Annotated in this window: 50 protein-coding genes, 2 tRNA genes, 1 rRNA gene and 1 other RNA gene (1 of these 54 running past the window's edge); 49 read left to right on the top strand and 5 right to left on the bottom strand. The window is 27.7% G+C overall.

Annotation, left to right across the window (positions count from 1 at the left end; translation table 11 throughout):
- The 11 genes from BM027_RS12055 to ffs form a co-directional block, all read left to right on the top strand.
- Positions 1–909, top strand: the 3' portion of a protein-coding gene (locus BM027_RS12055; protein ID WP_090092080.1) for an alpha-glucoside-specific PTS transporter subunit IIBC. Its footprint begins 663 nt before the window's first position; only the last 909 of its 1,572 coding nucleotides appear in the window; its start codon lies beyond the left edge, outside the window; the stop codon is at positions 907–909.
- Between the two features lie 117 nt (positions 910–1,026).
- Entirely contained in the window at positions 1,027–2,352 is a 1,326-nt protein-coding gene (locus BM027_RS12050) for a 6-phospho-alpha-glucosidase (protein ID WP_090092077.1), read from the top strand.
- Between the two features lie 162 nt (positions 2,353–2,514).
- A complete protein-coding gene (locus tag BM027_RS12045; RefSeq protein ID WP_090092074.1) occupies positions 2,515–3,318 on the top strand; it encodes a MurR/RpiR family transcriptional regulator in 804 nt (267 codons plus the stop codon).
- Complete coding sequence (locus tag BM027_RS12040; protein ID WP_090092071.1) at positions 3,290–3,802, top strand: hypothetical protein; 513 nt, start codon at positions 3,290–3,292, stop codon at positions 3,800–3,802. The genes BM027_RS12045 and BM027_RS12040 overlap by 29 nt, the downstream gene beginning before the upstream one ends.
- 273 nt (positions 3,803–4,075) lie before the next feature.
- Positions 4,076–4,546 (top strand): hypothetical protein, encoded by a 471-nt coding sequence (locus BM027_RS12035; protein ID WP_090092068.1) that lies wholly within the window; start codon positions 4,076–4,078, stop codon positions 4,544–4,546.
- Positions 4,547–5,052: 506 nt separating this feature from the next.
- Positions 5,053–6,297 (top strand): HlyC/CorC family transporter, encoded by a 1,245-nt coding sequence (locus tag BM027_RS12030; RefSeq protein ID WP_090092065.1) that lies wholly within the window; start codon positions 5,053–5,055, stop codon positions 6,295–6,297.
- A gap of 326 nt (positions 6,298–6,623) precedes the next feature.
- Positions 6,624–7,070, top strand: a complete 447-nt coding sequence (locus BM027_RS12025; protein ID WP_090092063.1) for a nucleoside deaminase — start codon at positions 6,624–6,626, stop codon at positions 7,068–7,070.
- Positions 7,071–7,178: 108 nt separating this feature from the next.
- Positions 7,179–7,270, top strand: a tRNA-Ser gene (locus BM027_RS12020).
- Between the two features lie 455 nt (positions 7,271–7,725).
- Positions 7,726–8,277 carry a phosphatase PAP2 family protein gene (locus tag BM027_RS12015; protein ID WP_090092061.1) on the top strand — a complete coding sequence of 184 codons (552 nt, stop codon included), beginning with the start codon at positions 7,726–7,728 and terminating at the stop codon, positions 8,275–8,277.
- A 320-nt stretch (positions 8,278–8,597) separates the two neighbouring features.
- A tRNA-Ser gene (locus tag BM027_RS12010) sits at positions 8,598–8,687 on the top strand.
- Positions 8,688–8,690: 3 nt separating this feature from the next.
- An RNA gene (gene ffs / locus BM027_RS12005) (signal recognition particle sRNA large type) lies at positions 8,691–8,957 on the top strand.
- A gap of 541 nt (positions 8,958–9,498) precedes the next feature.
- On the opposite strand, the gene BM027_RS12000 is transcribed toward ffs, so the two are convergent.
- Together BM027_RS12000 and BM027_RS11995 are read right to left on the bottom strand one after the other, a co-directional pair.
- Positions 9,499–9,990: a dihydrofolate reductase gene (locus BM027_RS12000; protein ID WP_090092059.1), complete on the bottom strand. Its 492-nt coding sequence runs from the start codon at positions 9,988–9,990 to the stop codon at positions 9,499–9,501.
- Complete coding sequence (locus BM027_RS11995; protein WP_090092057.1) at positions 9,990–10,781, bottom strand: thymidylate synthase; 792 nt, start codon at positions 10,779–10,781, stop codon at positions 9,990–9,992. Before BM027_RS11995 ends, BM027_RS12000 begins: the two co-directional genes overlap by 1 nt.
- A 434-nt stretch (positions 10,782–11,215) precedes the next feature.
- Here BM027_RS11995 and dnaX point away from each other — a divergent pair, with 434 nt between their 5' ends.
- From dnaX to BM027_RS11845, 30 genes are all read left to right on the top strand, one after another.
- Positions 11,216–12,847: a DNA polymerase III subunit gamma/tau gene (dnaX, locus tag BM027_RS11990; RefSeq protein WP_090092056.1), complete on the top strand. Its 1,632-nt coding sequence runs from the start codon at positions 11,216–11,218 to the stop codon at positions 12,845–12,847.
- A gap of 103 nt (positions 12,848–12,950) precedes the next feature.
- Complete coding sequence (locus BM027_RS11985; RefSeq protein WP_090092053.1) at positions 12,951–13,292, top strand: YbaB/EbfC family nucleoid-associated protein; 342 nt, start codon at positions 12,951–12,953, stop codon at positions 13,290–13,292.
- A 169-nt stretch (positions 13,293–13,461) separates the two neighbouring features.
- Positions 13,462–14,058, top strand: a complete 597-nt coding sequence (gene recR, locus BM027_RS11980; protein WP_090092051.1) for a recombination mediator RecR — start codon at positions 13,462–13,464, stop codon at positions 14,056–14,058.
- A gap of 375 nt (positions 14,059–14,433) precedes the next feature.
- Positions 14,434–14,709: a YaaL family protein gene (locus tag BM027_RS11975; protein ID WP_090092049.1), complete on the top strand. Its 276-nt coding sequence runs from the start codon at positions 14,434–14,436 to the stop codon at positions 14,707–14,709.
- 20 nt (positions 14,710–14,729) lie between these two features.
- Complete coding sequence (locus tag BM027_RS11970) at positions 14,730–14,978, top strand: pro-sigmaK processing inhibitor BofA family protein (RefSeq protein ID WP_090092045.1); 249 nt, start codon at positions 14,730–14,732, stop codon at positions 14,976–14,978.
- Positions 14,979–15,437: 459 nt separating this feature from the next.
- Positions 15,438–16,352: an ABC transporter ATP-binding protein gene (locus tag BM027_RS11965; RefSeq protein WP_090092043.1), complete on the top strand. Its 915-nt coding sequence runs from the start codon at positions 15,438–15,440 to the stop codon at positions 16,350–16,352.
- Positions 16,352–17,584, top strand: coding sequence for an ABC transporter permease subunit (locus BM027_RS11960; protein WP_090092040.1), 1,233 nt, complete (start codon positions 16,352–16,354; stop codon positions 17,582–17,584). The genes BM027_RS11965 and BM027_RS11960 overlap by 1 nt, the downstream gene beginning before the upstream one ends.
- Positions 17,585–17,921: 337 nt before the next feature.
- On the top strand, positions 17,922–19,178 hold the full coding sequence (locus BM027_RS11955; protein ID WP_090092037.1) for a CHAP domain-containing protein: 1,257 nt from the start codon (positions 17,922–17,924) through the stop codon (positions 19,176–19,178).
- Positions 19,179–19,229: 51 nt separating this feature from the next.
- Entirely contained in the window at positions 19,230–19,415 is a 186-nt protein-coding gene (locus BM027_RS11950) for a hypothetical protein (RefSeq protein WP_090092034.1), read from the top strand.
- A gap of 58 nt (positions 19,416–19,473) precedes the next feature.
- The gene (locus BM027_RS11945) at positions 19,474–20,976 is read left to right on the top strand and encodes a carboxypeptidase M32 (protein WP_090092032.1); all 1,503 of its coding nucleotides are present in this window, start codon (positions 19,474–19,476) and stop codon (positions 20,974–20,976) included.
- A 220-nt stretch (positions 20,977–21,196) separates the two neighbouring features.
- Entirely contained in the window at positions 21,197–22,270 is a 1,074-nt protein-coding gene (locus BM027_RS11940; protein WP_090092029.1) for a pyridoxal-phosphate-dependent aminotransferase family protein, read from the top strand.
- Between the two features lie 86 nt (positions 22,271–22,356).
- Positions 22,357–23,265, top strand: a complete 909-nt coding sequence (locus BM027_RS11935; protein WP_090092027.1) for a D-2-hydroxyacid dehydrogenase — start codon at positions 22,357–22,359, stop codon at positions 23,263–23,265.
- A gap of 322 nt (positions 23,266–23,587) precedes the next feature.
- Positions 23,588–24,844: a DUF1015 domain-containing protein gene (locus BM027_RS11930; RefSeq protein WP_090092024.1), complete on the top strand. Its 1,257-nt coding sequence runs from the start codon at positions 23,588–23,590 to the stop codon at positions 24,842–24,844.
- A gap of 585 nt (positions 24,845–25,429) precedes the next feature.
- The gene (locus BM027_RS11925; protein ID WP_090092022.1) at positions 25,430–25,642 is read left to right on the top strand and encodes a hypothetical protein; all 213 of its coding nucleotides are present in this window, start codon (positions 25,430–25,432) and stop codon (positions 25,640–25,642) included.
- Positions 25,593–26,720, top strand: a complete 1,128-nt coding sequence (locus BM027_RS11920; RefSeq protein WP_090092019.1) for an AAA family ATPase — start codon at positions 25,593–25,595, stop codon at positions 26,718–26,720. Before BM027_RS11925 ends, BM027_RS11920 begins: the two co-directional genes overlap by 50 nt.
- On the top strand, positions 26,717–27,982 hold the full coding sequence (locus tag BM027_RS11915) for a TnsD family Tn7-like transposition protein (protein ID WP_090092016.1): 1,266 nt from the start codon (positions 26,717–26,719) through the stop codon (positions 27,980–27,982). The genes BM027_RS11920 and BM027_RS11915 overlap by 4 nt, the downstream gene beginning before the upstream one ends.
- Before the next feature lie 236 nt (positions 27,983–28,218).
- The gene (locus tag BM027_RS11910) at positions 28,219–29,646 is read left to right on the top strand and encodes a hypothetical protein (protein WP_090092013.1); all 1,428 of its coding nucleotides are present in this window, start codon (positions 28,219–28,221) and stop codon (positions 29,644–29,646) included.
- A gap of 271 nt (positions 29,647–29,917) precedes the next feature.
- Positions 29,918–31,810, top strand: coding sequence for an ATP-dependent nuclease (locus BM027_RS11905; RefSeq protein WP_090092010.1), 1,893 nt, complete (start codon positions 29,918–29,920; stop codon positions 31,808–31,810).
- A complete protein-coding gene (locus BM027_RS11900; RefSeq protein WP_090092008.1) occupies positions 31,810–33,573 on the top strand; it encodes an ATP-dependent helicase in 1,764 nt (587 codons plus the stop codon). The genes BM027_RS11905 and BM027_RS11900 overlap by 1 nt, the downstream gene beginning before the upstream one ends.
- A gap of 56 nt (positions 33,574–33,629) precedes the next feature.
- A complete protein-coding gene (locus BM027_RS11895) occupies positions 33,630–33,875 on the top strand; it encodes a hypothetical protein (protein WP_175559982.1) in 246 nt (81 codons plus the stop codon).
- Between the two features lie 89 nt (positions 33,876–33,964).
- Complete coding sequence (locus tag BM027_RS11890) at positions 33,965–34,456, top strand: hypothetical protein (RefSeq protein WP_090092005.1); 492 nt, start codon at positions 33,965–33,967, stop codon at positions 34,454–34,456.
- A gap of 201 nt (positions 34,457–34,657) precedes the next feature.
- Positions 34,658–35,080, top strand: a complete 423-nt coding sequence (locus BM027_RS11885) for a hypothetical protein (RefSeq protein ID WP_090092003.1) — start codon at positions 34,658–34,660, stop codon at positions 35,078–35,080.
- A 57-nt stretch (positions 35,081–35,137) separates the two neighbouring features.
- Positions 35,138–35,464 carry a hypothetical protein gene (locus BM027_RS11880; protein WP_090092000.1) on the top strand — a complete coding sequence of 109 codons (327 nt, stop codon included), beginning with the start codon at positions 35,138–35,140 and terminating at the stop codon, positions 35,462–35,464.
- A 40-nt stretch (positions 35,465–35,504) separates the two neighbouring features.
- Positions 35,505–36,122, top strand: a complete 618-nt coding sequence (locus BM027_RS11875; RefSeq protein WP_090091997.1) for a hypothetical protein — start codon at positions 35,505–35,507, stop codon at positions 36,120–36,122.
- Between the two features lie 19 nt (positions 36,123–36,141).
- A complete protein-coding gene (locus BM027_RS18575; protein WP_242943326.1) occupies positions 36,142–36,330 on the top strand; it encodes a hypothetical protein in 189 nt (62 codons plus the stop codon).
- Between the two features lie 209 nt (positions 36,331–36,539).
- Positions 36,540–36,809 carry an NHL repeat-containing protein gene (locus BM027_RS11865; protein ID WP_139209549.1) on the top strand — a complete coding sequence of 90 codons (270 nt, stop codon included), beginning with the start codon at positions 36,540–36,542 and terminating at the stop codon, positions 36,807–36,809.
- Positions 36,810–37,289: 480 nt separating this feature from the next.
- Positions 37,290–38,114, top strand: a complete 825-nt coding sequence (locus tag BM027_RS11860) for a hypothetical protein (protein WP_090091991.1) — start codon at positions 37,290–37,292, stop codon at positions 38,112–38,114.
- 202 nt (positions 38,115–38,316) lie between these two features.
- The gene (locus BM027_RS11855) at positions 38,317–42,744 is read left to right on the top strand and encodes a CehA/McbA family metallohydrolase (protein WP_090091989.1); all 4,428 of its coding nucleotides are present in this window, start codon (positions 38,317–38,319) and stop codon (positions 42,742–42,744) included.
- 182 nt (positions 42,745–42,926) lie between these two features.
- Positions 42,927–44,084, top strand: a complete 1,158-nt coding sequence (locus BM027_RS11850; protein WP_090091986.1) for a YibE/F family protein — start codon at positions 42,927–42,929, stop codon at positions 44,082–44,084.
- Positions 44,085–44,194: 110 nt separating this feature from the next.
- On the top strand, positions 44,195–45,538 hold the full coding sequence (locus BM027_RS11845) for a PspC-like choline-binding domain-containing protein (protein WP_090091983.1): 1,344 nt from the start codon (positions 44,195–44,197) through the stop codon (positions 45,536–45,538).
- 326 nt (positions 45,539–45,864) lie between these two features.
- On the opposite strand, the gene BM027_RS18920 is transcribed toward BM027_RS11845, so the two are convergent.
- Positions 45,865–45,948 (bottom strand): SHOCT domain-containing protein, encoded by an 84-nt coding sequence (locus BM027_RS18920; protein ID WP_423230332.1) that lies wholly within the window; start codon positions 45,946–45,948, stop codon positions 45,865–45,867.
- A gap of 265 nt (positions 45,949–46,213) precedes the next feature.
- Here BM027_RS18920 and BM027_RS11840 point away from each other — a divergent pair, with 265 nt between their 5' ends.
- Together BM027_RS11840 and BM027_RS11835 are read left to right on the top strand one after the other, a co-directional pair.
- Positions 46,214–47,551, top strand: a complete 1,338-nt coding sequence (locus BM027_RS11840; protein WP_090091980.1) for a potassium channel family protein — start codon at positions 46,214–46,216, stop codon at positions 47,549–47,551.
- Positions 47,552–47,691: 140 nt separating this feature from the next.
- Positions 47,692–48,864 carry an iron-containing alcohol dehydrogenase gene (locus tag BM027_RS11835; protein WP_090091978.1) on the top strand — a complete coding sequence of 391 codons (1,173 nt, stop codon included), beginning with the start codon at positions 47,692–47,694 and terminating at the stop codon, positions 48,862–48,864.
- Between the two features lie 528 nt (positions 48,865–49,392).
- Here BM027_RS11835 and BM027_RS11830 read toward each other — a convergent pair.
- Positions 49,393–50,085, bottom strand: a complete 693-nt coding sequence (locus tag BM027_RS11830) for a 5'-methylthioadenosine/adenosylhomocysteine nucleosidase (RefSeq protein WP_090091977.1) — start codon at positions 50,083–50,085, stop codon at positions 49,393–49,395.
- Between the two features lie 507 nt (positions 50,086–50,592).
- On the opposite strand from BM027_RS11830, the gene BM027_RS11825 reads away from it, so the two are divergent.
- From BM027_RS11825 to BM027_RS11805, 5 genes are all read left to right on the top strand, one after another.
- Positions 50,593–51,351 (top strand): tRNA threonylcarbamoyladenosine dehydratase, encoded by a 759-nt coding sequence (locus BM027_RS11825; RefSeq protein ID WP_090091975.1) that lies wholly within the window; start codon positions 50,593–50,595, stop codon positions 51,349–51,351.
- 283 nt (positions 51,352–51,634) lie between these two features.
- On the top strand, positions 51,635–52,039 hold the full coding sequence (locus BM027_RS11820) for a universal stress protein (RefSeq protein ID WP_090091973.1): 405 nt from the start codon (positions 51,635–51,637) through the stop codon (positions 52,037–52,039).
- Between the two features lie 181 nt (positions 52,040–52,220).
- Positions 52,221–53,168, top strand: a complete 948-nt coding sequence (locus tag BM027_RS11815; protein WP_090091970.1) for a GNAT family N-acetyltransferase — start codon at positions 52,221–52,223, stop codon at positions 53,166–53,168.
- A 206-nt stretch (positions 53,169–53,374) separates the two neighbouring features.
- On the top strand, positions 53,375–54,223 hold the full coding sequence (locus BM027_RS11810; RefSeq protein ID WP_090091968.1) for a PRD domain-containing protein: 849 nt from the start codon (positions 53,375–53,377) through the stop codon (positions 54,221–54,223).
- Positions 54,224–54,456: 233 nt separating this feature from the next.
- Positions 54,457–56,115: a PTS transporter subunit EIIC gene (locus BM027_RS11805; RefSeq protein WP_090091966.1), complete on the top strand. Its 1,659-nt coding sequence runs from the start codon at positions 54,457–54,459 to the stop codon at positions 56,113–56,115.
- Between the two features lie 290 nt (positions 56,116–56,405).
- On the opposite strand, the gene BM027_RS11800 is transcribed toward BM027_RS11805, so the two are convergent.
- Entirely contained in the window at positions 56,406–56,894 is a 489-nt protein-coding gene (locus BM027_RS11800; protein ID WP_090091963.1) for a PTS sugar transporter subunit IIA, read from the bottom strand.
- 703 nt (positions 56,895–57,597) lie between these two features.
- On the opposite strand from BM027_RS11800, the gene BM027_RS11795 reads away from it, so the two are divergent.
- Positions 57,598–57,671, top strand: a 16S ribosomal RNA gene (locus BM027_RS11795); the annotation flags it as partial.

Raw genomic sequence — 57,671 nt, 5'->3', positions numbered from 1 at the left:
GAACGTATTTTAATACCAACAGGATTACATCACTTCATTTACACACCATTTATTTTTGGACCAGCGGTTGTTGATAATGGTATAACAGCTTACTTTGCACAACATTTAAAAGAATTTTCAACTTCAGCGCATACATTAAAAGAGATGTTCCCAGAAGGTGGATTTGCCTTACATGGTTCATCAAAAATGTTTGGATCAATTGGTATAGCATTAGCTATATATGCAACAGCAAAACCACAAAAGAAAAAAATTGTAGCAGGTTTATTAATACCAGCAACATTAACAGCGGTGGTAGCAGGTATTACAGAACCTCTTGAATTTACATTTTTATTTGTAGCACCAGTATTATTTTTAGTACATTCAATACTTGCAGCAACATTAGCAGCAACATCTTATGCATTTGGAGTAGTAGGAGATTTTGGTGGTGGTTTAATAGAAAATGCAGCTAAGAACTGGTTGCCGTTATTTAAGTATCATCCACAAACATATATAACTCAATTTATAATAGGATTTATATTTATTGGAATTTACTTCTTTGTATTTAAATTTTTAATAGAGAAGTTTGATTTTAAGACTCCAGGACGTACAGATGACGATGGAGGAGAGGAAAAGTTATATACAAAAGCTGACTATAAAGCTAAAAAGGCAGAAGAAGCTAAGGGAGAAGATGTTAGGGATGTTAAAGCAAGATTATTTTTAGCCGCTTTAGGTGGAAAAGAGAATATAGAAGATGTAACTAATTGTGCTACTAGACTTAGAATTACAGTAAAAGATCCAGCATTAGTTCAAGATAACAAGGTATTTATAGATGCAGGAGCCCATGGCCTTGTTAATAAGGGAAAAGCGGTGCAAGTTATAGTAGGGTTATCAGTTCCACAAGTAAGGGAAAGATTTGAAGCACTTTTATAAAATCAACAGTTATGTTAATAGAAATAGTTAGTAATAATAGTTATTAAATTTAAGATAACTATATTAAATATAAAAAATAGATTAAATAATAAATTTTAAATTTTAGGAGGAATAACAATGAAAAAATTCTCAGTAGTAATAGCAGGCGGTGGAAGCACATTTACACCAGGAATAGTATTAATGTTACTTGCAAATTTAGAAAAATTTCCTATTAGAAAGATAAAATTTTATGATAATGATGCAGAAAGACAAGAGACAGTAGCGAAAGCTTGTGAAATAATTTTAAAAGAAAAGGCACCAGAAATAGAATTTGAAGCAACAATAGATCCAGAAGAAGCATTTACAGATATAGACTTTGTAATGGCTCATATTAGAGTTGGTAAATATGCAATGAGAGAATTGGATGAAAAAATTCCGCTAAGATATGGTGTTCTTGGACAAGAAACTTGTGGACCAGGAGGAATTTCATATGGAATGCGTTCAATTGGTGGAATAATCGAAATTATAGATTATATGGAGAAATATTCACCAAATGCCTGGATGTTAAATTATTCAAATCCAGCAGCTATAGTCGCAGAAGCCACTAGAAAATTAAGACCAAATTCAAGGATATTAAATATTTGTGATATGCCAGTTGGAATAGAAGAGCATATGGCTAAAATAGTCGGATTAAACTCAAGAAAAGAAATGGAAGTAAAATATTATGGATTAAATCATTTTGGATGGTGGACAAGTGTTAAAGATAAAGAAGGAAATGATTTAATGCCAAAGATAAAAGAACATGTTGCAAAACATGGATATAATATTAATGTTGAAGAATATCAACATACTGATGCTAGTTGGAATGATACATTTGGAAAGGCAAAGGATGTATTTGCAGTAGATCCAAGTACTTTACCAAACACATATTTAAAGTATTATCTATTCCCAGATTATGTTGTAGAACATTCTAATAAAGAATACACTAGAGCAAATGAAGTTATGGATGGAAGAGAAAAATTTGTATTTGGAGAATGTAGAAAAGTAATTGCACAAGGATCTACAGAAGGATGTGAACTTCATATTGATGAACATGCTTCATATATAGTTGATTTAGCTAGAGCTATTGCATATAACACTAAGGAAAGAATGTTATTAATAGTAGAAAATAATGGAGCTATTGAAAACTTTGATAAAACTGGAATGGTTGAAATTCCATGTATAGTAGGAAATAATGGACCAGAACCATTAGTTATTGGAACTATTCCTCAATTCCAAAAAGGATTAATGGAACAACAAGTTTCAGTAGAAAAGTTAACAGTTGAGGCATGGGCAGAAGGTTCATATCAAAAATTATGGCAAGCAATTACATTATCAAAGACAGTACCAAGTGCAAAAGTTGCAAAACAAATTCTTGATGATTTAATTGAAGTTAATAAAGAATATTGGCCAATATTGAAATAGTAATATATTAAAAAAATAAACTATTAAAGGTTGCTTCAATAGAATTAAACGATTAGTTCTGTGAAAAGCAACCTTTAATTATATATTAGTACTTACCATTTATTTCATACCTTAATTATATAAAACTTTGTTATAATTTAAGATAATTAGGGGGCGATATTAATGAGATTTGAGGAAGTAATAAACAATAATTATTCTAAGTTAAATGAAAATGACTTATATATTTTAAAATTTATATGCAATAATAAAAAAGAATGTAGCAACTTATCAATTAATGATCTTGGTGATAAATGTAATGTTTCAAGAACAACAATTTTAAGATTTACACAAAAATTAGGATTTAAAGGATATAGTGAATTTAAAGTTTTTTTAAGGTGGCAGGAAGAGAAAAATAATAAAATAGAAGATGATTATGTTAATAAATTTTACTTAGACTTAGAAGAAACAAAAAAGAATTTAAAACAAAAAAACCTTTGGAAAATATGTAAATTAATATATGAGGCTGATAGAGTGTTTGTGTATGGAACTGGAATGACTCAAAAAGCTATAGCGAAAGAAATGCAAAGAACATTTTTATCATCACGTAAGTATCTTTATGTGATAGAAGGAGAGACAGAACTACAGACAGTACTTTCAGATATAACACAAAAAGATGTAATAATTATAATAACCTTATTTGGTCATAGAGAATTTTTAAGAGAAATAATAAATAATTTAAACTTAAATGGAATTAAGTATGTATCAATGACAAAATTTAGTGATAATATAGTAGCAAGAAATACTAATTATAACTTATATATTTCTACTACATCTATTAATGTTTCAAAGGATACAACTCATGAATCAACAGCACTATTTTTTCTTTTAGTAGATATATTATTTAGGGAATATATAAACTATGTTAAAAATCAAGCTGTAATTATGGAGGATAATATTGATGAAGGAGAAACTACAAAAAAAGAATAATAAAAAAAAGAAAAAAGTAGTTAAAAGAGAACTTTCTATATTAAAAATAGTTACGATATTTTTAAAAGTAACTCCAATTTTCTTCTTAATATATTTATATATAACTTCATTAACAAGTGGAGAGAAAATACTTACTCCAATTATTAATAATCCAAGTATTACTATAGCCTTTATTGCCGCAATGTTAGGTCCGTTTTGTGGGATTTGCTGTGAAATTGCAGGTAATAATATAAAAGAAAAGAATAATATAATATTTTCAGAGATATTATTAGGTACAATTGCCTTATCGCAATTAATAGTATTAAATATAATTTTGGCTGGTGTTATAGTATATATAATGTATAAATCATATGATGGAAGTAAAATAAATTTTAATAATTTTAAAGATGGATTAAAAGAAAAGAAAAATTTAAGAGGATTAATAATAAGCATATTTATAGTATCTATTTCAATAATATGTACATATTTAATGATAAAAATTTAAAAAATAATTAGGTTGAGCTACCTCAAAATAGAAATTGTTTTCTATATTTGGATAGCTCACTTTTTATAAAATCAAAAAAAATTGAAATTTGCTCATCCAAATATTTAATGATATAATAATATTGAAGTCATCTTTTTGGATATTTTGGGTATTTTTAGTGAAATACTTATATCATAAATTGATGATTTATTTATTTTTATAAGTATTGTTTATTGAATAATTTATAACTAATATTAAATACATATTAATAAGAGAAAGAGAGATGGGACAAGCATGGAAGTTGTTTTAGAACAATTCATTTCATCAGATAGACCAAAAAGAATTAGTAACATTTTTAAATGTATAGCAATTGGCTTTGCAATAATTGGATTAATGCTTTTTTTTGAATCTTTTATAATTGGAATAGCATTAGAAATAGTAGCTGGAGTATTTTTTATAGGGAGATTTTTAATGTATGTTGATTATGAATATGAATTGTATAATGGAGATATAACTGTAACTAAGGTTTATAATGCCAGCAGAAGAAATATTGTACAAAGAATTAATAGGGATCAAGTTAAAGCAGTGTATATTACAGAAAGAAAAGATGCACTGAAGAAAGGTATATCAGCATTTTATAATACTAATTTACAAGGATTAAGAATATATACCTTTGAATTAAAAAATAATAAAATAATACAATTAGCTTTAAATGAAGAATTGGAAAATAGGGTTAAAATTCTTTATAAACAAAATATGTTTTAGAATAATTTTTTTAATAGAGTACATGAATATTTTTTTAGGATAAATTAAAATATTCATATACTCTATTTGAATTTTAAGATTAATTTATAAGTGTATAAAAATAAAAGTATAAGATATATATAATATTTAGCTATGTTTTAGAATAGTGTTGACATTATTATATAATAGCGAACTGGCATTGAAATTTGCTTTGTAGAACTCTTAATGAATATTTGTCCTACTAATTGCTTGTCACAATCTGTGATTGAGAGCATGCATTAATAGGACTGATATTTATTTAGAGTTCTTAAAGTAAATTTCACCGTCCATGAGCTTTATATAACAATATCAACACGGTTTTAAAACAGCGCCTAATATTTAAGTAAAGATAATTAGAAATTTGGTGTCATAAAATATATATAAATTGATGTTTTTTTAAAATTAAACCATTATATTACTTTTAATAATAATATGATATAATAAAAAATAAAATATAAATAGCAAATTCATTAGGAGAGTGATTTTTTTTGGACCCTAGTTATACGTGGCAGATAATTATTTTAGTAATATTAATTATGTTATCAGCATTTTTTTCAGCATCAGAAACTGCATTAATGTCTTTAAGCAAAATAAGATTAAGACATTTAATGGATGAGAATGTTAAGGGAGCTAAGCTGGTTAATAAACTTTTAGAGTCTCCAAACAAACTTTTAGGAGCACTTTTAATTGGGAACAATATAGCTAACATTGGAGCATCTGCTTTGGCAACTGTACTAGCTTCAAATATTTTTGGTAATAGTGGGGTAGGAATAGCTACAGGTGTTATGACTATTTTAGTACTTATTTTTGGAGAAATAACACCAAAATCAATAGCTAAACAGAAGTGTGAAAAAGTGGCTTTTATGGTTAGTAAGCCTATAAGCTTTATAGTAATTATATTTAAGCCTTTTATTGCTATTTTTACAGCAATTTCTTCATTTTTCATAAGACTTTTAGGAGGAGATCCAAAAGCAACAGAACCATTTATTACTGCAGAAGAATTGAAAACTATGGTTGGTGTAAGTGAAGAAGAAGGTGTTTTAGAAGATGTTGAAAAAGAAATGATTTTTAATGTATTTGATTTCGCAGATCTGCAAGTAAAGGATGTTATGGTCCAAAGAGTAGATATAATTTCAGTTGATATTGAAGCAACTTATGATGAGGTGCTACAAGTTATTAAAAATGAACAATTTTCAAGAATCCCAGTTTATAATCAAACAATAGATGATATGGTTGGAATTTTAAATGTTAAAGATCTTGTAATGATCGAAAATCCAAGAAAAGATTTTAATGTAACTAAGTATATTAGAGAACCTTTTTATACATTTGAATTTAAAAAAATTATAGAGTTATTTAAAGAAATGAAAAAGACAAGAAATCATATTGCAGTTGTACTAGATGAATACGGTGGTACGGTTGGAATAGTTACAATAGAAGATTTAGTAGAAGAGATAGTTGGAGAAATTGAAGACGAATATGATGAAGATAAAAGAAGTATCGAAGTTATTAAAGAAGATGAATATATAGTAGATGGTAGTGCAAGACTTCATGATATTAGCGATTTAATAGGAGTTGATATGGAATCAGAAGAATTTGATTCTGTAGGAGGGCTTGTTATTGGAGAGCTTGGTAGAATGCCTGAAGAAAAAGAAGAAATTAAATTAAACAATATAAGGTTTGTTGTTGAGGATATAGATAAGAATAGAATTAAGAAAGTTAGGATATTTACTTAAAAATTATAGAATAAGGCATTGTAAAATAAATGTCTAAATAAAAGAAACTGCCTCAAATATAGAAGATGATTTCTATTTTGAGGCAGTTAAGGCATATGAAAGAAAATAACAAGTCAAAGATACTAACATATTGATTTGTTATTTTCTTTCATATGCCTAAATTATATAGATTTATTTTCTAGTTATGAGTAATTTTTAAGTTGATTTGCTGGAATCAAGTAAGTCATAGTTAAGATTTATCTATAAATAACATTGTGTTGAATTTAAGTATACTTAACATTATATGTTATTAATTATTAAAGAATAGTATTATGAGGAGGATTTTAATGTCTTTTTTAGAGATTGCTAAAGATGAAGCGAGATTAGCAATGGATCAAGGAGAAGTACCTGTAGGAGCAGTTATTGTAAAGGATGGAGTAATTATAGCGAAAGCTCATAATTTAAAAGAAAACTTAAAAGATATAACAGCACATGCTGAAATTTTAGCAATTAAACAGGCTTCAAAATATATTGGAGATTGGCGGTTAAGTGGGACTGAAATGTATGTAACATTAGAACCATGTCCTATGTGTGCTAGTGCAATTTCTCAAAGTAGAATTTCAAGATTACATATAGGAACTTTTAATAAAGACATGGGAGCGTGTGGATCAATAATAAATCTAATAGATAATAGATCTTTAAATTCATTTGTTAGTATTAATTGGCTTTATGATGAAGAATGTTCACAATTACTAACTAAATTTTTTGACATGAAAAGAGAAAAAGAATTATAATTAACTGTAAGTAACTTGTTATTATAATTTTTAGGTGAACCTTTTGATATTAAAATATACAAGGATGTTTTAATATCAAACTTAATTATAAATTTAAAATTACTTTATGGAGAGATGGCTGAGTGGCTTAAAGCGGTGGTCTCGAAAACCATTGTACTTTTTATAGAGTACCGGGGGTTCAAATCCCCCTCTCTCCGCCAATATTTATGTATGAGTTAAGTGTCTTAGACCCTAGATTTACTAGGAGTTAAGGCACTTTTATGTTTTAGAGAATTGCTTAAATATTATCGCAATTTAACGTGTTTAAGTTTGATTTACCAACTAAATTGCAATAAAAACTGTAATAAATAAGTTTGATTTTAGATAACATCTAATAATCCAACACCATAAACTTTTTGTTCTTATATGATATAAATACATTAGTTACAGTGGATTTTTTCAGCTAAATTAAGGTGATATGGCAAGAATATTATATAGGTGAAGAGGGGAAACTACAGAAATGGTTTTACCAAACTAAAAAGTAATATATTACTGACTATATCAATATCATTGTATTTGTAGTAAATGATATAATAACAATTAATATATAATATTTATATTAGTAGAGTTTGAAGAAAATAATAAAAAACAAATAAAATTAAAGTGGGAGATGTGTATGCAATTTATTCAAAGTATAGATGTAGATATATTAAATTTTATACAAATTAATTTACATAATCGCATAATGGATAAAATTATTCCTTTTATAACTGAATTGGGTAATGGAGGATTCATATGGATTATAATATCTTTAATATTTATATTTACAAAGAAATATAGAAAGCATGGATTAATAATGATGCTTGCATTGATTTTAAGTGGAGTAATAGGAAGTGTTATCTTAAAACCACTTGTAGGTAGAGTAAGGCCATTTAATGTAAATAAAGTTATAGAATTACTTATAACAGCACCATTAGATTTCTCTTTTCCTTCTGGTCACGCAATGTCTTCTTTTGCGGCTGCAACAATAATTTCTAAAGCTGATAAGAAACTTGGAATTTGTGCATTTATATTAGCAATAGCTATAGCCTTTTCAAGATTATACTTATATGTTCATTATCCTTCAGATGTATTGGTAGGAGGTATATTGGGTATAGTATGTGGTGTTATTACATATAACCTTGTAACAAATAATGTAGTATATTTAAAAAAATTAAAGATTAAATAATATTATCAAAAATTTTCATTAATTTTAATATTACAAATATAAAAAGAATAAAAGATTACTAAATAAAAAATTGAAAATATTAAATTTTACAATATGTTTTAAGTGAATTCCCCTGTCCATGAGCTTTATACTACAATATCAACACTGTTTTAAAACATAGCCTAAATTTAAAAAAATAATTTCACACAATTTTTTATTAGTAAATCTTCCTATTGAATTAAAAAAGTATATATGTTATCATTAACAAGTGTCAAAAGGCAGAACGTTGATTATATGTTAATACATGTTCATGCTAAAATGAGTGATGCTAATGGTTTTATGGAGAGATGTCCGAGTGGTCGAAGGAGCACGCCTGGAACGCGTGTATAGGGGCAACTCTATCAAGGGTTCAAATCCCTTTCTCTCCGCCATTGCCGTGCTAGATGGGGAGTTAGCGGTGCCCTGTAACCTGCAATCCGCTATAGCAGGATTGAATTCCTCGTAGAGGTATTAATTTTTTATAGTCTGACCCTTGTAAGTGGTGTTGATGACTGGGTCCCACGCAATGGAAGCCCATGAACCTCGTCAGGTCCGGAAGGAAGCAGCGATAAGTGGATACTTTCGTGTGCCGTGGACTAATCTGGTCTGAGCTAACTGCAAGGGTAACGTATAGGGAATTTTTAACGAAGCGAGGTGCACGGTTTATAAATAACCTTCACTAGAATGAAGGATTTTTTTTTAGAACATTAAATTAGGTTACTCTTCAATAGGATTAACGATATATGACAAAAACAATAGGATAAGAAAATGAGGGAATTTCATTTATGAAATGCCCTCATTTTCTTATCCTATTGTTTTTCTTTTAATAGTAATATTTAATAAATTGGCTATATTTTAAAACCGTGTTGATATTGTTACATATTGTTCAGTGTGCTAAAGAATTAGACTTAAGAACATCTAAATGAGTATAGTCCCATTCCAGCTTGCTCCAAAAACGAGTTTTGGACAAACAACTAATGTGACAATACTCAAGGAAACTCGACTCACATTCGTTCGCTGAGTAAGTTTGAGATACCAAATATAAAATTTGGACTCTCACTTAAGAGTTCTAAAAGTCGAATTTTAATGCACACTTCATAAAAATGTAACAATATCAACACTATATTAAAGCAGAGCGAATAAATTAAATATGTATATAATATCAACACAGTTTTAAAACAGAGTTTATAATAAAGTAAAAATCTAAAGTCTTAACAAATCTACAAATTTGTAACTTAAACCACTTTTCTCATCAATAATTTCTTCAGAGGTATACTCTGTTTTAAATTCATCATAATTAATTTTAGGAAAGTAAGTGTCTCCATCAAAGTTTTGATTTATTTTAGTTAAGTATAATTTATTTGCATAAGGGAGAATTTGATTATATATTTCTCCACCACCAATTACAAAAACCTCTTCTTCAATTTTAGAATATTTATCAATTAAATAATTAAAATTGTTTACTACAGTAACTTGATCTGAATCTACATTAAAGCTTTGATCTCTTGTTAAAATTATGTGATGTCTATTAGGTAACACACCAGGAAGAGATTCAAATGTTTTTCTTCCCATAATCATTGTTTTTCCTGTTGTAATTTCTTTAAATCTTTTTAAATCTTCAGAAATATGCCATATTAATTTATTATCATTTCCAATAATATTATTTTTAGCAATAGCTACAATAATCGAAATCATTAAACAGCCACCTCCATTTTAATTGATGGATGGTGTTTATAATCTTCAAGCTTAATATCATCAGGTGTGAAGTTATAGAAATCTTTAATTTCAGGATTAATCCAAAGTTTTGGTGCTTCATAAGATTCAGATTGTCTAGTTAATTGAAGATTTAAACCTTCTACTTGGTTTTCATATATATGTGCATTATTAATTACATGAGTAAATAAGCCGGGCTTAAGGCCAGTAACTTGTGCTAGTAAATGTACCAATACAGCATATTGTGTTGTATTAAAAGGTACACCAAGTCCCCAGTCTCCACTCCTTTGTACAAGCATACAATTAAGTTTACCATCTGTTACATCCCACATTGTAAGGAAGCAGCATGGGTAAAGAGCTCCTCCATCTAAATATGGTATTTGCCATAAATTAAGCATCATTCTTCTATCTTGAGGATTATTTTTTAAAGAATCTATAAGCTTATCAATTTGATCAAACTTTTTAATAACCCAACCATATGAAGTACCTATAGTTCCATCAGGCATCATCCATTCATCCCAAATACTAACGTTTTGTTCTTGAAGATCCTTTACGTTATTAGACTGATCTTTAAAAATCCATAAAAGTTCTTTAACAGCGGTTTTAAAGGCTACAAATTTTGTTGTTAAAATAGGAAATTCTTTTTCTAAATTAAATTGCATGATTTGATGAGGCAATTTATAAGTTGGTATCCCTGTTCTATTATTATCAAAATATCCATTTTTAAGAATATCATTAGCTATCGATAAGTATTTATCATCATATAAACTCATTTTTAGTACCTCCTAAAATTTTTTCAGTGGATTTTAACTAAGACACATAAAACAAAATAGGCTAGCATACTGACTTGTTATTTTTTTGAATAGTACCAATATATAAGTATATTGATCTGTTATTTTTTGAATGTGCCTGATATTCATTTTAACATAAAATAAATACCTTGTGATAAGTTAAGTTGAAACAAATTATGAGTAATTTATCTATTTATTAAACTATTGGTGTATAATAAATATAGATTTAGGAATTGTAAAATAAATAACTAGTCAAAGATTCTTAGAACTTTTTAAACTAGACAAGAAAGTGAATGCAGTTAATACTGTTGTTATTAGCTATATTTGTCGATACAATATAGTACAAAAAAGACAAGACAACTGATTAATTATTTATTTAAAAATGCCTTAATGGAAATAGAAAGGTGGAGAAGCCTTTGGGATATACAGCATTATATAGGGAATGGAGACCAAAGACTTTTAATGATGTAGTAGGGCAAGAACATATTACTACAACATTAAAAAATGAAATTTTAAACGATAGAATTGCACATGCATATCTTTTTTGTGGGACTAGAGGAACAGGTAAGACTTCCACAGCTAAAGTTATGGCAAAGGCTTTAAATTGTCTTGATTTAAGAGATGGTGAGCCTTGTAATGAATGTGATATGTGTAAAAAAATAAATGATGGTTTAGCGATTGATGTAACGGAGCTTGACGCAGCATCTAATAATGGAATAGATAGGATTAGAGATATTATTGATGATACTAAGTACCCACCCCAAGAGTGTAAATATAAAATTTATATATTAGATGAAGTTCATATGTTATCTGGAGGTGCAGTTAATGCATTTTTAAAGACATTAGAAGAACCACCTAGTAATGTAATATTTATATTAGCAACAACAGATCCTCAAAAACTTCCTATAACTATATTATCTAGATGCCAACGTTTTGATTTTAAAAGAATAAATCAAAAAGAAATTTCAGCTAGATTAAGAAAGATTGCTGAAAGTCAAAGCATTCTTGTGGATGATAAGAGTTTAGAATTAATTGCTAGGGTTGCAGATGGTGCAATGAGAGATTCACTCAGTATATTAGATCAAGCAATAGCAATGGGTGATAATCACATTCAGTATGAGGATTTAATAAGTATATTAGGTCTTGTAACTGATGAGCATTTATTTGACATAACTAATGCAGTTATAGATAGAAATGTTGAAAAATCCATGATTATAATTGATAAACTTGTGTACTTAGGAAAAGATATGCACTTGTTTATTAAGGACTTAATAGGACACTTTAGAAATTTACTTATGGTTAAGGTTTCTAATAAGCCAGAAGAAATTTTAGATATGTCACTTGAAAATATTGAAATGATAAAAGAACAAGGGAAGAGAATTAGAGTTGAAGAAATAATGAGAAGTATTAGAATTCTTCAAGAAGGAGAAACTAATTCAAAGCTTAGTAAACAAAGCCGATTATATTTAGAGCTTAGTATAATAAAAATGTGCAAGATCGAATATGATACTTCAAGTGAAGTTATGTTAGCTAGAATAAATAAGCTTGAGGAAAACTTAAAGAGTGGAAACATTAAAGTAGTAGCAAAACAAGAAAATCCACCTAAACACAATAATATAAATTATAGTACTTCTAATGTTAAAGAGAATGTAAAAGCAGAAAAAACATATATTAAAGAAGATAATTTAGAGATAAATACAGGGTCTTCATTAACTATTGATGAAGTTAAGAGATCATGGTCAGAAATTTTAGAAGCATTTAAAGCAAGAAGAGCTATGGTTGTTTATGCATCTATTGTAACTGCAAGGCCTTATAAAGTAGAAAATGGAATTGTTACTTTAATATATGAAGCATCATATGCCTTTAATAAGGATAGATTAGAAAAGCAAGAATATAAAAAACTTGTTAATGAGGTGTTTTCTGAAAGTTTAAAAGATAAAATAATAGTAAGATATGAAGTAGGAAAAGACGAAGCACAGCAAGAAAATAAAGAAGAGATATTAAAACAAAAGCTAGAGGGAATGCCATTTGATGTATATGATGAATAAATAGTACTATACTAAAATAATATAGTTTAGTATAGTAAAGATTAAGAAAATGTTTTATAATAAAGGATAGAAATTTATTACTTATATAAAGAGGAGGATTTTTATGGCAAAAGCAGGATTCCCTGGAGGTTTCGGCGGGGGAAACATGAATAATCTTATGAAGCAAGCACAAAAACTTCAAAAACAAATGGAAGATATGCAAAAGGATCTTGAAACAAAAGAATTTGAGGTATCAGTAGGTGGCGGAGCTGTTTCTGTAACAGTAACTGGTAAAAAAGAAGTAAAAGCAATTAATATAAAGCCTGAAGTAGTAGATGCAGATGATGTAGAAATGCTTGAAGATTTAGTACTTACTGCAGTTAATGAAGCATTAAAAAAAGCAGAAGAAGAGAGCAGTAGTAAGATGGGCAAGTTAACAGGTGGAATGCCAGGTGGATTATTTTAATAAGGAATATTCAAAAAAATAATGCCTAAACTAACAAAAAGCATACAGAATGTGAAGGGTTTTTCTTTCATACTGTATGCTTTTAAAATTCATACACTGTACCAATGGACAATATATAAGGCATATTAAAAAAATAACAAGTAAGAAATATAGTAAGGAGAAATGAATTATGGAATTTTATCCAGTAGCTATAGAGAAGTTAATAGAGGAATTTGCAAAATTGCCAAGCATAGGTAAAAAGACTGCTCAAAGATTAACTTTACATATTTTAAATCTTCCAGCTGATGAGGTAAGAGAGTTTGCCACTGCTTTAGTTAAAGCAAGAGGAACTATTAAATATTGCTCAACATGTGGAAATTTTACAGACATGGATCCCTGTCCATTATGTTCAAATCCTAATAGGGATAAGAGTATTATATGTGTTGTAGAACAAGCAAAGGATATAATGACTATGGAAAAGGTTAAGGAATATAATGGAGTATATCATGTATTACACGGAAACATATCTCCTATGCAAGGAAGAGGACCACAAGATATTAAAATTAGGGAACTTGTTGCAAGAATGAATGAAGAGATAAAAGAAGTTATTTTAGCAACTAATCCTAATATAGAAGGGGAAGCGACAGCAATGTATATAGCAAAAGTATTAAAACCTCTTGATGTTAAAGTAACTAGAATTGCAGCTGGAATACCAGTAGGTGGAGATTTAGAATATGCTGATGAAGTAACATTGTCTAAAGCTTTAGAAGGCAGAAAAGAAATATAAGGCATATTCAAAATATACGTCACATCTCTGACTTGTTATTTTCTTATATATATCATAAATTTTCTATATAAGTTCCTCACTATACTGGTGAGTCATAACATTTATAAATATTCTAAGATTTATATTAATGAACAAACTTTATTGGAACTTATATACCTAAATTAAAAGGAACCCAACAATTAAGTGGGTTCCAGAAAAAAGGTGTCATATAGATGGGAGTTAGAACCTTTTTGTTTGATATGAGTGAAAAGCTTCTTATACTATCACTATATGAAAAATTAAAAAAAGTGCTACTATTTAAGAAAAATATAGAAATTAAGTATACTCCTCCAAACATATGGATAAAATTGTAATAGGATGTTTGGAGGTGAATATATGAATAAAAGAAATATATTGGAATATTTATTAGATAAAACAGACGGATTAGATATAAATGAACAACTTTTAGAACAGATGGAAATTGCAAAATCAGAAATTGATGCAGCCAGAAGTATGTTTAATAATGTTAATGATTCTAAATTGATAGAAGTCGCAATTTATTCAGAAGAGGTAGCAAAAAAGAGATATGAATATTTATTACTTATTGCAAAGTCAAGGGGGCTTAGTGTAAGTCATGAATATGTATTACAAAAAAACATTTCAGGAAAATAGTGATAAAAGGGGGATTAAATTTGAATGAACAATATTTAATATATGGATTGATAGGAATAGTTTTATTATTTGTAATAATAAAACTACTTAAGTGGCCATTAAAAATAATTTTAAATGGAATATTAGGAGTTGTTATATTATATTTGGTTAATTTAGTTGGAGCTAACTTTAATTTCTCATTAAGTATTAATGCAGTTACAGCTTTAATTGCAGGTTTTTTGGGAATACCAGGGGTCGTAGTGCTAATTATAATACAATTATTTTTATAAATATAGGAAATATGGGATTTTAGGGTTAAGAATGATAAATATATTAGGCATATTAAACAAAAATGTAAAAATAGAGCTTAGCTATTAATTTATAATTATACTTATTAAAGTTGATATTAAATTATAGTACAGGCTCTATTTTTTTGTATTACTAATGTAACGTTGGCATTAATAGTTAAGAGATTAAATTGTTAAAAAATTAAGAATATTTAATAAAAGTTAAGAATTTAAGTAATTATTTATTAAGGTATTGTATTTATAATTTATCTTATAGTTAGGAACATGAAAGAAAATAATAGTCAAAAGCATGCGACTGATATTTGGTATTAGACGAGGAGATACAATTCACTCATTGCGGAGTCTATGGGTACATTATGTCAACGAAGAATGATATTAAGTTAATCCAGCATACTGGTTGTTATTTTAAAAAAATGTGCTTTAAGATAAGGAGGAGAAAAAATGAATGTTTTAGAGATAAATAATGTTTGCAAAACATTAGGGAAGAGAAAAATAATAAAAGGTATAGATATTTCAGTAAAAGAAGGAGAAATATTCGGATTTTTAGGACCTAATGGTGCAGGAAAAACTACTACTATAAGGATGTTAGTTGGACTTATAACTCAAACAAGTGGAGATATAACAATATGTGGACATAATTTAATTAAAGATAAAGAACGGGCATTAAAGGATGTTGGGGCAGTAGTTGAGAATCCAGAACTTTATAAATATCTTTCAGGAAGAGAAAATTTGATGCAAATTGCAAGAATTAGAAAAGTATCTAAAAAAGAAGTAGAAGAATTAATTAAACTTGTGGGGCTTGAAGGTAGAATCGATGATAGGGTAGGAAAGTATTCACTGGGAATGAAACAAAGGTTAGGACTTGCAGCTGCATTAATAGGAAATCCTAAGTTGTTAATATTAGATGAGCCAACTAATGGACTTGATCCTTCAGGAATATTAGATTTTAGAGCAGTAATTAAGCAAGCTGCAAAAGAAAAAGGAATGGCAGTATTTATATCATCTCATATTTTAAGCGAAGTACAAAATTTGTGTGATAGAGTTGCCTTTATAAACCAGGGTGTGATTCAATCAACAGAAGAAATACAAGGACAAAATATTGATACAAAAAAAGACAGTATGACGTTAATTACAAATACTGATAAAAATAAGGTACTTGGAATAATTAAAAATATACCTTATATAATTCATAGTACTTTAGAAGGAAAAGAAATACACATATTATTAGAAAAAAATATGATTCCTAAATTAGTTAAAAAGCTAATAAATGAAGATGTTGAAGTTTGTGAAATTTATAGAAATAGAAGAGGATTGGAAGAAAGATATATGGAACTTATGGAAGGAGGCATTAAATAATGCTACTTTTACTTATTAAAAATGAGTTTATAAAGATATTGAAGAGAACTAAAACTTGGATTGTATTTGGATTATTTGTTTTATTTATAGGAATTGGAATGTATGGACTTTATAGTCAAGAAAAGAAAATGGAAAAATATAATTCACCACAATATAAATTAGAACAAGTTGAACGAGATATTAAAAATATGAAACAGGAGATTGATAGATTTGAGGGAAGTTCGAAAAGTTCGGAAAATGAAAATGAAGAACATATACAAAGTCTTAAACAAAATATAAAAAAATCTGAAAAAGCAAGAGTAAAATATGAAGATCAAATAAAAAATGGAGTTAGTCCAGATGCATGGAGAGTTGAACTGGATGAAAATATTAAATCTAGTGAAGAAACATTAAGCAATGATAGCATTGAAGAATCAGAAAAAGTATCAATTACAGAAAATCTAGATGAATTAAAGTACTTAAAAGAAAATAATATAAAACCATTACATGATTATGAATTTAATGCATATAATTATATGCAAACAATAATGATGATTTTAGGTACAATTTTATTAGTTGTTGGAATAGCAGTATTCATGAGTGATATTGTATCCGGGGAATGTACACCACCAACATTAAAATTCTTATTAGTACAACCTATATCAAGAGGGAAAGTGCTATTATCAAAATTTATAGCGGTTACAATTACTGTAGTTACAATGATTACATCTATGGAGCTTTTAGCATTCTTAGGAATCGGAATTGTAAAAGGGTTTGGTGTAGGAAATTATCCTAAAACTATTGGTGTTAGGTACAGTGTAGATTTTTCAAATATGGCAACAAAAGGATATCCAGATATAATGCCTATACATGGTACTGGAAGTATGGTAACCTTTAATGAATTAATAGTTAAAGCCTTATTATTACAGATATTATTTATGATAACTTGTTGTGCATTTATATTCTTAATTTCTACATTATTTAAAAGTAGTAATGTAACAACAACTATAGCTATTATTGCTACAGTTGCAGGAACAATAGGATTTGAAATGTTTGGATTTTTAAAAGGATTTGCACATTTGGTATTTTTAAATTATGGATCTGTTGCTTCTGTCATAACAGGGGATATAGCATACAACTACAAAAATGGAAACTTAACGCCTATAAATGGCGTAGTAGTAATGCTTGTTACTATAATAATAAGTTATGTTATTGCACATATTGTCTTTAAAAAGAAAGATATTCTTATTTAGGGACCTTCTTATATAGCACAAAAAATATACACCGTATATTAAATTGTTATTAAAAAAAGATGTCTTAATTTATAATCAATAATAAGAACAAGTCCTATAAGATTATGATAGTAAAATATTATATTTCTTATAGGACTTTTTTTATATGCCTTAGGCATATTCAAAAAAATAACTAGTCAGTATGCTAGTCTATTTTGCATCTTTGACTTGTTATTTTCTTTCATATGCCTATAAATTTGTGAATTTATTAATTTTAAGTTAATATTTAAGTTGTATAAATATAAATTGTAATTAAACATATTAAAGAAATTTATAAGTAAAAAAGGGGTAAACATTAGTGAAGAAGATATTTCTTAAAAAGATAATAACAACAGCTATTATAAGTACAATAATATCAACTATGTATCCAGTGGCAGCTTCAGCTACATGGATTAAAGATTCACAAAACAAGTGGAATTGGACTGAAAATGGAGAAAAGGCAATAGGTTGGAATTTAATTGATGGAAAGTGGTATTATTTTAGTAATGATGGAATAATGAGTATAGGGTGGATTAGGTATAGCAATAAATGGTACAACCTATCTTTAAACGGAGCAATGAATACTGGCTGGATAAAGAATTCAGATGGTAATTGGTATAATTTATCCCAAAGTGGAGAAATGAATATAGGATGGATAAATGAGGATGGTACTTGGTATTTCACAAACTCTAGTGGAGCAATGCAAACAGGAGTAGTTGAAATTGATGGAAAATCATATATATTTTCAGAAAGTGGTTCTCTATTAAAAGATCAAGAACAAGTAATACAGAAACTAGAATCCTCAGATGATAATGACAAAGAAGGAAAAACACGTGTAGGTTATGTTGCTACAGATAGTAATCCACTAAATGTCCGTTCTCAAGCATCATTATCTTCAGATATAATAGGAACTTTATCAAAAGGAACTAAAATTATTCTTATTGATGAAGAAAACAATGGATTTTGGCATATATCTGCAAATGGACTTGATGGATGGGCAAGTAGTACATGGATTAGCTTTGAAAAACCAGTCGATAATCAAGAAAATGTAATTTCGGATTCAGATAATAATTTAAATAGTGATACAGATACTAATACTAATTCAAACTCAAGTAACGCTCAAATAAGAACTACTGCACCAGATACTGATAATAAATGTTATTATTCAGACGCAAATGTTTTTTATCAAGTAAAACTTTCTCCACCATTTTTAAGCAAAGGAAGTAAAATACAAGGTAATTGTACATGGTATGCATGGGGACGCGCTTGGGAGATGATTGGATATAAGCCAACAGCAGCAGGATTGATTGGAAATGCTTGTTCTTGGTGGGAAGAAAATAAGGAAAGTGGAAAATATAAATATGGTTCCACTCCTAAAGTAGGTGCAATTGCAGTATGGAAGTCCTCAATGCCAAACTCTGGAGGGCATGGTCATGTTGCAATAGTTGAAAAAATTGAAAATGGTAAGACTTACATATCAGAATCAATGTGGCAAACTGTTCTCTTCAAATATAGAGAAATATATGGCACTCAAGATTTATATGGATATATTTATTTAGATGAACCTAATTATTAAAATCAATCCGCTTAGCGTATGCTACACGAGATGTATTAAGGAGATGATATTATGCCAGCTGGAAATGGTGTGAATTGTGGCGACTGTCCAGAATTTAAAAGTGAGAAGTGTAATGGAAAAGATTTGACTTGTTTATGTTATAGATGCCCAAGAAAATTAGCACAATGCATGTGTGTAAAATATTGTAGAGAAACTGAATCAGTTTTATTCTTTGATGAAGAATATAGAGATTATTAATTTAAGGCATATTGGATTGTTATTTTTTTCAGATGCCTAAGAGGGGGATGGATGCATTATGAATCAAAAAATACAAGAAAAGTTAAATGAAGTAAGAGAACATGTAAGTAAAATTGAAGAGCTAGATAGATTGTCAGCCCTTGTTTATTGGGATATGAAGATATGTATGCCGAAGAAAGCCTTAGAACAAAGAGCTAATACGCTTGCATATATAACAGGAGAATCTTTTAAACTTACAACAGGGGAAGAAGTAAAAGAATTTATCAATTATTTTAATCCAATAATAAATGAATTATCCATAGTTGATAAGGCTATGATGAGAAATTTAAAGAAAAATTATGAAGAAACAAAAAAGATTCCAGAAAAGATACATAAGCAATATTCTATTGTAACATCTTTATCAGAAGCAGCATGGGAAGAAGCTAGAGAAAAGAATGATTTTAGTATATTCAAGCCTCACTTAGAGAAGGTAGTTGCGTTTCAAAGAGAATTTGTTGAATATTTAGGATATAAAGAAAATAAGTATGATGCTTTACTTGGAAAATTTGAAGAAGGTATTACTGTTAAAAAATTAGATAAAATATTTGGAGAACTAAAAGAAGGAATTTTAAATATATTAGAATATATAAAGAAAAGTAACAAAAAAATAAATAGAGAGTTTTTAAATGCAAAATTCGATATAAAAAAACAAAAAGAAATAAGCTTATATTTGTTAGATAAGATCAAATTTGATATGGATGCTGGCAGATTAGATGAAACTACTCATCCATTTACAACTAATTTTGGAAATAAAGATGTCAGAATAACAACTCACTATTTTGAAAGAGATTTATTATCTAATATATATAGCATAATCCATGAAGGTGGACATGGATTATATGAATTGCACATTCCTGATAATTTACTAGGGACAGGTCTTGCAATAGGGGCTTCAATGGGAATACATGAATCACAATCTAGATTTTATGAAAATATCATTGGTAGAAGTAAGGAATTTATAAAAGTAATATTACCATTTATAAAAGAGAAATTCTCTAACTTAGAAGATGTAACTTTAGATGAATTTTATTCTGCTGTAAATTATGTTGAACCATCTTTAATTAGAACAGAAGCAGATGAATTAACATATAGTTTACATGTAATTATAAGATATGAGATTGAAAAAGAATTAATAAATGGAGATATTGAAGTTAAAGATCTTCCAAAGGTATGGAAAGAAAAATACATTGAGTATTTAGGAGTAGAGCCTAAAACAGATAATGAAGGGATTCTACAAGATATGCATTGGTCAGATGGATCTTTTGGATATTTTCCAAGTTATGCATTAGGTAATATCTACGGAGGCCAGTTTTTAAATAAACTTATGCAAGATAACGAGAATGCAATAAATAATTTAGAAGATGGTGATATGAGCTATATTAATGAGTGGTTAAGTAATAATATTCATAAATATGGAGGAATATACACTCCAGAAGAATTAGTTAAGAAGGTTACAAGTGAAGAACTTTCAACTAAATATTTCTTGAATTACTTAGAAAATAAATATAAACAAATTTATTAACAATATATTCCACAATAAACTGTAGATATTAAATCAACACATATATATAGATATTTTAATCAATTTAATTATAAAAACAATAAAAATGTATCAAATTATTACTTTTAAATCAATAAAGTATTGAATTGATTATTAATAAGTAGTAAAATGGACAAATAACTTATAAGCAATAAACTATAAATAAGTAATAAGGCACATTAAAAATGGGGGGGATTTCTAAATGCATAAAAAATTATTTATTCCAGGGCCAGTTGAAGTACGTGAAGATGTGCTTCAAAAAATGGCGACACCAATGATAGGACACAGAAGTAAAGATGCTTCAGCACTTCAAAGGAGAATAAGCGATAATTTAAGAAAGTTGTTTTATACTAAGAATGAAATACTTCTTTCTACAACTTCAGGTAGTGGACTTATGGAAGGTGCTATAAGATGTTGCACAGCAAAGAGAGCAGCTGTATTCTCAGTGGGGGCATTTGGGAAAAGATGGTATGAAATGGCTATAAGCAACAATGTTGAAGCTGATTTATTTGAAATTGAAATGGGTCAAGCTATTGATCCAGCAGAAGTAGATAAAGCTCTAAGTACTGGTAAATATGACTTAGTTGCTGTAACACACAACGAAACTTCAACAGGAATAATGAATCCAATCGATGAAATTGGTGAAGTAGTTAAAAAATATCCAGAAGTTGTATTTATTGTTGATACAGTAAGTTCAGCAGCAGGAACAAAAATAGAAGTTGATAAATGTGGAATTGATGTTTGTATCACATCATCACAAAAAGCTCTTGGATTACCTCCAGGACTAGCAGTATGTACTTTCTCACAAAAAGCAAAAGAAAGAGCTGAAAAAGTACCTAATAGAGGATACTATTTAGATTTATTACAATTATATAAGTATATCCAAAAGAAGGATTATCAATATCCATCAACACCATCACTTTCACATATGTTTGCTTTAGACTATCAATTAGATAATATAATTAATAAAGAAGGCTTAGAAAACAGATTTGCTAGACATCTTGAAATGGCTAAAATAGTTAGAGCATGGGCTAAAAAATATTTTGATATTTTCCCAGATGAAAATCATTTATCAAATACATTAACTACTATAGCTAATACAAGAAATATTGATGTTGGAGCTTTAAACAAATCACTTGGAGAAAGAGGATTCCAACTATCTAATGGATATGGTGGATTAAAGGACAAGACATTTAGAATAGCTCATATGGCAGATTGTACAGTAGAAGATGTTAATGAGTTACTTAGAAATATAGAAGATATTTTAGGATTATAAAAAGCATAAGGTGCATCTTTGACTTGTTACTTTCATTTATGCGCCTAAGTAAGTTAACGGTAAATTCAAAGGGGGATTTTTTTATAATGATTAGAGTATTAACAAACGACGGGTTACAAGCAAAAGCAATAGAAGCATTAAAAGATTCAGGAGTGGAAGTTATAAATGAACATTTTCCACAAGACATATTAGGGGAGAAATTAAAAGAATTTGATGCATTAGTTATTAGATCAGCTACTAAAGTTACAGCAGATGTTATTGATGCAGAAAAAGGTGGAAATTTAAAATTAGTGATTAGAGCTGGTGTTGGCATAGATAATATAGATGTAGCTTATGCTAAAGAAAATGGATTAACTATTAATAATACTCCAGCAGCTAGTTCAGATTCAGTTGCAGAACTTACAATAGCTCATATGTTTGCAGTTGCAAGATTTATAGGTATATCTAATTTTACTATGAGAAATGGTGAATGGAATAAGAAGAAATATGAAGGCTCTGAGATAACAGGAAAAATATTAGGAATTATTGGAATGGGAAGAATAGGACAATCTCTAGCTAAAAAAGCTACTGCTTTAGGTATGAAGGTTGTATATTATACAATAGAAGGAAAACATGATGATTTAGATTATGATTTCTTAACATTTGAAGAAGTGCTTAAACAAGCAGATTTCTTATCTTTACATGTCCCATATGATAAAGTAAATGGTTCATTAATAGGAAGGAAAGAATTAGACTTAATGAAAGACAGTGCTTATATCATTAATTGTGCAAGAGGCAAGGTTGTTGATGAAGAGGCATTATTACAAGCACTTAATAACGGAACTATTGCAGGTGCTGGTATTGATGTATTTGAAGAAGAACCAACTAAAAATGAAAAATTAATAAATCATCCAAATGTTAGTGCAACTCCTCATATTGGAGCAGCAACTAAGGAAGCACAAAGTAGAATAGGCGATGAGGTTGTTTCAATTATTAAGGATTTCTTTAATTTATAAACTAACCGTTTAAACTTCATATTGATTAGTTATTTTTTTGAAGATATCTAAGGCACATTAAATCAGTGGAAGTATTGTATTTTTCACTGATTTTTAATATATATGTTCTAATTAAGTTAATACATTTATAATCTTTTATATAATTTTTACAGAAAATTATATCTTTAATTAACAATATCTAGTTAGAAGCATATATATCTTACATAAGGCACATTTAAATTTGTACCTAAAATTAATATTTTACTTTTAGTAAGTGCTAAAATTTGGTAAGATTAATAAGGATAGAAATACAATAAAAAGAATTGGTTAGGAGGAAATTTTAATGGCTATAGTTAGACCTTTTAAAGCAATAAGACCAATTAAACAATTAGCTTCAAAAATAGCGGCTCTTCCTTATGATGTTATGAGTAGTGAAGAAGCGAGAGAAATAGTACAAGAAAATGAATATTCATTTTTGCATGTTGATAGAGCAGAAGTAGATTTAGATTCTTCAATAGATGTACATGACAAAAAAGTTTATGAGAAAGCTAGAGAAAATCTTGATAGTATGATTACAGATGGTGAATATTTTCAAGATGAAACTCCATGTCTTTATATTTATAGACAAATAATGAATGGAAGAGCTCAAACTGGAATAGTATTTTGTGCTTCTATTGATGATTATATGAATAATGTTATTAAAAAGCATGAATTTACTAGGGCAGATAAAGAGCAGGATAGAATTAATCATGTTGATTATTGTGATGCAAACACAGGACCTATCTTCTTGACATATAAAGAAGATCAGATAGCATCAGAAATAATAGAAGCCTGGATTGAGAATGAGAGTAAAAGACAGCCTACATATAATTTTGTAGCTGAAGATGGGATAAGCCATATTGTTTGGGTTATTGATAATGAAATTATTATAAATGAAATTATTGATTTATTTAAAGAAATAGATTACTTATATATTGCAGATGGACACCACAGGTCAGCATCAGCAGTTAAAGTTGGATTAAAAAGAAGAGCATCTAATCCAAACTATACTGGTGACGAAGAATTTAATTATTTTTTAGCAGTTGCATTTCCAGATAATGATTTAATGGTGATGGATTATAACAGAGTAGTTAAAGATTTAAATGGATTAAGTAAAGATCAATTAATAGAAAAGCTTAAAGAAAAATTTAATGTAACAAAATCATCAAATAATGAATCAATAAAGCCTAGCAAAAAGCATACATTTGGTATGTATGTAGAAAATGAGTGGTATTTACTAGAAGCTAAAGATGGAATATTTAATGCAGAAGATCCAATTGATAGCCTTGATGTTGCAATACTACAAAAAAATGTTCTAACACCTGTCTTAGGAATTGAAGATGTAAGAACATCCGATAGAATAGATTTCATTGGTGGAATAAGAGGAATTAAAGAGCTTGAAAGAAGAACTAATAAAGATATGAAGATAGCATTTTCAATGTATCCAACTGAAGTCAGTGATATTATGGATGTTGCAGATATATGTGAAGTAATGCCACCAAAATCAACATGGTTTGAACCAAAATTAAGAAGCGGATTATTTGTACACAAATTAAAATAATTGTCCCTGTCAAAAAAAAGATTAACTAAGAAATAAAAAAGATTGACTACGAGGCGGAGTAGTAAAAAATAGAATAAAAAAGAAGTGAAGAGAGAGCATAAAGGCGAGGAAAACAGAGCTTTAAAAGAGGTTTTGTGATCTTGAGTTTATGCTCTTTTTTTGCGTTAAAAATTAAGGCTCATTTTCAGTTTTTATTCAATTTTCCTTCATTATATATAGTCAAATTTTTTTTACTGCTTGTTTTTAGAATTTGGCGTGAGTGTAGTGGTGGTGACGATTGAGAGAGGTGTTTCCATTTTATTGTTTTCGTCAATCTTTTTTTTACAGGAACATAGTTACAAATTAATTTATACATTTAAAAATAGTTATGAATGAAAAAGATTGAATGAGAGAAGAATATTTAATTTGATAAATAGGCTTAAGAAGTGTTGTTATAAGGATTACAAGGGATTTTATGTTAAAAAATAGAGATGATTTATATCTAGTAGTATGTGGTCAAAAATAAAAAAGATTGATTAAAGTAAAATAAAGATTAAATATTGTAAAAATAGATAAAATATATTCAAATATTAATAGGAGGATAAAATGATTGGTTTAGAATATATATTATCTCTTTATGGAATGCAACGTCAGGAATTAGTAAAACAGTTAAAGATAAAGCAGCCTAATTTTAATTTGTGGATTTCTGGAAAACAAAATGTATCTAGTTTCAATAGAGTTCTTAGCAACTTTCCTCAAGTTATAGCACATTACCAATATAAAGATTTGTATTTATCAAGTTGTTTGGTTACAAATTGATTGTCCGTTTGATGGTAGTGTTAAAGGGCTTTGCATAGATTTTTTTAATAGAATAGATCAAATTTTAGGAACTAGATATTTTGAAAAATATGCAACTTCAAAAAGAACAGTTGATACATTGTTAAGCATCTTAGGACAAGTAGCCAGAAACAGCGGATTAGGATTACTCATAATAGATGAAATACAACATTTAAGCCAAGCAAAATCTGGTGGAGTAGATAAAATGTTAAATTTCTTTACTACATTAGTAAATACAGTTGGAATTCCAGTAGTTTTGGTAGGAACAATGAAGGCGAAGAATCTGCTCCAAAATGATTTTAGGATGGCAAGAAGAACATTAGGAACTGGGGGGAACATAGTATGGGAAAGACTAAAAAATGATGAAAGTTTCAGTTTACTAATTGATACAATATGGGAGTATCAATTTACGAAAAAGAAAACACCATTAACAGAAGAAGTTATTAACTTATTATATGAAGAATCCCAAGGGATAATAGATATAGCAGTGAAGATATATGCAATGGCGCAAATAAAAGCAATATCCACAGGAAGAGAAGAAATTACTGTGGATATAATTAAGGAAGTTGTGGATAAAAACTTAAATGCAGTAAAGCCAATGATAGAGGCGATGAAAAGTAATGATATAAGGAGAATTGCTAAATATGAAGATATATGCACTATTGATTATGAAGACTTTCTAACGGAAAACAATACTGATGTTAATTTAAGTTCCAGAATACAAGATTATAAAGTTGCTAAAAGAAAAAAGCAGTTAAGCAAAAAAGAAGAGGCTCTTATAAGATTATTAGAGTTAGATATAGATAAGAAGAAGGCTATTTCTGGTATAGAAAAGGTATTATCAGAAGATGAAGAAATAGGAATAAATAAATTGGTGGTTGAAGCAATAAAGGTAGTTGATACAATAAAAGTAACCAGAAATAAAAGTTCGAATTTAAAAGATGACGATATTAGATCTATAATAAAATCTGCAAAGGAAGAGGATAGATCACCTTATCTGGCTTTAAAAGAAAAGGGATATATAACAAGTGCAGATTTTGAAATGAAAGAGATTGTATGATCTCCTTTTTTCCTGCTCCTTACCAAGATGAAATACTTTATTCTATTTTAGCAAGATACCATTTAAGAAGCGGAAACACTAGTTATTTTACAACCAATGAAGATTTATATAATGGAGGTATTATTACTTCCAGCATTGATTTACCATCAAATAATAATATATTGGCAGAAAATATACCTAAATTATTTGGATATACTGCAGATGAAATTATAAAGAATTACAGTCTATTTAATTACTATACATCTTTTGTTGATGTTCATGAAAAACAACTTGCATTGGAAATGCTAAAAGGAAATGATGGAAGAGGTGTGCATTCGATAGTTGGAGCAGCACAAGTTAGTGTAAAACAACAAGGATATTTTAAAATATGTCCTATATGCTGCAAAGAAGAAATACAGGATTACGGAGAAGCCTATTTACATAGAATACACCAGATTCCAGAAGTATTTATCTGCAGTAAACATCAAGTTCCTTTAAAGATAAGCAAGCAGCCAATATACTATTATGGAAAAAATTCGTATGTCCCATTGTTAGAAGTAGAGTTTAAAGAAAACATTACAAATGATTTGTTCATTAATAACTTGGAACATTTCGTAGCAATTAATCAGTATATTGAATATCTATTATCTAATGAAGTTAATAATAAAGATTATTTGTGGATTACGGATCAATATAAAAATAGATTAAGAGAATTATGCCTATGTACGCCATCTGGAAGAGTAAAGATAGATCAAGTAGAAAGTAGATTTATTAAATTCTATGGAGAGGAATTCTTAAGCCTATTTGATTTAAATATCTATAGCAGCAATATTACAAACTGGATTAAGTATATGCTCAGAATAAGCCGATCCAATGTAAATCCAATAAAGCATTTGCTGCTAATAAGATTTTTAGGAATAGATTTAGAAGAATTTTTTAATAAGACGATAAAGTACAAGCCTTTTGGGGATGGTCCTTGGATTTGCCTAAATAAAATCTGTGATAACTATTGTAAGCCAGTAATAGAGAGTATTGAAGTAAATTATAACTGTAGTAAGAAGAAGCCTGTTGGTAAGTTTAAATGCGAATGTTGTGGATTTACCTATGCTAGATGTGGGCCGGATGTATGTGAAGAAGATAAATATAAGATTGGGAAGGTTATTACTATTGGTGAGAGGTATAAAGAAGAGATAGAAAGTCTTGCGAGGAAAGGCGTTAGTATAAGGTATATATCTAGAGAACTTGGTGTAGGTCAGAATACGGTAAAAAAATATATACTATAGATACAGATAACATTAAAATTAATAATAACTTTTGCGAGTACAAAAATTAGATATAGCATGTAGTAATAGGAAAAATATAAACTTAATTTTAGACTATTACTATTTGTTTTTTTATTTCATATATTCAATTAAATATGAAAATAAATTAGAATATATTAGGTGATTAATATTTTGTAAGACAACATAAGACATTAAATGTATGGAATTATTTTAAGAAAGGATGTGGAGCATCAATTATGAAATTTATATTAGAAGTATTTATTAAAATAACATCTGAATTTGAATATATTTATAAAGAATACAAAGTAGAGAGGAAAGTTTACGACTATATTATTCAAAGTATATATTCATTAGTAATATCGGTGTTGCTAGGACTACCATTACAAATAATAATGGCAATGATATTTATAAGATTAGATATAGGCATTGAATCAAAAAATATATATAATTTTATCATTCCAATATATATTTTTATAGTTCTTATTTTTCTTATAAGTTATAATCAAAAAAATAGTAAAATTAGATTATCTGAATCATTACTAAAAGTATGTTATCTATTAAAATTAGTTAAATGGGAAAAGAATATTAAAGAAACGATATTAAATTTGTTAATTATTCCATTAGTTTTGTCAGGAATAATAATTGGATTATTAGTGCCAAACAGCATGGATAGCAATAAATATATAGTGACTTGCATTATAGTTTTAATAATAAATCTAATTATAACATTGATATTATATGGTGAATTTCAATATGATGAAGAAGAACGTAGTATAAGGCAATTCATTTTATGGGGAATAATATTTCTATTAAATGTAGTTTTGAATGTTTATCAATACAGTATTTTTTTAAATGATACTAATTTTGATAAGAGCCAAATGGTTAGTTTTTTTATTACAATTTTTGGATTAATATTTACTCTAGCCACAATAGGTGATAAAGCAAGATATATGTATGATAAGTTATCAAAGGCTCATAAGGATGAAGTTGTGAATTATATGAATAATTTAGAAAGTAGATGGATTTGTGAAGTTGTGAATTCATTTAATAAATTAATCATGTATGGAAAATTTAATTCAAGAAAAGGGAAAAATGGAATAATAACATTTAGTAAGCATAGTGCAATTTGGTCTATGATTTTAATAGGATGCTTATTATTAGAGAGTATAATCGAATATATCTTCAAAAAATATTTCAATATTTTTATAGAAAATTTTCAGAAAAGCACAAATCAATTTAAAATAATGTGTTTTCTAATATTGTTGTTAATTTCTTTAATATTTATTGTTTATAGGTTTATAATTGATTATAGGAATATGAAAATAGATCAAAAAATCATTGGATTTAGTAGAGTTTTTTTAATTTTATCTGCTATTTTATTTTTTACCTCAGATCTTTTTAAAGGAAATATTCAAAGTGCTATTAGATATGTATCGATATTATTCTTTTTAGCATTTGTAATAAGTATGACTATACAGGAGTTTTATGTAAAATTAGAAAATAAAAGAGTTAATTTAAAATCTAGTGATAAAAAATCGAATAAGAAAGAAAAGCAGATAAGTGATAAAAGTTTAAGCGGAACTAATATAAAGGACAATAAATATAAAGATAGGGAAATATTAACAATAATAAATGATACTCCGATATATTATTCAAAAAAATAATTTAAATTAAGTTAAGAAAATACTTGATATTTTGAAATAGAAATAGTTATTTTAATTAATGCAAATTAATGAAATGGGATTTTGTAATACAAATACGTTGTTTACATAATACCCATTTTTTCTTTGTTGAAAATTTATACCAATTCTAGAAAATTTCCATTAAATATAGTCAATGCTTTTATTGGGGATATTCGTGAATACTTGGAGGTTTTATGGAATAATGTTACAAATATTGTTACAATAAGATTAAGGATTGACAGGAGGATTAAAGATGTATATTTATAAAATAATTATAAAGAACTTTAGAACAATAAAGTTATTAGAATGGAAACCTAATAGAGATATTAATATTATCATTGGAGCAAATGGCTCTGGAAAATCTACTTTGGCTACAGCGTTAGATTATTTACTAAATCCTTATTTACAGTGGTATAACAAGACTTTATCTGAAATAGATTATTATGATAGAGATACAAGAAATGATATTCTAATAGAAGTTTGGTTCAAAGATGTAGAAGATTTTATTATTGAAGATGGAGAACTATTACTAGAGCATATAGATAAAAATGATAAAATTAGTGAAATTGGTGAAGAACTTGTTTTAATAACAAGATTTAAAGGAAATTCTGATAGAAAAGCATCACATACAATTGTATCAAATGGAAAAGAGCAACCATTTAGGCAAGCACATAAAGGAATATTAAATTATAAATACATAGAAGCAGAACGTGATCCATTAAAGGAACTTTCATTTGTAAGTAATTCTGTACTTTCAAAGATAATAGAAAATGATAAATTAAGTGACTTAGTTAAAAGTATAATTGATGATTTTAACAGTGCATCAAGTAATTCACTAATGAGTGATACATATTTTAAAGAAAGTTTATCAAATTTGGGCAACAATTTTGCTAAGTTTGATTTGATAGCGAATGATGAAGTTGCAATTGGTGTTGAGGCGACTGAATTAACGGAACGGAAGACATTACAATCATTTAGTCTTGTATGCAAAAATAAAAATACTTCAAACTATATACCTCTTAAGTATCAATCTAGAGGGATAAAAAATTTAATGTTACTTATAGCACTTCAAGAATTGATGAGTAGCCATGGAATACTATTTTTAGAGGAACCGGAACAAAATCTCGAGCCATTTATGCAGAGAAAAATAATAAAGAAAGTAAGTAAATCCAACAAAGGTCAATTGTTTTTTACTACACATTCTATAGAAGTAGCAAAAGTATATGATTTTGATAATATATTTTTGATGAAAGATGGTACAATGCAGAATTTGCCTAAACCTGAAGAGGTTGATAATGCTTTTGAAACTAGAATAGAGAAATTTGCAAAAAGAGAACTAATATCTGGATTGTTCTCAAGAGGAATCTTATTGGTAGAAGGAGATTCAGAGTTATCTGGGCTGCCTTTATTTTCTCAAGAGTATATTAACGGTTTAGAAGATAGTGGAGTAGAAATAATCAAGGGTGATGGCAAAGACAATGTATTTAAGTATGCACTTTTTTATGATAAGTGTAGTGTTCCATGTCTTTCTCTTGTAGATAATGATTCAGATATTAATTGGCTATTAAATAAATACTCACAAAATAATATTAAAAGTATAATTTTATGCCAGCCTAAGGATTATGAAACATCTATCGTAGGGATGAGTGTATTTCAAGAATGTTGGATGGAATTATTTGAAGAAATATATCCATTTAAAAAATATAAGGATAATTATATAAAACCATTTGTATCAAAGGATTCTAAAAGTGAAGTATTAAAACAAAAATATCAAGAAGAAGAATATAAAAAGATTAAAACATTTGAGGAACTAGTTGAACTATTGAATGGTGATGAAATAAAGGAATTTCAAAGAGAGTTTTTACATTTAAATTTAGCAGGAATTGTTAATTCAAAGTATGTAGCATCTTATTTAATTGATAAAGCCGAAGAGAAAATGTTAGAAGATTTTCTTCCATCTGCTTTTTCAAATATATTTAATCTTGTTGGAGTATATATGGGAAATAATTCTGTATGTGAAAATTCAGCAAGATGTATAGTTAATAAAATATCAAACAATTCATTTGAATGCACAGATATCTGTGAGAACTGTGGTAGTATAAAAACTGGTTATAAAAATGTGCTACAAGTAAAGGGTGATTCATAATGATACCAAATAAAGAGCAGGAAATAATAATTAATTATTTTACTAGAGATACTGATAGAAAAAGAATACTGTTAGTTGAAGCACCTCCGGGGACTGGAAAAACTTATACAGCAGTTTCTGCTTCTATGAATTATATACGTTGGAATCTAGAGAAGGATTTTAAATATAATAAGAAAGTGTTAATACTAACATTTTCAAAGAATGCAAGAGCACAAATTGATAAACAATTAGATGATTTAGATTTTAATAAAAATAAAATTTCAGATTATATTGAGATTTCGAATTTTCACTCTTTTTTTCAAAAATACGTATGGGCATACAGCAATTATCTAGGATTGAATGCAAATTTAATTATTACCTCACCTAAACAAAGAAAAATATATTTTGAAGAAGCGCTCTCACATATATCGGATTATACTGGAGAGGATGAACAATATGCATGGGTTGACTCCCTTTTAGAAGGTGATTTTTATCCAATTACGCCTAAAGGAAATATTAAACCCGCTGTTAAAAAATTAATTCCTTATAAAGAAGAAATACAAAATAGTATTATGAAATTAAACAAAGAAGGATATATGGGTTTTTCAGATATAGGATATTATATGAATAAATTATTAGAAAAGTCGTCATCTTTACTAAACATTATTCAGAACAAATATCCGCTGATAATTTTAGATGAGTACCAAGATGCTTCGGATTTACAAGATACGATAGTTAAGAAATTGATTGGAAAAAGTAATAATGCAATATTTTTTGCAGATTCAAAACAAATGATATATGGATGGAGAGGTGCATCATCTAATAGAATTATAAACTTGCGAGAGGAGTATGGGGAGCAGATAGAGCAAAGCGAACTCGTTACTTCTATGAGATTTAAAGGTCGAAAAGATATTGAAGGTATACTTAGAACTGCAAGAGAAGGGAAGTACGATATAAACAGTTTTATATCTTCAGAAAATGCTAAGTATATAAAAATAAAAGTTAGAGATAAGAACTTATTTTCTAAACAAAGTAAAAATATTATGTATTCAAACTTAAAATATAAGATAATAAATGCATTACCTAAATTTGAAGAGCGAAAAGATAAATCTATAGGGATTTTATGTAGGTATAATGAACAGGTTCGTTTCATTAAGAAAGCATTAAGAGAGGAATTCAATGTTTATTCACAAACAATTAGTAATAATGAGGAAGAACATAATATAGTATGTGATTTGATTGATTTTTATGTTAAACAAGATCAAGGAATATCAATAGATGAATTAAGTCAAGAAATAGTTAAATATATTTTTTCTGTTGTATATGATGATGGTATTGGAGCCATAAAACGAAATAAGTTAAGTAGTGTAGGATATTCGAATCTTAAAAATGCAAGGTTACAATTTTTAAAGCAAGTTGCTGCTTATGTTGAGAAAGCAGATGAAAGCAGAGAATATTGGGGGTGTTTATCTAATTGTATAAACTTGGTACCGTATAGTGAATTAAAGATAAATCATGATAATTTATCTTTAATAAGAAAGATTTTATTAACTAATAATAAATCGGCAGATAAAATTACCGATTTATTTTTACAATATCAATACCAAAAAGCATTTAAAGAGTTAAAAGGAATATATGTTTTAAATGTACATCAATCTAAAGGAAGAGAATTTGATTTTGTTTATTTAGTTGATAGAGAATCTTTGAATAGGGAACAAAACTTGTTGTATGTTGCCCTTAGTAGGGTTAAGGAAAAAATAACAATTTTTGATTGGGTCTTATAAAATATGTTTATCAAAATATAAAATAATGTCTTATGGAATTAGGAAGAAGTTATATAATGCAAGGAAGTAAAGCAACTAGATGTACCATAATTAATAGCAACCATGGAATTATGAATTATTCTATAATTGGACAAGGTGTAGTAAACGGATATTACGTTAAATCTGAAGGATGTTGCAATTTTGATCTAACTAAAGATAATAAAACACTTTATCAAATGATATTACATTTGATAGATAAAGTTACTGGTAGTATCGATATTGTCTCGCTATACTTAATACATATCTGTGTATCTAGTTTTTAAGATAGTTAGATAATTTATAGTCTGTAAAGGAAGTAAACTTTATGGATAAAGGTAAAAGTGAAAATTATAATTTGTAGGAGACATGTGATATGAATGAAGAAGTGATTGCTGAATATCATATTAAAGAAATGAAAAAAGAGAATTTAGAAAAATATAAGAAAGCCGGAGTCTGGGCTTTATGGGCTGAGAATAAACAGGGGAAAAGAGTATGCCTTGAAGTTGGACAAACGACAAACATATATAAAGAGATAAATAGTGCACTTTATATATTATCTAACGAAGATGATTTAAAATGTAAACAGTGTACTGAGACATATGATTCAAGGCAAAGGTGTAAGGAATATAGTGTCAAATTTAATATTCATAAGTGTAAATCATGTGAATATGTAAGTAATCTAAGAATAAAATCTTGGAAAAGGAATCCTAGATATATTGATAAATACCAAGATATGATTTTAAATTATCAGAAGTTTGAGTTTGTATCAGTAGATATTTCTCCTGAAATGGAAAACAAAACTAGCAGATGTGAGACAGAAAAGAAATATGCACAAACAAAGCAAGCATTATATTGGTGCGGATAATTTTGTTGCAACATAGCAAAGAAACAAAATTAGTAACTCCAGTAAATGTACAAATTTCAATTTTATAAGTAAAACAAGTGTAAGGTTTGTTGAGTTAATATATAGTTATAATAAAAGGTGAAAACAAACATATAGTATTGAATTATCATGAAGAACTATTAATAAATATTATTCCAGTTATAAATGAGGAAGTGTATAAATATGATAGAGCAACAAAAAAGAAAATTTAAAGATATTTTAGAAAAAACAGAAGAGATTAAAAATTTTCATGAGGAAAATATAAAAGAATTGAAATATATACTTGATTATATGGAAAGGGATATTTCAATTAAAGAAAGTGATAATATTGAAACTATTATATTAAAAAAATATATTGAGTGTGGTGCTATTAAAAGAGTTTGTGAATTTTTAAATGATAATGGCTACAGATTAATTACTAAAGATCATAATAGAAAATATACTACTGATGATGTATCTCAAGTGATATTTCCTTATAAACCCAATGAAGATGAAGAAGAAAAGGCAATTAATGCAGATGAAGAGTTAAAAGATATTGTAAAGAGAATGCACTTATACATATTTAATAGCAGTTATGGAAGACTAAAAGTTAAAGAATTTAAATAAACATTAGAGTATATAACAGTAGATAAAATATTAAGCAAGGAGTGTAGATGTTTTACTATGTCAGAAGAAGAATTAAATGTTTTGTTTAGTGGTCTTATTGGGACAAGATTAGCAATTAGAGTTAGGTCTTTGTATACTTCTTGTATAATTAAATTTGAATTGTCTAATTTTACATTTTCAAGTGGAGGTCATATCAGTAACGTAAGTAATAGTTTTATAAAAGATAATAATGTTAATTTACATGATATAGATTCTAATATAGCATTTCGTTTTGAATATAAAGATATAGAAAGCATAGAAAAAGGGAATAGAGAAAAATGTGAATTGAATTTAATTTATAGAGATGGGACAAATGTTACAATATATAAGGAAGGTAATTTTTAAAATACTTTCATTTAGTAATCGCTTTAAGGGGAATATAAGCATGATACAAGTTATAAAACGTGAGTTTGAAAAAATAGATGAATTAGTTAAGTATATTAATAATACTAGCATTAGTTATGGACATTTAAAAGATTATCAGATAATGAGAGAAAACAATAAATGTATTGTTCTTTTAAATTTTGATATTCCAAGTGCGGTTTGCCAATTTTTAGAATTGGCAAGGTTTGATATAGTAAGGGATAAAAGCCATCTTATATATAGGATGACTTATAAAATAGAGCCAGAAGAAAAGAATAAGGATTCATGGACATCAATGATATATTTTGATGATTTAAGATGTGGTGTCCAAATACAAGGGATTTTTGGATTTAAAAGTACCTATTCATTAGCAACAGTTACTTATGATAAGTTTACAGATTATTTTACTGTTCAATTAAGAAATTTTGATTTTGAAAGAAGTATGATAGGGTGGCATACAGATATAGAGGAAACTTTATTTGTTAAGGACATAAATCATGAAATTATATATAATCATGTAGTTAAATTATTACTTAACAGAGGTTATCTAATTGATACAATAAGTTTAAAAGAGTTTAAAGATCATGTATATTATCTTACTAAATGGTTGAATAAGAAAAATTTTAACGAAGATAAATAATTTGATGGAGAAATTCAAAATGAAATTAATTTCAAAATATGGGTGGTCAATAGTTCCTCAAGACAACAGTTTTTTGTATTATGAGATGAATAGTAAAGGTCAAGAAATAGGCTATTTTTTAGATATTCTTTTGATAATAGTATTGTTAAGATTGATAAGGATACTTATTCTGAATGCAAATATGGTAAGGGGTATAAGAACATATTAAAGTATTTTGAGAATGATGCAGTTGTACCAAGTTCTATAATGTGTGGTGATGGTACAGTTATTGTTACGGAATTTAAGGATTCGTATATTCATATGTTTGATAAAAACGATAATTTGATTTAGATCAATGAATCAATGGGGTCATATAACAATATATACAGTTTAGCATATGAAATTGGCTTTCTTTGGTGTGTATATCCCACCTCAAATATGATAAAAAAATTTTCGTTAAATACTTTTAAAGAAGAAGTTTCAATAGGTGGAGTAATAGATAAGATATTTAATTTACCAGAGTTTGCAATAGCATATGATAACAAATTATATGTGTGCGACATGGGCAATGATAGGATTTGCATAGTAGATTTAGGTACAAATGAGATAAAAGAATATCTTAAATTCAATGAGCCTACTTGGGAATACTTTCAGATTAATGGAAAAGAAATTGTTAGGCTGAAATCAGGAATTTACATCTTAAATTAAGTATACTTTATATATGCACATTCTTCAGAAATGGTATAAAAACAAATATTCTACTAAGATATGAGGAGTATAGAAATTGAATATTGTAAATGATAGTTATCTATGTCCCCGTCAAAAAAAGATTAACTAAGAAATAAAAAATATTGACTATGGACGTGGAGCAATAAAGTTAGAGAATAAAAAGAAGAAATAAAGAGAGCATAAAACATTGAAAGAAGAGCCTTTGAGGAGGTTTTTTAATTAAATATTTTATGCTCCTTTTTTAATTAAATAAATATGCTAAAAAACTTTTAAAAATATAAAACCAAATTAAGTTTTTAGGTATCTTAATAGTGAAGATAAGGCACGTATAATTTAAGAAGTATTTTACTATAACAATAAATAAATCCTATAAATTAAATAATTTATAAAAAATATAAGCTTACATATTGAATAAAAGGATGATAAAATGAAAATTATTATGATTTAGGGGGAAATAGAATGAAAAACAAAATAATAGCAGTTTTAGCTATTACATGTATTATTACATCTTTTAATTTAATAGGATGTACTGAAAAGAAAAATGAAACTAGTCAAGGGGTAGTTAAAACTACTCAAGAAAAACAGGAAACAGCAGAAGAATATGTTGAAAAAATGTATAAGGGGTTAATAGATAAAAAATTAACTTATGAAAATTTATGGGAAGATTACTTTTCTAAAACAAGTAAGAATATAGATATGCTAAATAAAAAAACATATGTAAGTAATGCAGAAGCAAATGATTTTAAAAATAATATAGTGCGTACAGATATAAAGATAGTATCAAGTGAAGAAGTTAAAGAGGGTATATTTAAAGTTAAAAGTATTTTAAAATATACTGTAAATGGAAAGGAAAATTCTGAAGATTTAATTGAATATGTAATAAAAGAAAATAATGAGTTAAAATATCTTCCACAAGGGATTATGTCTGTTGAAAAACATATGAATACAACTATAAATAATATTAATTATCAAAATGTTAATGTAGTTAATTATGTAGAAGGTATAGGTATATCAACTGATATGGTAAATCAGTCTGAAAGTGGAATAGCATTAGGATGGGCTGATGGACCTACGGTTATATTGAAAACTGACAAAGGGGAATATTCGTATAAATTAAATACTACAAAAGTAGGAATAGGACAAACTAAAAATATTTCAATATATTTTGATAAGGCAGAAGGTACACCTCAAGAAGTAGTAATTAATAACATAAATTATTTAGGTAACACAGGACTTCCGAAAGATTATACAGGAGGACAGACACAGAATATAGTTATAAAATAGAAAATAAAAGGATAGAGTAAGAAACAGAAAGCATTGAACTTCAATACTTTCTGTTTCTATTTTATGAAAATAATTATAAATTATATTTTAAAAATATGAAAGACGAAGAATATAAATCACATGTTGAATTTACAAATATTGTATGATAAGATAAATTTAGGGTGGAAATAAATTTTTCTTAAAATTAAGGGGAGGGGAAATAATGATTAAGAAAAACAAAAAAATAATTGCTTTATTAATCTCAGTGTCAGTTTTAACAACCTCTGTTATAGTACCTGCTAAAAGCACATTTGCTTTAGATAATATAGTGGGATCAATCTTAAATGATAATAAACAGGAACAAACTGAATCAAATGTAAATGTAACTGATGATGGTATTAATATTCCTAAAAATGAAAGCGATAACATACAGGAAAAAAAGGATGATACAGCAAAAGATAAACCACAAGATACAGCAACTGAAACTCCAGCAGATACATCAACAGACAAACCAAGTGAAATTCTAACAGATAAACCAGTAGATAAACCTAAGGATAAACCTAAGGATGGAACTAAGGATGAAACTAAGGATGAAACTAAGGATGAAACTAAGGATGAAACTAAGGATGAAACTAAGGATGAAACTAAGGATGAAACTAAGGATGAAGTAAACGATACCATAAAGATTGAGGATGCCAGGAAATTAGAAAAAGGTAAGGAAGCTATAGTATGTGGAGTTGTTTCATTCAATGATAGAAATAATACACTTCATATTGAAGACTCAACAGGTTCAATAGCAATTTCAAATAAGACTAGTAAAATAGATTTTAAAAAAATAAAGAAAGGTAATTTAGTTAAGGTTAAAGGTACAAAAGATACTTTTAATAAACTAGAACAATTACAAGCAACTGAAATAGAAATTGTTAAAGAAAAAGAAGAACTTAATTCAGATCTTTTAACAGTATTAGAGTTGAATTCAGGAAAATATGATTCTAAGTATGTAAAAATAGAAAAAGCAATTATAGATACATCAAAAAAGACATTAACTCAAGGAAGTGATGTTTTAAATATATATTTTATTCCAACTGGAATAGATGTAAAAACAGGTGATATTGTAAGTGCAGAAGGCACTATGGGAAGGTATAACGATACAATACAAATATATGGTGGGTCATGTAAGTTTACCAAAGCTCCAGAGCTTACTATTAATCACACATCAATTGCAAGAGCAAATATGAATAATGACTTAACAATAGAAACAGGAATAAGTAATGGTGAAGCTAAGAGTGTAGAACTAAATTATAAAATTAAAGGTTCAGAAGAATTTACAAAATTAGAAATGATGAAAGGATCAGAAGGAAAGTACACTACTACTATAGCTAAAGAAAATTTAAATTTAAAGGGATTAGACTATTATATAGTAGCTAAAGGTGAAGATAAAGAAATTAAAACAGATACTTATTCCGTAAGAATTATCAATGGAGATGTTGAGCCACCAGAAATTTGTGATTTACAACCAGCAGAAAATTCTAAGGTCGATATGGAAGCGCTCACATCAATAAAAGCTTCATTTAAATCTGAAAAGAATATAAATAAAGATTCTATTAAAATGTTTTTAGACGATAAAGATATAACTTTAGAAGCTAAAAAAATAGATAATTCGGTTGAGTATACTCCAACTGAAAAATTGAAATTTGGATCTCATAAAGTAAAAATAGAGGTTAGCGATGAGCTAGGAAATATAACAACGAAAGAATGGAATTTTAGAATACCTAATAATGGACAATTAAGGCATTTATTTGGACAACTTCATTCACATACAAATATTTCTGATGGTACAGGTTCATTAGATGAAGCTTATACATGGGCAAGAGATCATCATGCTGACTATTTTGCAGTTACAGACCACTCAAATTGGTTTGATAATGATATTTCAGCTAACCTTGCAGATGGATCAAAAAGTGAAAAGTGGACTACAGCACATAAAGTAGCTGATAAGTATAATAAAGAAAACGATTTTACGGCAATTTATGGTTATGAAATGACTTGGTCAGGCTCAACTGGAGGCTGGGGACACATTAATACATTTAATACACCAGGATTTGAAACAAGAACTAATAAAGCAATGGATCTTCAAAATTATTATAAGACTATACAATCACAACCACAGTCAATATCACAATTAAATCATCCGGGAAAAACATTCGGGGATTTTGCTGATTTTGGTTTTTATAGCGAGGGTGCTGATAAATATGTAAATCTAGTTGAAGTAGGAAATGGTGAAGGCCCAATAAGAGGATCAGGTTATTTTCCAAGCTATGAATATTATACAAGAGCATTGGACAAAGGATGGCATGTTGCCCCAACTAATAATCAAGATAATCATAAAGGAAAATGGTTTACATCAAATAATGCTAGAACAGTAATCATTGCTGACGATAATTCAAGAGATTCAATATATGATGCTCTCAGAGAAAAAAGAGTATATGCTTCAGAAGATACAAATATGACAATTGATTATAGCGTAAATGATGAAGTTATGGGAAGTTCCTTAGGAGAAACAGATAAACTTAATTTTAAAATAAAAGCAACCGATAAGGATGATCCTATAAAGAAAGTTTCAGTTATAGCTAATGGAGGTGTTGAAGTTACATCTAAAGAATTTGATACTGATGATGTAGATTGGAATTTCACATTAGATCCAGAGTACAGTTACTATTATGTAAAAGTAGTACAAAAAGATCAAGATATAGCAGTTACTGCACCAGTTTGGGTTGGAGATGCATTAAATGTAGGTTTATCTAATGCAACTGTTGATAATGATATGACCTTTCCAAATCAAAATGTAGGCGTAAGTGTTGGAGTTTTTAATAATGGAGAAAAGGATTTAGATAATGTAAATGTTGAGTTCTTTAAAAATGAAATAACTGAAAGTAATAAACTCGGACAAGTTAAAATTGATAAAGTGCAAGGCGGAAAGACTCAAAATGCCTTATTTAATTGGAAAGCAGGAGGAGAAGGGGAATATACAATTTATGCAAAAACTACAATTAATGTAGGTAAAAAAGATAAATCTTTTACTACTAGTATTAAAGTAAAAGTTGTTGATCCTGAAAATTCTTATAAAGTTTTAGTAGATGGTGCACATTATAATCAATATACAACTGGAGATTATGCAGGAAAATGTACTGCATTTAAATCTTTATTAAAAGATAAAAATACAATAACAATAATAAATAAAGATCCTATAAGTGATGAAGCTCTTAAAGGAGTTAAAATATTAGTGCTTACAAATCCTCAAAGTGTAGATAATTCTAAAGCAGGTTTAAAAGCAAGTAAGTTCCAACCGGAAGAAATACAAGCTATTAAAAGATATGTAGAAAATGGAGGTAACTTAATATTATCAACTAGAGCTGACTTTAAGGATGGAACTGGAGAATATAGTAATGGAGCTCAAATGAATCCAGTTTTAGAGGCAATAGGAAGTGACTTAAGGATAAATGATGATGAAGTTATTGATACTACAACTAATGGTGGACAAGAATATAGATTATATTTAAATAAATATAGCTCACCGAAATATAATTTAGTAAATGGAATTAAGGATGGTGAAGATCAATACAGTTTCTATAATGGTGCTTCAATAATTCTTAAAGAAGGTGCAAGTGGAGAAAATGTAGACTTTTTAGTAAAGGGACATGAAACAACAACTGCTAAAGATGCAGACGGTCAAAAGGATAATGTTCCAGTAGAAATAGGAAAGGTAAATACTATTGGTGCTGAACAGTTAGCAGGTGGAGGTAAGGTTATTGTGTCTGGTAACACATTCTTCTCAGATTTTGAAATTGATGGAACTAATGGAGAGAAGTACTCAAACTTAAAAGTTACAGATAATATTATCAATTGGATGATACCTATAAAAGAAACTAAAGTTGTTAAAATAGGAGATATTAGAAAAGACGAAAATAATGATGGAAAATTAGATTTATATGGAAAACAAGTTACCGTTGAAGGGTATGTTACTTCTCAATCTGAAGCAGTAACACCTAAAAATTCATTTTTTGAAGTTATTTATGTTGAAGATGAAACTGGTGGAGCATGTGTATTTGGAGTATCAAATACTGAATTAAAGGTTGGTCAAAAAGTTAGAATTACAGGAACTGTTGATGCATATCAAGGAGAATTAGAAATTTCATTAGCAGATAGAAATTCTGGTTCAAGTAACAGTAATATTGAAGCTAAAAACGTTAAATTAATTAATAAAAATATTAGACAAGTAGACGCTACAAAATTTTCAACAAAGGATAGTATGTTACCAGTTAATGGCGGTAAACTTGTTCAAGTAACAGGAAAAGTCATCGATATGAATGAATCAAATTTATATATCGATGATGGTACAGGTGTATCAAGAGTATATGTTGAAGGATATATATGGGATGGAATTAATGAAAATGTGAAAGGTAAATGGGATCCTACAATTAAAATTGGAGATACAGTATCAGCAATTGGACTAGCTTCTATGGATCCAGAAGGTGCAAGATTAAGAGTAAGAAATACAGGAGAAATTAAAATAGCTGGTGATGAGGAAATTAATAAGGATGAAACTGTAACTAAGTATTGGATTAACAATAACTGGACAAGAAAAAGATAGAATTCTTAACGAATTATAAATAAGACTCTGTTTTGAAACTGTGTTGATATTAAAACAGAACGTTAAATAAACAATAGTTTATTAAGATAAGAATAAATATACTATGATATAAAGGGCATTTTGGAAGTTATAGTTACTATTTTAAGATGTCCTTTATTTAAGAAATAAGAGGAGAGTTTTCTGTGGAGATAAAAAAATATAAAACCGATATTATATTCGTAATAGTTACTATATTTTTAGGTTTAATAATTATTTTCTCATCAAAATTAATATTTGATAGTGGATTTATAAAGGATAAATTAAATCAAGGAGTAGAGTACTATGAATCCCAGGTGTTAGATATAAGTAAAGAAAATCTTCAAAAAGATAAATATATTGATGATATAGAACTTGGATATCAGCAAATAAAATTAAAAATCTTAGATGGTCCATATAAAAATCAAGAATTTAAGGTAATCAATAATATAAGTAGGTTATATAATACGAAAGTAAAACAAGGAAGTAAAGTAATAGCATCAGTATATATTACAGACGGAAAAATAAGTGATATTGCAATATCTAGCTTTAAGAGAAGTCAAGTATTAATAACTATGAGTGTATTGTTTCTAATAACAATATTATTAGTAGGTGGATTTAAAGGCTTAAAGGCAATTGTATCATTAATATTTACAATAGTTTGTGTTATATATTTAATGCTACCTTTAATGCTAAGAGGGGTAAGTCCTATATTATCATCAATTTTAGTAGCAACTATAAGTATAACTGTGACATTGTTATTGGTTTCGGGAATGAGTAAAAAGAGTTTTTCAGCAATAATAGGAACTTTAATGGGAGTAATAATAGCTGGAATTCTTGCTTACTTATTCGGTAAATGGGGAAATCTTTCAGGGATAAATATGACAGATGCAGAAAGTATGATGTATATATCAGAAAATACTGGACTTAAGATAAAAGGAATAATGTTTGCAGGTATATTAATATCAGCATTAGGTGCTGTAATGGATGTTGCTATGTCAATAGCCTCAGCAATATTTGAAATATGTTCATTAAATAAAAATATTACTATAAGGGAATTGTTTAAGAGTGGAATGAATATCGGACGAGATATAATAGGGACAATGTCAAACACATTAATTTTAGCTTTTGCAGGGGGCTCATTGAATGTACTAATATTAATCTATTCTTCTAATATGAGTATGGATAGATTACTTAATTTAGATATATTGGGTACAGAATTAATTCAAGGATTAGCAGGAAGTACAGGAATAATACTAACAGTTCCTATAACGGCTGTAATTGCATCTTATTTAAGCAAAAATAAAAAAGGATTAAAAATTTAGAGTTTTAAATATAAAAATATTAAGTTAGTTGAAAGTGAAGTTTAATTTTAGTTGATATTTCAGATGGAGTATTAAAATATGAATTAAAAATGGAGGGAGTAGATTTTATAATGAAAAGTATTAAGTTTAAAAAAATTGCTGCATCAGTAATAGCGATAGCTACAATTGTATCTACATTACCAATAGGTGTATCTGCAACATGGAAACAAAATTCTGATAATACTTGGGTATATACAGAAGGTGAAAGCATAGCTACTGGCTGGAGAATCATTGATGGGAAATGGTACAATTTTGATAACTCAGGTAATATGAAAACTGGCTGGATAAATGATGGAGGGACATGGTATTATACATCACCAGATGGAGGAATGAAGACCGGGTGGATAAATGATAATGGAACATGGTATTATGCAGAATCATTAGGTGCGATGAAGACCGGATGGATAAATGATAACGGAACGTGGTATTATGCAGAATCCTCAGGAGCGATGAAAACAGGATGGGTAAACGATAATGGAACATGGTATTATACAGCTACAAGTGGAGCAATGCAAACAGGTGTCACTGAAATTGATAAAAAAATATATTCGCTATCAACAAATGGATCAATGCAAATAGGAAACATCATAATTAATGGAGAAACATATATATTTTCACAAAATGGAGAATGTATTGGAGATAAGATGCCACAACCTACTAAAGCATTTGTTGGAGCTGGAGTGACAACAGCTATAACAGAAAAGAAGAGTTCAGAGGTGGCACAAGATAATACAATAATTAATAGCAATTCAAATTCATCAAGGAGTTCAAAGCATCATAGTAGCTCAAGTTCATCAGATTCAATACAAAATATATCTAAATTAACTATAAACAATAATGATATTTCATTTGATTATAGTATAAATAAAAATGTGAATTATGATATAAAATGTGAAATATATGATGAAAAAGATAATATGATAGATACTGTAAAGTGGGAGAAAGCAGATAGTGAAAATAATTCAAAATATAGTATTTTCATAACTGATGTATTAGGAGAAATGAATGCAAACAATTATATTATTGCTAAAATTTCACCTAATGCAGGAAATGGGGCAACTATAAAGTCTAATGAAATGAAAGTTATAAGTAGCAATAAAATGGACAAAGATATATCCAATATCAATGTAGATACTAAAAAGATAAATGATAAGTATCAATTTACACTTACAAGTAAGGATAATTTTGAAAATGGAACTTATGTACTTTATGGATTTGAGAATGAAGATAGTGCTTATATAAAAGCCGTTTATTGCAATGGAAATACTAAATCATTAGAATTTAATGATTTAAATTCTAAATGGATAAATACTGGGGTATCAAAACTAAAACTTGCAAGAATTTATGATGCAAAACAAGAAAATGATGGATCAGCGACTTGTAAAGTTGAATTCACTGATAAATTTAATTTTTAAAGTTAAATAGTGTTTTACTAAGAAATATAGAGTCTTAAAAAGATTAAATAATAGGCTCTGTTTTAAAACTGTGTTGATATTGTTACATATTGTTCAGCAGGCTAAAGAATATGCAACAATATCAACACTATATTAAAACAGAGCCAAATAATAAAAAGATGATATGTTTTTCATAAAATAAATTTATGCCTTTGTCAAGGACAATTAAAAAGGAGTGCCAAGATGCTAAAAGATGATTTCTGTTTGTACAGAAATCATCTTTTTAATGTTGAAGAGTCTTTTTAAGAGTGTACTTGACAAAGGATATATTTTAGAAGTATTTTGATTTATTTACTTAGTAATTTTTGTTTTTGTTGTTTAAATTCATTCTGCGTAAGTACACCACAATCCATTAAATTTTTTAGATTCATTAATTCATCGGCCATAGAAACTGTATCTTAAATAGAGTCATTAGTAAAATTATTCATAAACACTGTTTGCGAATTTGTATAATATTATAAATTGACAGCAGGAACATTTAGAGATGTGGGATAGTTCTAGGTGTGTAAAATTAAGATTAATAGTAATGGATAATTTCAAATAAAAAAGTTGCCAACTACAACTTTATACAATCATGAAAAAACAATGATATAATTAAAGTAAATTTTAAAAGATACTTAAGGATGAGGTAGGGGAATGAGCAAAGAGGAACCAACAATAAACTTTAATGAATTAAATTCAAGTAAAATTATTGAAGGTACAGAGTTTGTGTACATAGTTAAAGAAGGAAATACAAAAAAATATAAGATAGTGGATACAAAAGAGAAAATATTAGAGTATTCTTTAAATAAAAAGAATTATGCAGAAAAACAAGTAGGTATATTAGTGACATGTGAGTGCAACAATATATCTGGATTTTTTCATAATACTATATTTTTAGAAAAATTTAAAATGGATTACTATTCTAATAATAAAATAGATGATTTGTTATATTTAAATTTTAATAATTGTTATTTCTTTAAAGACATTGAAGCTATTGGTGGTGATTATAAAGAAATAGTAATTAATGAATCAATTATAGAAAAAAATATGTATACAAGATTTATAAATTGTGAAAAATTAAATTTAAATAATGCTATATTTAAGAAAAACGCCATATTGGAAAATTCAGAAATTGGCAAAATTAATGCTAATACATCGAAATTTGAAGAGAATTTATTGTTTCAAGAAGTTACTGTTCTAAATGATTTTATTTTAGATAAAATAAAAGGAAATAAGGATTTAGGGTTCATAGATTGTAGATTTGAGGGGTTTAGCAAATTAGAACTAGATATTAGTGGAGAATTAAATTTTTCTCACTGTTCATTTTATAAAAAATCAGAAATTAATTTTGATGAAATTAGTGGTAAATTTAGTTTGTATAAAACTAATTTTTCGGATAAATGTTATTTAGAATATGAACTATTAGAAAATAAAAAGTACAAACCATTAATTTTTAAAGATGATTTTAAAAAAACTAAATGGAATTTCTTGATTTTAGCAGAGATATATAAATCTAGTGGAAGAACAGAACAGTATTTAGAAACTTTTTATTATTTTAAAAAATATGAGAGGTTAGAGAAAAAGAATAAAAATAAATATAAACTTAGTTTATTAGACTATGCAATTGAAATAACAACTAAGTATTATACAAGCTGGAAAAGGACATTATTATCAATGGCATTTATAATAATAGCATTCTTTTTATTATATTGTTCTTTCCCTAATTTGTTGATGTATCAAAATGATTTAATAAATTCGAAAAATTTATTTTCAATAGTATTTGAAATGTATAAGAATTCTAATTTTGATATATATCTATTGATAAGGAAATTTGGAAATATTCTTTATTTTACTATAATGACATTCACAACTGTTGGTTATGGAGATATAATACCTCTTAATTGGATGAAACTTGCAATAGCTTCGGAATCGTTTTTTGGAATATTTTTTACATCAAGTTTCGTAGTAACTTTATCACGAAGATTTTTATAAAAGGCTATGTTTTATAGAGCATTAAACATTTTATTTAGTAGCCTAGTAAGTATGTATTCTATTTATTATTGTAGATATATTTTTAATACTGTAAAATTAATAGTATAAAATTATACAAATATAGAACTTGGAGGCATGAAATGAGAAATTTTGAATATTATAGTCCTACAAAAATTATTTTTGGAAAAGATACTCACAAACAAGTTGGTGAAGAAGTTAAAAAGTATGCAAATAAAATTTTGCTTCACTATGGTGGGGGAAGTGTAAAGAAGTCTGGATTATATGATCAAGTAGTAAATTCTTTAAATGAGGCAGGAGTAGAGTTTATTGAGTTAGGTGGAGTTCAATCAAATCCCAAATTAGGACTTGTATATAAAGGGATAGAATTATGCAAAGAAAATAATATAGAATTAATCTTAGCTGTTGGTGGTGGTAGTGTTATTGATTCTGCAAAAGGTATTGGAATGGGAGTAAAGTATGATGGTGATGTTTGGGACATTTATAATTCACATAAAACTATTAGAGATCAACCAAGCTTACCTATTGCAACAATTTTAACAATTCCAGCGGCAGGTAGTGAAACTAGTCCCAATACTGTTTTGACAAATGAAAAAACACTTATAAAAACAGGAGCAATGTCTAAATATGTAAGACCTGTATTTTCTATTATGAATCCTGAACTTTGTTATACACTTCCAAAGTATCAAATGGCTTGTGGTGTTTCAGATATGTTAGCTCATACAATGGAGAGATATTTCACAAATACAGAAGCTGTAGATTATTCAGATAGGCTTTTGGAAGCAAGTATGAAATCAATTATTAATATGGGACCTAAATTAGTTTATAATATGCAAGATTATGATACATGGGCAAATATAATGTGGGCAGGATCAATGGTTCATAATGGTATTTTAGGTATGGGACGTGAAGAAGATTGGGCATCACATGATATAGAACATCAATTAAGTGCAGTATATAATATTGCTCATGGTGCTGGATTATCTATTGTATTCCCTGCTTGGATGAAATATGTATATAAACAAAATATAAATAAATTTATTCAATTTGCAGTAAAGGTATGGGATGTAGATTTATCTTATGAAAACCCTGAAGCTATTATTTCTGAATGTATTTTAAGAGCAGAAAGTTTTTATAAAAAAATCGGCTTGCCTATAAGACTAAGTGAAATAGATATTGATGGAACAGAATTTAAAGCAATGGCAAAGAGGGTAACTGAATTTAGTACTGTTGGTAACTTTAAAAAGTTAGAAGAAGAAGATATTGTTCAAATTTATAAATTAGCTTTAAAATAAAAGTATATATTGTAATAAGAAGTCTTCAATAAATAAAGTAGATATTTACGGTTTTGCTGCACATTTAAAGTTTGCCAAATATGTTTTTGCAATTGTTACTATAATAGTTATAATTTTAGGTGTTATGTATGGAGGAATTGGTTAAGTTTATAAAATATTATATTTAAACAGTAAACTTAAATTATTAAATCATGATATAATTCCTAGAATATAAGAATATAAGAATATAAGAATATAAGAATATAAGAATATAAGAATATAAGGGAAACTCGACTCGTGTGCACTCGCTGAGTAGGTTCGATGAACCAAATGCAAGGATGCCCACAGGGAAAGTTCATATTTCCAAATATAAAATGTTCACAAAGAAAGTTTGAGGAACCAAATACAAAATTTGGACTCTAACTTAAGAATAATAGAGATATGATTGCAGCAGATAATTGATAGAAACGTCTAATCAGTTAACTTTTACATTCATATCTCTATTTCTTTGTATATAGTTGTGTAGTTGCTATTTTTTCTGTATTTTAATTAAAGTTTTTCAATCATTTTCTTTAATATTGCAGTTGAATTTTTAACTGCAACTGGAATGAATTTTTCATAATCCATATGTGCTCCATTGTTTGCATTATCAGAAATTGATCTAATAACTACAAATGGAATTGAATTTAAATAGCAAACTTGAGCTATACTAGCTCCTTCCATTTCACAAGAAATTGCTCCAAATTCTTGATCAAGCCATTGAATTTTTTCTATATTAGCAATAAATTGATCACCAGAAACTATTCTACCTGTAAAGCTGTTTAATTCTGAGATTTCTTCACAAGCTTTTTTAGCTACAGCAACCATTTCTTGGTCACATTTAAAATCAAATGTATCAAGTCTTGGTATTTGCCCCATCTTATCACCAAATGCTGTAGTATCCATATCATGTTGAACTAAGTTTTCAGCAACAACTATGTCACCAGGATAAATTTCTTTACCTATTCCACCTGCAACTCCAACGTTTATAACTTTATCTACGTTGTATTCAGAGGCTAATACTTGAGTACATACAGCTGAATTAACTTTACCTATTCCACAAACTACAGCCACAACATTTTTTCCGTATAATTTACCTTTGTGAAAAGTCATATTAGCCTTTTCCCTTTTTTCTTCAAGAGTTAAATCTTTTAATAAAATTTCTAATTCCTCTGCCATAGCGGCAATTATTCCAATAGTCATACTTTAAAATCCTCCTAAAATCAAGAATTACTTTGGTGTTTTAGGCATATTCAAAAAAACAACGAGTGAGTATGCCTTAATTTAGATTATAAACAGTATTGAATAAATTTAATAGTAATTTTAAAAACTATGATATAATAACTATTAAGTTTAGGCATTGTAAAATAAATAACTAGTCAAATATTCTTAGGATTTTTTGAACTAGATAAGGAAGTGAATGTAGTTAATACTATTGTTATTAGCTACATTTGCTGACACAGTATAGTATCAAAAAGACAAGAAGACTGACTAGTTAATTATTTATTTGGAGATGCCTTATGCAGTATTCCTTTTAATATTGTATATATGTTCTCAAAATTTATTCGTTTTAATTTGTTTCACATTTTTAACTATTGTAAGGACTACAATGTTGAGATTATGAATTTTAGTAATTAAAGCGTATATATTAATATTAAATTTAATTGTAGATGATACGTTTATCTACCCATTATAAGGAGGAAAAAATATATGTTACAACATTCCTTATCAAGAACAGAACTTTTAATTGGTAAAGATGGTTTAAAAAAGTTAAGTGAAAGTAAAGTAGTTATTTTTGGAATCGGAGGAGTAGGAAGCTATACTGTTGAAGCATTAGCAAGAGCTGGTGTTGGAGAGTTGATATTGATAGATGATGATACAGTATGTCTAACTAATTTAAATAGGCAAATACATGCTACTTATAATACAATAAGTAAATCAAAAGTTGAAGTAATGAAAGAAAGAATATTATCTATAAATAAAAATTGTAATGTTATAACACATCAAGTCTTTGTAACATTAGATAATATAGCAGAACTAATTCCAGATGATGCGGATTATGTAGTTGATGCAATAGATACTGTTACAGCAAAATTAGGATTAGCAGAGTATTGTTATAAATATGATATAAAAATTATGAGTTCTATGGGAACCGGAAATAAATTAGATCCTACACAATTTAAAGTTACTGATGTATTTAAAACAAAGGTATGTCCTTTAGCTAAAGTTATGAGATATGAGCTTCGTAAAAGAGGGATAGAAAAATTAAAAGTAGTATATTCTGAAGAGATACCTTTAAAACCTAAAGATGAAGAGGTTGTTACTTGTAAAGAAGGATGCGTTTGTACAGGTGGAACTAAAAAATGTGCGCAAAAAAGACAAATTCCAGGAAGCATATCATTTGTACCACCAGTTGCAGGTATGATAATTGCTGGAGAAGTAATTAAAGATATATTGGAAATAAAGTAATTCTTAGAATATGCCTTATTTAGGAGGGTATATTTTTAAAAATAAAATTAAAAGTTTATCCACAAAAACATAGATTAATTGAAAGTTATCAACAATGTTTTAAAATAAAACAAAAAATATGTTGATAACTTTTTAATTTTAATTAAAGTTGAATAAATATATTTACTATCTTATTATGGGTATTTTAAGGTGCATTATGTAGAATAAGAAGGTATAATTAAATTAACTAATAATATAATGAAAAATAATTAAAATATGGTGAGACTTACAAGGGGGAGTTAATATGAAAAAAATATTAGTACCAATTGATGGAACAGAAAGAAGTATGCATTCTTTAGAGTTTATAAAAGGAATATTCCCAAAGGACACCGTTGAAATTATATTGATGCATGTAAAAGAATTAGTTTTTATTAATGGAATGGTAGTTTCTGATGAGTTAACAAATGCTGAACAATTAGGAATGGTAATATTAAATGATGCAGCAGAACAAATGAAAGATTACTCAAATACAACATATTTAGGCTTTGGATATGCAGGAAATGAAATAATCAAGAAGTCAAAAGAAGATGATATAGATATTATAGTAATGACTAAATCAACTAAAAAAGGATTGACTAGAATGATAGGTTCAGTAACAACATATGTAGTAAAACATTCTAAGTGCATTGTAATGATTGTTCCAGAATAAAAATATAAATAGAGCTTTTAAATTTTGCTGATTTAGAATATATTAAATGTAAGAATAAAGATTATAAGACTTATAAAAAAATAGCACTTTCATTAATATGATGTAAGTGCTATTTTTACATTAGGCAACTTAGGCATATTAAAATAAATAACAAGTAAGTCAGCTAGTGGGAGAGAACTCGATGGAATCGAATGTAATGGTAAAAATACAAGCAAATAAACCAAGTAAAACAGAGTATTTAGTAAAAGATAAAGATGATATTATAATTGGAAGGTTTAATATAACAGAATTAGATGGTTTAAGCAAAAGATGTAATATTAAACTTAAATTTTATAGAGGATATAAATGTGATTTATTAAAAGATACGTTAGTGCTTATTTTAAAAACTATATTTAAGGATTTAAATATATTTAAGATTAATATTAAAATTTTTGAAAGAGTCGATATTAATCCATTTTTAGATTTAGGATTTACTTTAGAAGGTATACTTAGCCAAAATGAATATTACAATGGTGAATATTTAGATGAGTTATTATTGGGAATAACTCGTAAAGAATATAATCAAAAAACTAAATATTCATTTATAGAATTGCAAGGAGACAATATCATATTAAGAAATTTAACTCCAGGTAATGCGGAGGAATTATTAGAATATTATATAAAAAACAAAGAGCATTTAGCACCTTTTGAACCAACTAGAGATAATAGTTTTTATACATTAGAAGTTCAAAGAAATATTCTAAATGAAAGTTATAGACAATTTTTAAATGGATCAAGTATTGAAGTTGGAATTTTCAAGGAAGAAAGATTTATAGGAAAGCTAAAATTATCTAGTATTGTATGTGGAATTTTTAAAAGTGGAATATTAGGATATTCTATAGATAAATGTGAAGAAGGAAATGGTTATATGAAGGAAGCAGTAAAACTTTTTCTTAAATATCTTTTTAATGAAGAGGATATTCATAGAGTTGAAGCTTCTGCCTTAGTTGATAATGAAAAATCTAAAGGAGTATTAAAGAGCTGTGGATTTAAGGAACTAGGGATAAATGAAAAATATTTATTAATAAATGGGAAATGGAGCGATCATTTAACTTATTATATTATAAAAGAAGATTTTTATAAAAAATAACTTTGATTAGAAAAAATATAAACATAATAAAATTTTTACAGTAATGATAATAATTTGTAAACTACACAATTAATTTACATTATATTATTATTTCTAAAATAATATATTTGTAAATTAACTATGGAGTAACTAAAAATTATGTGTTATAAGTTAAAATGAATATATAATTTTCTTAAAAACTATATAGTGAGAAGGTGTAAGAAGATATGGTAATACTTAGTAAAGATGAAGTAGTATCAAAGGTATTTAATAATAATATAGTTTTAGTAAATTCATCTCAAGAAGAAAAGATACTTTTTGCAAAAGGAATAGGATTTGGTAAGAAGAATGGGCAAACAATATCTAAAGGAACAAAAGTAGATAAAGTATTTACTATAGAAAATCAAGAAAATATAGTAAATTTTAATGAGATGGTAAGAAAAATTAATGATGACTTTTTTGCAGTTTGTGAAGAGGCCATTTATGAGATATCTAAAAAATTAAATGATGAATTGAATGAACATATACATATTGGACTAATAGATCACTTATTTATTGCAGTTGAACGATTAAAAAATAAAGAAGAAATTGAAAACCCTTTTTTAATTGAAACAGAAACTTTATATCCAAAGGAATTTACTTTGGCTAAAATAGTTGCAGAAAGAGTAGGAGGATACTCAAATATAATAATACCTGATGGAGAAATTGCATTTATAGCACTTCATATTCATTCCTGTATTAATAATGGAAAAATTTCCAATACTATTAAAAATACATATTTGAGTAGTATCATAGTTGAACATGTTGAAGAAAGATTAGACATAAAAATAGATAAGAAATCTTTAGATTATGCAAGATTTTGTACACATATTAAATTTGCACTTCAAAGAATAATGGAAAATACATGTCTTTATAATGAGTTATCTAAAATGATTAAAAAAACTTATAAAGAATCATATGTAATATCAAAAGAAATTTCTAAAATTATTGAAAATGAGCTTAATGTAAAAGTTACAAGTGATGAAATAGCATTTTTAACAATACATATTGAAAGATTCAAAGCTTCTAAAAAATAATAACTAAAATATTTACAGAATATAAGTATTATGATATTATCATATATGTTAATGAAGGTGTAACTGGTAATGCAGGCAAGACTTAATATAGGCAAATAAAAGTTTGTTTAAATAAATTTTAAATAAATTTTTCTGGGCTTATATATAAGTCTTTTTTATTTGAAATTTTAAGCTGGCCAGCTTAACTAAATTCAAGTTATATCTTAATTAATAAAAAGCAGGAGGATTAATTTATGCTTAAATTTTTACAAAGAATAGGTAAGGCTATAATGTTACCGATAGCGGCACTACCAATAGCAGGTATGTTACTTGGTGTTGGTGGAGCACTTTTAGGAATAGCGACATTACATAATGCACCATCTGTTTATCAACCACTTATAGCATTTGTAAATATTCCAGCTGTTCACGCAATGTTAACAGTAATGAAGAATATAGGAGATATTATTTTTGGTAATTTACCAGTATTATTTGCAGTAGGTGTTGCAGTAGGACTAGCTAATAAAGACAAGGGTACAGCAGCATTAGCATCAATTTTTGGATTTATAGTAATGAATCAAGTTGTTTCAACTTTACTTGGCTTAGGTGTAACTCAATTAGGAGTTCTTACACCAAATAATGTTGGAGAGTATTCAACTTATATTACAACAAACTTAGGTATATTTACATTAAATATGTCAGTGTTTGGTGGAATTATAACAGGTATAGTTACAGCAATATTACATAATAAGTATCACCAAATTCAATTACCACAAGTAATAGGATTTTTCTCAGGATCAAGATTTGTTCCGATAGTTACTTCAGTAGCAATGGCATTAGTAGGTGCAGTTTTAGCATTTGCATGGCCAGTTGTTCAAGGTGGAATTACACACATAGCGAATTTTGTTAGAGATGCAGGTCCTATAGGAACTTTCTTATATGGAACAATTGAAAGAGCATTAATACCATTTGGATTACATCACGTATTTTATACTCCATTTTGGTTTGGATCATTTGTTGATGGAAAAGTTTTAGTTAATGGAACATGGCAAACAGTAGCAGGAGCTAATACGGCTTACTTTGCACAATTATCAAGTATGTCAGATTTAGTAGGCGCTTCAACAGATACTATGTCAACTATCGTAGGTGGTACAACAAGATTTATGGCAGGTAAGTTCCCATTCATGATGTTTGGATTACCAGCAGCTGCATTAGCAATGTATAGAACAGCAGCACCAAGTAAGAAAAAGGTTGTTGGATCATTATTAATATCAGCAGCTGTTACATCATTATTAACAGGTATAACTGAACCTTTAGAATTTACATTCTTATTTGTTGCACCAGTGTTATATGGAATACATTGTCTATTAGCAGGACTATCATACTTCTTAATGGATATATTACATGTATTTATAGGTATGACTTTCTCTGGTGGATTAATAGATTTTTCATTATTCGGATTACTTCCAGCAGGAGCAGGAGTTCAAACTAACTGGATTAAACTTATACTTGTTGGAATAGTATATGCATTAGTTTACTATTTCTTATTTACATTTATGATTAAGAAGTTTAACTTAAAGACTCCAGGAAGAGATGAAAATGAAGAAGAAACTAAGTTATACTCTAAAGCTGATTATCAAGAAAAAGGTAGTGCAAAGGGAGCAAAAGGAGAAATTACTGAAAAAGCACCAGCTGTACTTGCAGCTTTAGGTGGAGAAGAAAATATAGTAAGCGTTGATGCTTGCATAACAAGACTTAGAGTTGAAGTTAAAGATAACGCTAATGTAAATAAAGATGAATTAAAAGCATTAGGTGCGTCTGGAGTTATGGAAGTAGGTAATGGAATACAAGCTATATTTGGAGTTAAAGCAGATGGATATAAGAACGCAATTAATGAAATTTTAGGAAATGACTAATATAATTAAGCTTTAAAGTACATATTATAATAATAAAAGTAGCTATATCAAAATATATATAATTTATATTTTGAATAGCTACTTTTTATTTATGCTCTGTTTTAATATCAACACGGTTTTAAAACAGAGCCTTGTATAATAGAAGTTTTATTAACATAATTGATTAAGCCAATTGTATTAATAAGAGTATTTAATATAATTTATTATGTTATATTAAATTAAATATCTACATATAAGGATATAAAAAAAGCCCAAAATGATTTTCAAACCATTTTGAGCTTCTTTTTATCTTATATTGTATATTCTAGAACAGTAGTTTCTCCAGCAACAACATCTACATTTTCTATTGCTTTAATTGAAGATGATATATCTGAGTTTGTTATTAAAACAGGAGTTATTAATGAAAGACCTTTTCCAGTAATAATATCTCTATCAATTTTAATAATAGGAGTTCCCGCTTTAACTTTTGTGCCTTGTTCTGCTAGTTGTTCAAAACCTTCTCCTTTTAAGGAAACAGTATCAATACCAATATGAACTAAAAGTTCTACTCCATTTTCTAAAGTCATTGCAAAGGCATGCTTTGTATTGAATACTAAAGTTAATTCGCCATCAGCAGGTGCAACAATAGTATCACCTGTAGGGTTAATTGCTAATCCATCACCAGCCATCTTTTGTGCAAAAACAGGATCAGGAACTTCAGATAAAGGTATTGATTTCCCAGAAACAGGAGCTATTAATTTAAAGTCGTTATTTTTTTTCTTTTTTAAAAATCCAAACATAGTTTATATCCTGATAAACAGGATAATTCACATCCTTTCGTTATATAAATAGTTTTACTTACTAAACATTAAATAAACTATTAAGAATAATTTATTTAAAAATAAAAAGGCATAAGTTTTCTTATATAAAACTTATGCCTGATTTAACAGTAACACGTATAACATCATTATATAGTCCATATATTTTAGTGTCAATAAAATTAAACAGTTTAGTTGTAACTTTTTGTAGTTTTATGTATTATAGTTAGCTTTTTTCAAGTATTAACTAAAAAAATGCATGTGAATTATAGTAATAATTATGAATACTAACAAATACTATGCCTAGTGTATCGATGATAAAATTACCACGAAAAAAATAGAAAACCGTAGTATTATAGGTTTAAATTGATAAAACAAGATAAATATAAAGAATGATTATAGAAGGATATGGTAAGATAAAACACGTCGCTAAGAGATGCAGACAACAAGTTAAGAGCAAGAAAAACATTCTGGAAAGAACGGTTTGAAAGCTTAAAAAAACTTGTTGACAAGATCTAAACCAAGTGATAAACTAAGAAAGTCGCTTGAGGTGACGAGTTAAAACAAAAGCCGACAACGTAATGTTGAAAGCGAAAGAATATGGTCTTTGAAAATTGAACAGAATATAGATAAATACATTTAAGTAAACCAGCAATTCTTTTTAGAGTAAGCTAAGATTAAACTTTTTAATGAGAGTTTGATCCTGGCTCAGGACGAACGCTGGCGGCGTGCCTAACACATGCAAGTCGAGCGATGAAG

This window comes from Clostridium uliginosum (assembly GCF_900112485.1).
GTDB lineage: Bacteria > Bacillota > Clostridia > Clostridiales > Clostridiaceae > Clostridium > Clostridium uliginosum.
The sequence above is the reverse complement of the archived record's forward strand: the minus strand, read 5'-3'. Positions and strand labels throughout refer to the sequence as shown.

What these genes read in the sequence shown, in the direction of transcription:
- BM027_RS12000 (WP_090092059.1), bottom strand. Translation starts at nt 9,990, where the DNA reads ATGATTTCGATTATTGTAGCTATTGCTAAAAATAATATTATTGGAAAT.
- BM027_RS12015 (WP_090092061.1), top strand. Translation starts at nt 7,726, where the DNA reads ATGCAATTTATTCAAAGTATAGATGTAGATATATTAAATTTTATACAA.
- BM027_RS11900 (WP_090092008.1), top strand. Translation starts at nt 31,810, where the DNA reads ATGATACCAAATAAAGAGCAGGAAATAATAATTAATTATTTTACTAGA.
- BM027_RS11865 (WP_139209549.1), top strand. Translation starts at nt 36,540, where the DNA reads ATGATAAAAAAATTTTCGTTAAATACTTTTAAAGAAGAAGTTTCAATA.
- BM027_RS11845 (WP_090091983.1), top strand. Translation starts at nt 44,195, where the DNA reads ATGAAAAGTATTAAGTTTAAAAAAATTGCTGCATCAGTAATAGCGATA.
- BM027_RS11995 (WP_090092057.1), bottom strand. Translation starts at nt 10,781, where the DNA reads ATGAGTTTATATGATGATAAATACTTATCGATAGCTAATGATATTCTT.
- BM027_RS11945 (WP_090092032.1), top strand. Translation starts at nt 19,474, where the DNA reads ATGAATCAAAAAATACAAGAAAAGTTAAATGAAGTAAGAGAACATGTA.
- BM027_RS11935 (WP_090092027.1), top strand. Translation starts at nt 22,357, where the DNA reads ATGATTAGAGTATTAACAAACGACGGGTTACAAGCAAAAGCAATAGAA.
- BM027_RS11890 (WP_090092005.1), top strand. Translation starts at nt 33,965, where the DNA reads ATGAATGAAGAAGTGATTGCTGAATATCATATTAAAGAAATGAAAAAA.
- BM027_RS11940 (WP_090092029.1), top strand. Translation starts at nt 21,197, where the DNA reads ATGCATAAAAAATTATTTATTCCAGGGCCAGTTGAAGTACGTGAAGAT.
- BM027_RS11925 (WP_090092022.1), top strand. Translation starts at nt 25,430, where the DNA reads ATGATTGGTTTAGAATATATATTATCTCTTTATGGAATGCAACGTCAG.
- BM027_RS12045 (WP_090092074.1), top strand. Translation starts at nt 2,515, where the DNA reads ATGAGATTTGAGGAAGTAATAAACAATAATTATTCTAAGTTAAATGAA.
- BM027_RS11905 (WP_090092010.1), top strand. Translation starts at nt 29,918, where the DNA reads ATGTATATTTATAAAATAATTATAAAGAACTTTAGAACAATAAAGTTA.
- BM027_RS11895 (WP_175559982.1), top strand. Translation starts at nt 33,630, where the DNA reads ATGCAAGGAAGTAAAGCAACTAGATGTACCATAATTAATAGCAACCAT.
- BM027_RS11835 (WP_090091978.1), top strand. Translation starts at nt 47,692, where the DNA reads ATGAGAAATTTTGAATATTATAGTCCTACAAAAATTATTTTTGGAAAA.
- BM027_RS12035 (WP_090092068.1), top strand. Translation starts at nt 4,076, where the DNA reads ATGGAAGTTGTTTTAGAACAATTCATTTCATCAGATAGACCAAAAAGA.
- BM027_RS12040 (WP_090092071.1), top strand. Translation starts at nt 3,290, where the DNA reads ATGAAGGAGAAACTACAAAAAAAGAATAATAAAAAAAAGAAAAAAGTA.
- BM027_RS12025 (WP_090092063.1), top strand. Translation starts at nt 6,624, where the DNA reads ATGTCTTTTTTAGAGATTGCTAAAGATGAAGCGAGATTAGCAATGGAT.
- BM027_RS11910 (WP_090092013.1), top strand. Translation starts at nt 28,219, where the DNA reads ATGAAATTTATATTAGAAGTATTTATTAAAATAACATCTGAATTTGAA.
- BM027_RS11800 (WP_090091963.1), bottom strand. Translation starts at nt 56,894, where the DNA reads ATGTTTGGATTTTTAAAAAAGAAAAAAAATAACGACTTTAAATTAATA.
- BM027_RS11975 (WP_090092049.1), top strand. Translation starts at nt 14,434, where the DNA reads ATGAATAAAAGAAATATATTGGAATATTTATTAGATAAAACAGACGGA.
- recR (WP_090092051.1), top strand. Translation starts at nt 13,462, where the DNA reads ATGGAATTTTATCCAGTAGCTATAGAGAAGTTAATAGAGGAATTTGCA.
- BM027_RS11820 (WP_090091973.1), top strand. Translation starts at nt 51,635, where the DNA reads ATGAAAAAAATATTAGTACCAATTGATGGAACAGAAAGAAGTATGCAT.
- BM027_RS18575 (WP_242943326.1), top strand. Translation starts at nt 36,142, where the DNA reads ATGAAATTAATTTCAAAATATGGGTGGTCAATAGTTCCTCAAGACAAC.
- BM027_RS11885 (WP_090092003.1), top strand. Translation starts at nt 34,658, where the DNA reads ATGATAGAGCAACAAAAAAGAAAATTTAAAGATATTTTAGAAAAAACA.
- BM027_RS12050 (WP_090092077.1), top strand. Translation starts at nt 1,027, where the DNA reads ATGAAAAAATTCTCAGTAGTAATAGCAGGCGGTGGAAGCACATTTACA.
- BM027_RS18920 (WP_423230332.1), bottom strand. Translation starts at nt 45,948, where the DNA reads ATGAATCTAAAAAATTTAATGGATTGTGGTGTACTTACGCAGAATGAA.
- BM027_RS11810 (WP_090091968.1), top strand. Translation starts at nt 53,375, where the DNA reads ATGGTAATACTTAGTAAAGATGAAGTAGTATCAAAGGTATTTAATAAT.
- BM027_RS11825 (WP_090091975.1), top strand. Translation starts at nt 50,593, where the DNA reads ATGTTACAACATTCCTTATCAAGAACAGAACTTTTAATTGGTAAAGAT.
- BM027_RS11880 (WP_090092000.1), top strand. Translation starts at nt 35,138, where the DNA reads ATGTCAGAAGAAGAATTAAATGTTTTGTTTAGTGGTCTTATTGGGACA.
- BM027_RS11965 (WP_090092043.1), top strand. Translation starts at nt 15,438, where the DNA reads ATGAATGTTTTAGAGATAAATAATGTTTGCAAAACATTAGGGAAGAGA.
- BM027_RS11960 (WP_090092040.1), top strand. Translation starts at nt 16,352, where the DNA reads ATGCTACTTTTACTTATTAAAAATGAGTTTATAAAGATATTGAAGAGA.
- BM027_RS11830 (WP_090091977.1), bottom strand. Translation starts at nt 50,085, where the DNA reads ATGACTATTGGAATAATTGCCGCTATGGCAGAGGAATTAGAAATTTTA.
- BM027_RS11805 (WP_090091966.1), top strand. Translation starts at nt 54,457, where the DNA reads ATGCTTAAATTTTTACAAAGAATAGGTAAGGCTATAATGTTACCGATA.
- BM027_RS11875 (WP_090091997.1), top strand. Translation starts at nt 35,505, where the DNA reads ATGATACAAGTTATAAAACGTGAGTTTGAAAAAATAGATGAATTAGTT.
- BM027_RS11840 (WP_090091980.1), top strand. Translation starts at nt 46,214, where the DNA reads ATGAGCAAAGAGGAACCAACAATAAACTTTAATGAATTAAATTCAAGT.
- BM027_RS11815 (WP_090091970.1), top strand. Translation starts at nt 52,221, where the DNA reads ATGGAATCGAATGTAATGGTAAAAATACAAGCAAATAAACCAAGTAAA.
- BM027_RS11915 (WP_090092016.1), top strand. Translation starts at nt 26,717, where the DNA reads ATGATCTCCTTTTTTCCTGCTCCTTACCAAGATGAAATACTTTATTCT.
- BM027_RS11930 (WP_090092024.1), top strand. Translation starts at nt 23,588, where the DNA reads ATGGCTATAGTTAGACCTTTTAAAGCAATAAGACCAATTAAACAATTA.
- BM027_RS11855 (WP_090091989.1), top strand. Translation starts at nt 38,317, where the DNA reads ATGATTAAGAAAAACAAAAAAATAATTGCTTTATTAATCTCAGTGTCA.
- BM027_RS11950 (WP_090092034.1), top strand. Translation starts at nt 19,230, where the DNA reads ATGCCAGCTGGAAATGGTGTGAATTGTGGCGACTGTCCAGAATTTAAA.
- BM027_RS11985 (WP_090092053.1), top strand. Translation starts at nt 12,951, where the DNA reads ATGGCAAAAGCAGGATTCCCTGGAGGTTTCGGCGGGGGAAACATGAAT.
- BM027_RS11860 (WP_090091991.1), top strand. Translation starts at nt 37,290, where the DNA reads ATGAAAAACAAAATAATAGCAGTTTTAGCTATTACATGTATTATTACA.